This is a genomic window from Virgibacillus sp. DJP39, from assembly GCF_049310925.1.
Taxonomy (GTDB): Bacteria; Bacillota; Bacilli; order Bacillales; family Amphibacillaceae; genus Virgibacillus_F.
In genome coordinates, this window is record NZ_JBMERP010000027.1 from 1 (window position 1) to 47,417 (window position 47,417).

48 protein-coding genes and 1 pseudogene are annotated in these 47,417 nt (G+C 38.7%); 11 read left to right on the forward strand and 38 right to left on the reverse strand.

The window, feature by feature from the left end; genetic code table 11:
- The 12 genes and pseudogenes from ACOI1D_RS10590 to hmpA form a co-directional block, all read right to left on the reverse strand.
- A pseudogene (locus ACOI1D_RS10590) lies at window positions 1-383 on the reverse strand (SLC13 family permease); the annotation flags it as partial.
- An 11-nt stretch (window positions 384-394) separates the two neighbouring features.
- A complete protein-coding gene (locus ACOI1D_RS10595) occupies window positions 395-1,906 on the reverse strand; it encodes a tripartite tricarboxylate transporter permease (RefSeq protein WP_422501256.1) in 1,512 nt (503 codons plus the stop codon).
- 41 nt (window positions 1,907-1,947) lie between these two features.
- The gene (locus ACOI1D_RS10600; protein ID WP_422501257.1) at window positions 1,948-2,403 is read right to left on the reverse strand and encodes a tripartite tricarboxylate transporter TctB family protein; all 456 of its coding nucleotides are present in this window, start codon (window positions 2,401-2,403) and stop codon (window positions 1,948-1,950) included.
- Window positions 2,404-2,467: 64 nt separating this feature from the next.
- A complete protein-coding gene (locus ACOI1D_RS10605) occupies window positions 2,468-3,472 on the reverse strand; it encodes a tripartite tricarboxylate transporter substrate binding protein (RefSeq protein ID WP_422501258.1) in 1,005 nt (334 codons plus the stop codon).
- 513 nt (window positions 3,473-3,985) lie between these two features.
- Entirely contained in the window at window positions 3,986-4,672 is a 687-nt protein-coding gene (locus ACOI1D_RS10610) for a response regulator (protein ID WP_422501259.1), read from the reverse strand.
- Window positions 4,673-4,676: 4 nt separating this feature from the next.
- Entirely contained in the window at window positions 4,677-6,272 is a 1,596-nt protein-coding gene (locus ACOI1D_RS10615; protein WP_422501260.1) for an ATP-binding protein, read from the reverse strand.
- A gap of 626 nt (window positions 6,273-6,898) precedes the next feature.
- Window positions 6,899-8,563, reverse strand: a complete 1,665-nt coding sequence (locus ACOI1D_RS10620) for an acyl-CoA dehydrogenase family protein (protein ID WP_422501261.1) — start codon at window positions 8,561-8,563, stop codon at window positions 6,899-6,901.
- A 339-nt stretch (window positions 8,564-8,902) separates the two neighbouring features.
- Complete coding sequence (locus ACOI1D_RS10625) at window positions 8,903-9,022, reverse strand: YjcZ family sporulation protein (RefSeq protein ID WP_422501262.1); 120 nt, start codon at window positions 9,020-9,022, stop codon at window positions 8,903-8,905.
- A gap of 66 nt (window positions 9,023-9,088) precedes the next feature.
- Window positions 9,089-9,184: a YjcZ family sporulation protein gene (locus ACOI1D_RS10630; RefSeq protein WP_422501263.1), complete on the reverse strand. Its 96-nt coding sequence runs from the start codon at window positions 9,182-9,184 to the stop codon at window positions 9,089-9,091.
- A gap of 294 nt (window positions 9,185-9,478) precedes the next feature.
- Entirely contained in the window at window positions 9,479-11,650 is a 2,172-nt protein-coding gene (locus ACOI1D_RS10635; protein ID WP_422501264.1) for a DNA topoisomerase 3, read from the reverse strand.
- 139 nt (window positions 11,651-11,789) lie between these two features.
- Window positions 11,790-12,266: a hemerythrin domain-containing protein gene (locus tag ACOI1D_RS10640; protein WP_422501265.1), complete on the reverse strand. Its 477-nt coding sequence runs from the start codon at window positions 12,264-12,266 to the stop codon at window positions 11,790-11,792.
- A 129-nt stretch (window positions 12,267-12,395) separates the two neighbouring features.
- Window positions 12,396-13,637 carry an NO-inducible flavohemoprotein gene (gene hmpA / locus ACOI1D_RS10645; RefSeq protein WP_422501266.1) on the reverse strand — a complete coding sequence of 414 codons (1,242 nt, stop codon included), beginning with the start codon at window positions 13,635-13,637 and terminating at the stop codon, window positions 12,396-12,398.
- Window positions 13,638-13,776: 139 nt separating this feature from the next.
- Between hmpA and ACOI1D_RS10650 the strand changes: the two genes are divergently transcribed.
- A complete protein-coding gene (locus ACOI1D_RS10650; RefSeq protein WP_422501267.1) occupies window positions 13,777-14,214 on the forward strand; it encodes an Rrf2 family transcriptional regulator in 438 nt (145 codons plus the stop codon).
- Between the two features lie 547 nt (window positions 14,215-14,761).
- Window positions 14,762-15,397 (forward strand): sporulation membrane protein YtaF, encoded by a 636-nt coding sequence (gene ytaF / locus ACOI1D_RS10655; protein WP_422501268.1) that lies wholly within the window; start codon window positions 14,762-14,764, stop codon window positions 15,395-15,397.
- A gap of 227 nt (window positions 15,398-15,624) precedes the next feature.
- On the opposite strand, the gene ACOI1D_RS10660 is transcribed toward ytaF, so the two are convergent.
- Entirely contained in the window at window positions 15,625-16,440 is an 816-nt protein-coding gene (locus tag ACOI1D_RS10660; RefSeq protein ID WP_422501269.1) for a ZIP family metal transporter, read from the reverse strand.
- 148 nt (window positions 16,441-16,588) lie between these two features.
- On the reverse strand, window positions 16,589-17,380 hold the full coding sequence (locus tag ACOI1D_RS10665; RefSeq protein WP_422501270.1) for an SDR family oxidoreductase: 792 nt from the start codon (window positions 17,378-17,380) through the stop codon (window positions 16,589-16,591).
- Window positions 17,381-17,650: 270 nt separating this feature from the next.
- On the opposite strand from ACOI1D_RS10665, the gene ACOI1D_RS10670 reads away from it, so the two are divergent.
- Both ACOI1D_RS10670 and ACOI1D_RS10675 read left to right on the forward strand, forming a co-directional pair.
- Window positions 17,651-17,761 carry a symporter small accessory protein gene (locus ACOI1D_RS10670; protein ID WP_422501271.1) on the forward strand — a complete coding sequence of 37 codons (111 nt, stop codon included), beginning with the start codon at window positions 17,651-17,653 and terminating at the stop codon, window positions 17,759-17,761.
- A gap of 30 nt (window positions 17,762-17,791) precedes the next feature.
- Window positions 17,792-19,369, forward strand: coding sequence for a sodium:solute symporter family protein (locus ACOI1D_RS10675; protein WP_422501272.1), 1,578 nt, complete (start codon window positions 17,792-17,794; stop codon window positions 19,367-19,369).
- Window positions 19,370-19,510: 141 nt separating this feature from the next.
- Here ACOI1D_RS10675 and ACOI1D_RS10680 read toward each other — a convergent pair whose 3' ends face one another.
- From ACOI1D_RS10680 to ACOI1D_RS10695, 4 genes are all read right to left on the reverse strand, one after another.
- On the reverse strand, window positions 19,511-20,218 hold the full coding sequence (locus tag ACOI1D_RS10680; protein ID WP_422501273.1) for a Crp/Fnr family transcriptional regulator: 708 nt from the start codon (window positions 20,216-20,218) through the stop codon (window positions 19,511-19,513).
- A 45-nt stretch (window positions 20,219-20,263) separates the two neighbouring features.
- A complete protein-coding gene (locus tag ACOI1D_RS10685; protein ID WP_422501274.1) occupies window positions 20,264-20,638 on the reverse strand; it encodes a hypothetical protein in 375 nt (124 codons plus the stop codon).
- A complete protein-coding gene (locus ACOI1D_RS10690; RefSeq protein ID WP_422501275.1) occupies window positions 20,638-20,805 on the reverse strand; it encodes a hypothetical protein in 168 nt (55 codons plus the stop codon). The genes ACOI1D_RS10685 and ACOI1D_RS10690 overlap by 1 nt, the downstream gene beginning before the upstream one ends.
- A 147-nt stretch (window positions 20,806-20,952) precedes the next feature.
- The gene (locus tag ACOI1D_RS10695) at window positions 20,953-21,402 is read right to left on the reverse strand and encodes a flavodoxin (protein WP_422501276.1); all 450 of its coding nucleotides are present in this window, start codon (window positions 21,400-21,402) and stop codon (window positions 20,953-20,955) included.
- A 327-nt stretch (window positions 21,403-21,729) separates the two neighbouring features.
- Between ACOI1D_RS10695 and ACOI1D_RS10700 the strand changes: the two genes are divergently transcribed.
- The 3 genes from ACOI1D_RS10700 (at window position 21,730) to ACOI1D_RS10710 (ending at window position 23,546) form a co-directional block, all read left to right on the forward strand.
- Entirely contained in the window at window positions 21,730-21,999 is a 270-nt protein-coding gene (locus tag ACOI1D_RS10700) for a heavy-metal-associated domain-containing protein (protein WP_422501277.1), read from the forward strand.
- A gap of 57 nt (window positions 22,000-22,056) precedes the next feature.
- Entirely contained in the window at window positions 22,057-22,554 is a 498-nt protein-coding gene (locus ACOI1D_RS10705) for a hypothetical protein (RefSeq protein WP_422501278.1), read from the forward strand.
- A gap of 62 nt (window positions 22,555-22,616) precedes the next feature.
- Complete coding sequence (locus tag ACOI1D_RS10710; protein ID WP_422501279.1) at window positions 22,617-23,546, forward strand: prenyltransferase; 930 nt, start codon at window positions 22,617-22,619, stop codon at window positions 23,544-23,546.
- A 319-nt stretch (window positions 23,547-23,865) separates the two neighbouring features.
- Here ACOI1D_RS10710 and ACOI1D_RS10715 read toward each other — a convergent pair whose 3' ends face one another.
- The 20 genes from ACOI1D_RS10715 to ACOI1D_RS10810 form a co-directional block, all read right to left on the reverse strand.
- Window positions 23,866-24,252, reverse strand: coding sequence for a 5-carboxymethyl-2-hydroxymuconate Delta-isomerase (locus ACOI1D_RS10715; RefSeq protein WP_422501280.1), 387 nt, complete (start codon window positions 24,250-24,252; stop codon window positions 23,866-23,868).
- 34 nt (window positions 24,253-24,286) lie between these two features.
- Window positions 24,287-25,042 carry a fumarylacetoacetate hydrolase family protein gene (locus ACOI1D_RS10720; RefSeq protein ID WP_422501281.1) on the reverse strand — a complete coding sequence of 252 codons (756 nt, stop codon included), beginning with the start codon at window positions 25,040-25,042 and terminating at the stop codon, window positions 24,287-24,289.
- Window positions 25,039-25,830, reverse strand: a complete 792-nt coding sequence (locus ACOI1D_RS10725) for a fumarylacetoacetate hydrolase family protein (RefSeq protein ID WP_422501282.1) — start codon at window positions 25,828-25,830, stop codon at window positions 25,039-25,041. Before ACOI1D_RS10725 ends, ACOI1D_RS10720 begins: the two co-directional genes overlap by 4 nt.
- A gap of 23 nt (window positions 25,831-25,853) precedes the next feature.
- Complete coding sequence (nhaC, locus tag ACOI1D_RS10730) at window positions 25,854-27,254, reverse strand: Na+/H+ antiporter NhaC (RefSeq protein WP_422501283.1); 1,401 nt, start codon at window positions 27,252-27,254, stop codon at window positions 25,854-25,856.
- 84 nt (window positions 27,255-27,338) lie between these two features.
- A complete protein-coding gene (locus ACOI1D_RS10735; protein ID WP_422501284.1) occupies window positions 27,339-28,763 on the reverse strand; it encodes a dihydrolipoyl dehydrogenase family protein in 1,425 nt (474 codons plus the stop codon).
- Window positions 28,764-29,981 carry a dihydrolipoamide acetyltransferase family protein gene (locus ACOI1D_RS10740; RefSeq protein WP_422501285.1) on the reverse strand — a complete coding sequence of 406 codons (1,218 nt, stop codon included), beginning with the start codon at window positions 29,979-29,981 and terminating at the stop codon, window positions 28,764-28,766. It abuts the gene before it with no gap.
- An 11-nt stretch (window positions 29,982-29,992) separates the two neighbouring features.
- Window positions 29,993-30,988 carry an alpha-ketoacid dehydrogenase subunit beta gene (locus tag ACOI1D_RS10745; protein WP_422501286.1) on the reverse strand — a complete coding sequence of 332 codons (996 nt, stop codon included), beginning with the start codon at window positions 30,986-30,988 and terminating at the stop codon, window positions 29,993-29,995.
- Window positions 30,988-32,055, reverse strand: a complete 1,068-nt coding sequence (gene pdhA / locus ACOI1D_RS10750) for a pyruvate dehydrogenase (acetyl-transferring) E1 component subunit alpha (RefSeq protein WP_422501287.1) — start codon at window positions 32,053-32,055, stop codon at window positions 30,988-30,990. Before pdhA ends, ACOI1D_RS10745 begins: the two co-directional genes overlap by 1 nt.
- Window positions 32,056-32,147: 92 nt before the next feature.
- The gene (locus ACOI1D_RS10755) at window positions 32,148-33,287 is read right to left on the reverse strand and encodes a Leu/Phe/Val dehydrogenase (protein ID WP_422501288.1); all 1,140 of its coding nucleotides are present in this window, start codon (window positions 33,285-33,287) and stop codon (window positions 32,148-32,150) included.
- A 53-nt stretch (window positions 33,288-33,340) separates the two neighbouring features.
- Window positions 33,341-33,817 carry a flavin reductase family protein gene (locus ACOI1D_RS10760; RefSeq protein ID WP_422501289.1) on the reverse strand — a complete coding sequence of 159 codons (477 nt, stop codon included), beginning with the start codon at window positions 33,815-33,817 and terminating at the stop codon, window positions 33,341-33,343.
- Between the two features lie 51 nt (window positions 33,818-33,868).
- Window positions 33,869-34,852 (reverse strand): 3,4-dihydroxyphenylacetate 2,3-dioxygenase, encoded by a 984-nt coding sequence (gene hpaD / locus ACOI1D_RS10765; protein WP_422501290.1) that lies wholly within the window; start codon window positions 34,850-34,852, stop codon window positions 33,869-33,871.
- Window positions 34,853-34,901: 49 nt separating this feature from the next.
- Entirely contained in the window at window positions 34,902-36,368 is a 1,467-nt protein-coding gene (hpaB, locus tag ACOI1D_RS10770; RefSeq protein WP_422501291.1) for a 4-hydroxyphenylacetate 3-monooxygenase, oxygenase component, read from the reverse strand.
- A 29-nt stretch (window positions 36,369-36,397) separates the two neighbouring features.
- Window positions 36,398-37,888: a 5-carboxymethyl-2-hydroxymuconate semialdehyde dehydrogenase gene (gene hpaE, locus ACOI1D_RS10775; protein ID WP_422501292.1), complete on the reverse strand. Its 1,491-nt coding sequence runs from the start codon at window positions 37,886-37,888 to the stop codon at window positions 36,398-36,400.
- Between the two features lie 6 nt (window positions 37,889-37,894).
- Complete coding sequence (gene hpaI / locus ACOI1D_RS10780; protein ID WP_422501293.1) at window positions 37,895-38,797, reverse strand: 2,4-dihydroxyhept-2-ene-1,7-dioic acid aldolase; 903 nt, start codon at window positions 38,795-38,797, stop codon at window positions 37,895-37,897.
- A 171-nt stretch (window positions 38,798-38,968) separates the two neighbouring features.
- The gene (locus ACOI1D_RS10785) at window positions 38,969-39,196 is read right to left on the reverse strand and encodes a hypothetical protein (RefSeq protein WP_422501294.1); all 228 of its coding nucleotides are present in this window, start codon (window positions 39,194-39,196) and stop codon (window positions 38,969-38,971) included.
- A gap of 371 nt (window positions 39,197-39,567) precedes the next feature.
- Complete coding sequence (locus ACOI1D_RS10790) at window positions 39,568-40,236, reverse strand: GntR family transcriptional regulator (RefSeq protein WP_422501295.1); 669 nt, start codon at window positions 40,234-40,236, stop codon at window positions 39,568-39,570.
- Between the two features lie 85 nt (window positions 40,237-40,321).
- Window positions 40,322-41,218 (reverse strand): AEC family transporter, encoded by an 897-nt coding sequence (locus tag ACOI1D_RS10795; protein WP_422501296.1) that lies wholly within the window; start codon window positions 41,216-41,218, stop codon window positions 40,322-40,324.
- A gap of 160 nt (window positions 41,219-41,378) precedes the next feature.
- A complete protein-coding gene (locus tag ACOI1D_RS10800; protein ID WP_422501297.1) occupies window positions 41,379-42,848 on the reverse strand; it encodes a Na+/H+ antiporter NhaC family protein in 1,470 nt (489 codons plus the stop codon).
- Window positions 42,849-43,046: 198 nt separating this feature from the next.
- Window positions 43,047-43,286 carry a DUF362 domain-containing protein gene (locus ACOI1D_RS10805; protein ID WP_422501298.1) on the reverse strand — a complete coding sequence of 80 codons (240 nt, stop codon included), beginning with the start codon at window positions 43,284-43,286 and terminating at the stop codon, window positions 43,047-43,049.
- A gap of 113 nt (window positions 43,287-43,399) precedes the next feature.
- Complete coding sequence (locus tag ACOI1D_RS10810) at window positions 43,400-43,708, reverse strand: CHY zinc finger protein (protein WP_422501299.1); 309 nt, start codon at window positions 43,706-43,708, stop codon at window positions 43,400-43,402.
- A gap of 504 nt (window positions 43,709-44,212) precedes the next feature.
- Between ACOI1D_RS10810 and ACOI1D_RS10815 the strand changes: the two genes are divergently transcribed.
- The 4 genes from ACOI1D_RS10815 to ACOI1D_RS10830 all read left to right on the forward strand — a co-directional run.
- Window positions 44,213-45,067: a S1 RNA-binding domain-containing protein gene (locus ACOI1D_RS10815; RefSeq protein WP_422501300.1), complete on the forward strand. Its 855-nt coding sequence runs from the start codon at window positions 44,213-44,215 to the stop codon at window positions 45,065-45,067.
- Between the two features lie 467 nt (window positions 45,068-45,534).
- Window positions 45,535-46,356, forward strand: coding sequence for an amino acid ABC transporter substrate-binding protein (locus ACOI1D_RS10820; RefSeq protein WP_422501301.1), 822 nt, complete (start codon window positions 45,535-45,537; stop codon window positions 46,354-46,356).
- Window positions 46,343-47,044 (forward strand): amino acid ABC transporter permease, encoded by a 702-nt coding sequence (locus tag ACOI1D_RS10825; RefSeq protein ID WP_422501303.1) that lies wholly within the window; start codon window positions 46,343-46,345, stop codon window positions 47,042-47,044. The genes ACOI1D_RS10820 and ACOI1D_RS10825 overlap by 14 nt, the downstream gene beginning before the upstream one ends.
- 9 nt (window positions 47,045-47,053) lie before the next feature.
- Window positions 47,054-47,417 (forward strand): ATP-binding cassette domain-containing protein (locus ACOI1D_RS10830; protein ID WP_422501302.1); only part of this gene is annotated, 364 nt, incomplete at its 3' end.

Genomic DNA, 47,417 nt, shown 5'->3' on the forward strand with positions numbered 1-47,417 from the left:
ATAAAAATTGGCATTGTAACTACTAATGTGATTGGGCCTCTTTTACTTACCACCACCAAAAATCTGGCAATCACTTTATCTATGCCAACATAGACGAGTGAGTAGCTAAGCAATGACAACATCAGGATAAAGTAAAGCGCTGGAGACAGGAAACCACTAAAAGCCTCCTCGACACTACCTACTAACCCAAACAAAAGCATGCAGGCGAGCAGTAAAATACTGCCCGCACCACTTGGGATAGGTGCCGCCACCCATAGGTAGACAGCAAACAATAATAACCCCAATGTTAACTGTTGGTCTATGGTGAAACTGGTTAAAATAAACTCATGTGTACAGATAACCAACGTACTTAATAGTAAACAGTAAATAATTTTTGATTTCATCTTTTTTACCCTTACAATCCTTGTTCACTTTCTGCTTTAGCCTTCTTTTTAGAATTACGATTTTTAATTAGTGGTACAAGGAAAGATAAGAAAGCAATTAACAGCATTGTGGCTGAAATTGGATTCGTTACAAAGATTGAAAGACTTCCATTGGAAATCGTTAATGATTGTCTAAATGCTTGCTCCATCATGCCTCCTAGTATGAAAGCAAGTAATAATGGTGCAGCAGGAAATTGAATAATTCTCATAAAATAACCAATTATTCCAAATGCTAATAGAAGGTACAAGTCAAATGTATTAAAGCTAATCGCATAGACTCCAATAATACAAAATACAATAACTAATGAAATCAGCAATTGTCTTGGCACAAGTAAAATTCGAGACAGATATGGAATTAGTGGTAAGTTCAGTATGAGTAACAGAACATTACCAATATACATACTTGCAATTACACCCCAGAATACATCTGGATGATCTGCCATTAATAATGGACCTGGCTGAATTCCAAGTACAATTAAAGCACCTAACATTACAGCTGTAGTTCCCGATCCAGGAATACCTAGACTTAATAGTGGTACAAACGCACCAGTTGAAGCAGCATTATTAGCTGTTTCAGGGGCTGCAACGCCACGTATTGCCCCTTTACCAAATTCATCAGAGTTTTTCGACATTTTCTTCTCACTAATATAGCCTAGAAAGGATGAGATTGTACCTCCTGCTCCAGGCAACACTCCTACAAGAAAGCCAATTACAGACTGTCTTCCCATCGTAGGAGCCAATTCCTTATATTCACTTTTGGTAAGCTTAAGACTACCTACATTGTGCATGTCATCCATTTTTTCATTTCTATTTTTAATAAGCGAAGTGACCTCTGCAAGGGCAAATAATCCTAATGCAATAACTAGAAAATCAATACCTTCCAAAAGGTGTGGATTCCCAAACGTAAAGCGAAGTGTTCCAGTTTGGCCATCAATTCCTATAGTGGCAATCATCAAACCTATAACACCTGAAATAAGCGCTTTTACTGTTGAACCCTCCGCTAGACTAGCGATGGCGGTTAATCCCATTAGCATTAATGCAAAATATTCTGGTGGACCAAATGATACAGCCATTTTTGATAGCAACGGTGCCAGGAAGGTAAGGAAAATGATACCAATTGTTCCACCCACAAATGAGCCGATTGCAGCTATAGCAAGGGCTTTACCTGCCTTTCCCTGTTTAGCCATTGGATAGCCATCAAACGTTGTGGCAACTGCTTCAGAAACTCCAGGTGCATTTAATAGAATGGAAGAGGCTGCTCCCCCATATGCTGCACCATAATAAACCCCAGCCATCAATAACAAGGCAATTGCAGGATCCATTCCATATGTAATTGGAATCATTACTGCAATCGCCGTAATAGGTCCAAGGCCCGGGATCATACCGATAACCGTACCTACAACAACACCAATAAATACAAACATTAAACCTTCAAAGCTTAAGGCTACTTGAAACCCCTGTGCAAGTCCGTGAAACACATCCATGCTGTTACCTCCTTCTAATCACACATGGCCAACAAAGCCTTTTAAAAAGGTAAAATTCCTGTCGGCAGGTGCACTTGTAAAAATGAATCGAATAATAAGTAGATTAATATTGGTACACTAAGAGAAACGATTGCGTTAATAATATGTCTTTTATATCCAAGAAAAAGGGAACAAAAAAAGAGAAATAGAACTGTAGTTATAATAAAGCCCAAGATTTCAAGGAAAAATATAAAAAGAATAATGAAGCCGATTACTGCGAGGATTATTTTTAGCTCACTTTTTGATATATGATCGTCATCATTTTCTTTCTTAGCCTGATCCTTGGTGAAATAGAGAATGATAGACAGAACCAACAACAAAACACCAAGGCAAATTGGCACAAGATCAGCATCAATTGGAACGTATGCATATGATGGTAGCTGGAAACTTAACACAAGATAACCAATGGCTAAAATAATCAAAAAAATGGATATTTTCTTATTCAATGTATGAAACATGCTTATACCACCTCTTCTAAAAAGTAAAGCCAATGACCTAGATCATTGGCTAACCTGTCTATCCTTACTTAGCAAGCCCCAACTCTTCTAATAACGATTTAATATCTTTCTTTTCTTCATCTAAAAATGCTTTATATTCCGCGCTATCCATGTACATTTCACTCCAGCCAAACTTCTTGCGAATTTCAGCAAATTCATCAGATTCGCTTAACTCTTTGAATTTCTCTTCATAAAATTTAACTGCAGCTGGATCCATATTTGGTGGACCAAAGAATCCACGCCAGTTAACAAATGTAGCATCTATTCCCTGTTCTTTAACAGTCGGAAAATCTGATAAAACATCTCCCTCTAACCGCTCTTCAGATGTAACACCAAGTACTTTGATTTTGCCTGCTTTTACTTGCTCGACAGTTTCGGCAACACCAGTAGAATATACATCAACGCTTCCGTTTAATAATGCAGTTAGTGCTCCTCCATCTTGGTCTGATACATACTTAATCTTTGTTACATCAACGCCTGCTGCTTTTGCAATCTTAACAAACTGAATATGATCCATACTTCCTGGAGAAGATGCCCCGATTACAGTTACACTTGATGGATCTTTTTTCATGTCATCAAACAACTCATTCAAGTTATCCCATTTTGCATCGGCTGTTACAGCAAATGCTGCGTAATCAGCAATTACATTAGAAAGCGGTGTAAAGTCTTCGTGTCCATATTCCGATTGTCCGTTTAATGGGACTAACAAAATTGGTGGTGATGATACAAACAGGTCTGTATTACTTCCTTCTTTTTCATGAATAGAAGCCCAGCCTACTGCTCCGCCTCCACCTGGCTTGTTTACTACTCCAATATCCTGTTCAATAATACCTGTTTCGTTAAATACTTTCCCAACCATTCTGGCTGTTGTATCCCAACCGCCCCCTGCTCCAGATGGAGACACAATTTCAATTGCTTTATCCGGTGTCCATTCCCCATCTGCACCTTTACTTGCTTCCTCACTATCCGAACATGCTGCTGTGAAAATCATTAAAAATACTAGTGCTAAAAATGGTAATAACTTTTTCACTTTAATTCCCCCTTATTTTCCAATGAGCCCACTCATTGGTACTAGGTATAACTGTAAATGAATTATTCTGAAATGTAACCGTTTTCAAAATAAAACACCAAAAGGTTTTTGTGTTTATTTTGTTCATTTTGTTCACGTGAAGTTAAATTAGGCGAAATCATTCCACGGAGAAACCCAAAAAACGTGCCTTCTAGCAACGGAGCGGACATTATTTGAAAATAAATGAGATCTAGATGCTAGCGGATATCTGCTACGTTATTTGATAATAACCTTAGTTTTACAAGATATAGTCCAAATAAGGTATCAGTGTGTCCGCAAAACAGCTTATTTTACCAGTTTAATAGAAATAACGAACCGTCTCTCCGCCGTCAGTAAGTATTAAAAAAACGTTCAGATTTCATCTGAACGTTCCCGTTTGCCATTTATACTGTTAATTTCTCGTTAAAATCAATGCTAAATATGTTAGTTGCTTTGAAATCAGGATTTTCTCTCCCAAACCCCCATAAGATTAAATCAAGATGTTTTCGTCAGCATAAGATATCTTCGTTCAGGCCTTCCGACAATTCCATATTCCAGTTGCGCCGTACAGGTACCAATTGATATTAAGTATTCTAAATACCGTCTGGCTGTTGTTCGGGACGCACCGATTTCAACTCCCATTTCATCCGCTGTAATCCCAAACTGTTTGGTGTCTATAATACTTTTAATTTTCTCCAGTGTTAAAGGGTCAATTCCTTTGGGGGTAAGCTGGCTTTTAGACTTATCAAGTTGTTGATGTCCAAAATAGTTATCTAAAAAGGCTTGATCTAATTCTTCTTTTTTATTTAATATTTTCCTTGTGTTTTTATACTTTTCAATTGTTTCAATAAACCGATCCATTTTTACAGGCTTAATAATATAATCTAAGATACCATTTCTAAGTGCATCCTCAACCATTGATTTGTCTGTTGCAGCGGAGATCATAATAATGTCTATAGATGCATTCAAATCACGAATCTTACGAATGAGCTTAGTTCCAAGTATATCAGGCATGAAAATATCCAGTAAAATTAAATCAATTGGGAGTTTCTTTACCAGTTGCAGTGTATCTTCTCCATTTAGTGCCTTACCTATAACTTCTACATCACTTATCTTTGACAAAAACGCTTCGTGAATACCAGCTACTCGATAATCATCTTCTGCAATTACTATACGGATCATTTGATTATTCCTCCCCACTGTTCTTTAACTTTTTCGGTATAAAGATAGAAAAAACTGCTCCACAATCGCTTTTATTGTAAACTTCAATTATCCCATGCAATTCATCGACAATATCCTTTACAGAAGCTAACCCATATCCACGGTCGAAAGCCTGTTTAGTAGAAAATCCTGTTTTAAACAACTGAGACATTATTTCTTCTTCTATACCTGTACCATTATCAGTAATATCAAATATGATATCTTCTCCTATGTCTGTAGCGAAAAATGTAACCTGTTTAACTTGATTACCCTCAACCGCTTCCATTGCATTGTCCAATAAATTCCCTAGTATTGTTATTAATTTTGTCATATCAATTTGGTTTGGTACGACATCCAAAGAAGTATTTTCATCTATTATAAAATCCACTTTTTTCTCAGAAGCCTTACTGATTTTTCCTAGCAAAATTGCCTGAACAGTCTTATCTTTGATCTGTTCCAAGACTACTTTATTTTGGTTTAAATGAAAGGCAGATTCTTTCTGGATTAACTCAATTGCTTCATCGTAATGTTCTAATTGAAGCAGCCCTGACAAAACATATAGTTTGTTTGTGAATTCATGTGTCTGTGCTCGTAAATCTTCTGAATACCTCCTAACTTCAGACAAGGCATTTAACATCTCATTCACTTCAGTTTTATCCCGGAAACTTGCTACAACACCAACAACCTCATTATTCTCCATAATTGGTGTCCGATTAACTATTACAGCCCGGTCATGTAAAGACATTTCTTCATCTTTACCGCTTATGCCCGTTTTAAGTACCTCATACATTTTGGTGTTCGGGAAAATGTCTTCAACCTTTTTTATTCGACCATCATCCGTATAACCCAAAATGTTTTTAGCTGAATGGTTCATCATGGTGATATAGCCATTTCGATCAATAGCAATAATTCCTTCCTTTATTGAAAGGAGTATAGCATTTCTATCACGGAACAAAGACGCTATTTCATATGGCTCAAGTCCTAATGTGTCTTTACGAATATTTCGAGCCAGTAGTACACTCCCGAGTATTCCAAAAGCCATAACAATTAAGGAAATACTACTGATCTTTAATAGTTTTTTAAATACAATTATTTTGATATCCTCGACCATAAATCCTACTGAAACAAGTCCTATTATTGTGCCCTGTTCATTAATAATTGGTGCTTTTCCACGTAGTGAAGGACCTAGACTCCCAACTGCCTGTGAAGTATAGTATTTTCCATAGACTAAAGCTCTTGTGTTATCCCCACCAACCATATGCTTTCCTAATTTCCGTTCATCTGGATGCGAATATCGAATCCCTTTTGCATTTCCTACAACTATAAATTCAGCCCCAACCTTTTTCCTGATTCTTTCTGCGATTGGTTGAATGACAACCTCTGGGTCATCAAGTTTAAAGGCATTTTTAATCGATGGCATAAGCGAGACAGTAGTAGCAACATGCAAAGCTCGCTTCCCTATATTTTCAGTTGTTTCTTCTGATTCAAGATAGGCTATTATACCAGTAATTAGAATGGTTACTAATAGAATTAAAGCAATAATTAAACCCAATATTTTGGTTTGTAAGCTAACCAACTTCATTTCTGCAACAACCTTCCTAATCCTGAAGCAATTCTTCTATTAATTTACCACACTATTAACAATAGATGAAATTTTCTCGACCGTTTATATATCATTCTTTTAGAAAACCTTTTTTCGTAAGTTTTATTGCTTTTTGAACTTCACAGTTGATACAAACTGCGACGTAACTACTGCACTGATTTCCGGGTACGGGCAGTCGCTTTCCGGGGTCTTCGGACTCGCGCTGTTCCCGCAGGAGTCGACTGCTCTACGCTTCAATCAATCAGTAGTAAGCTATTTGCTATTTGCTATTTATCATGATGGTCGTTTGTATCCGCTATGCTAGCGAAGGAAATACACGAAGACTCCTGCGGGAGGAAAGGCATCGGTGTGACCCCGCAGTGCGTAGCACGAGGAGGCTCACCAGCCTCCCTAAGGTGCGCGAGTGTATTTCCGTAGCGGTAGGTTACGTCGCAGTTTATACATTTTTTATCTAAAAACGTTAGAAAACAGCCTTCAGAAAAAAACTCCCTACTCAATTAAAGAGAAGGGAGTTTTCAGAAACTTGACCTATCGTGAAACTTTTATGGTGAAAGCTTTAATTGCAAAGAAGGTCTTTATACTTCTTTACTGCTAAACAAAAATCTTTACAATCCGGTAAGCAATTCAAAGTGTTCCAATACCGCTGGTTCATGACTGATTCGCTCCCTCTTCCATACTGATTCTAAGAAAACTTCACTGACTGCCTTTTGTCTCGCGTTACCTAGAACACTTAACTCTATTGCAATAACACTTTCGAAAATATCTGCCATCCGTTTTGCAATATCCTTGCTATAATAGGTTTGCAGATCAGAAGACATTTTCTTTATTTCATCAATTCTTTCTTTTAGATTGTTAACTTCAGTGACAACAGGAAGTACCCCAGTTTCTACCTTGAATTTCTCTTGAACCCTATTCAACCTATTAATCATATTCTCTAAAAACAATTCATCTGCTGAATACTTCCCTATCAATCTTAACACTTCTAGTCCAAGTATATTTGCAGTTCCTTCCCAAACTGTCAGTACTTGTGCATCACGTAGCAATCGTGGTGTAACAAAATCTTCAATATATCCATTTCCACCATGCATTTCAATAGATTCATGAGCAAAGTGAACAGCTTGTTCGGCCGTTTCCTTTTTCATAATAGCAACATATAGCCGGAAAAGTATTTGTTCTTTCTTTGATGCTTCCTTCTTCGATTCAACTCCCATAACATCATCCATCAGATTAATAACTTCAAACACAGCATTAGTTTCTATCTCCTGCTTTGCAGCCATTTCACCCAACGTAGCTTTTATCATTGGATAATTTGTTAATTTATTACCAAAGGCAATTCGACTTTCCGCATAATTTTTGGCCTCCAGATAAGCTCGTCGCATAATCCCCAGTGATGCAATTGCATTCGAGACACGTGAGAGGTTCAGAGCCTCTATCATGTAGAAAAACCCTTTGTTTTCCTCCCCGACAAGATATCCTTTTGCACCTTCGAATTCAATTTCTGCTGATGGAACTGCCCTGACACCTAGTTTGTCCTTTAATCTGCGAATTAGCAGTGAACCTTCTGCTCTATTCTCTTCCCATGGAACCAGAAATAAACTTAGCCCCTTAGTACCGGGTGGTGCACCATCTAAGCGCGCCAGAACCATCGCAACACCGCATGCTCCAGCGTTACTTGCGAAGTATTTTTCACCAGTAATCCGGTAATAATCATTTTCCTTTACAGCTTTGACTTCACTCGCACCTACATCTGACCCTCCTTGCCTTTCTGTCAAAAAGGTAGCACCCTCAAACAGCTCGACATCACCAGTTGATAAAACGTTTGGTAAGTACTTTTCTTTCAAACCATCCGTGGCGTAATGGTCGATTAAATAAGCAGTCGCCATGGTCAGTGTTACCGGGCAATAAAAGCCTGGCTCTGCATGTGAAAGTAAATATCCTTGTGCAAATGAATAGAGATAATTACCTTTGTGTCCAAGCTCTGGAATTTCTTTATGAACATAGCCCACAATACCCGCGTTATATGTTTCTTTAACAGTCTCTTTATATCCTTCATTTAACCAAACGTGTGATAAATCGTTTCCCATCCGATCGTAACGGATTGATTTCGGCTGCCCCTCCCGATCAGTGTGTACAGCACGTTCATCTATCTCATTTGCACACTTTCGTCCATATTCATCTAATTCTTTATCTGCCCATCTGAAAAAATCTTGTGGTAACTTTTTCTTAAGTAATTGTTTAAGATTTGGATCATCTTGATAGAAGTTTTTCACTTTTTGACCTCCTGCCTTTAGTAATACCAAAATATGTTGCCAACTCTGAAATAGAGTATGTTTCTTCTTGTTTCATCAGCAATCACCTTTTTTATAACATTCTAACAACTACAGTTTACCATTAACGTTGACGTCAAGTGCAACCAGTAATTGAAATTCTGCGTTAACCTGCCCTATTATGAGCTCACACCTCTATTTGATTATCCAGGTCTACCCGTGAAGCAGTTTTTTAACTTTTACAAGCCGATCTAATTAAAATTACAACCGTAAGTAGTGGTATACAAGCTAAAGAAAGAAGCCACTCCCTATTTGGAAGTGACTCTTCGTCTAATTATTTTTTTAATAACCACCATCACCTGTTGGATAGTTATTGCCTATGATTACGAGTAACACAAACAACACAACAAGTAAGATAAATCCATTTTGCCCCCCTTGAGGGTAGCCGTATGCAAAGCCCATGATTTAGTCACCTCCTTATAACCAGAAATTCAGATCTCAACTGTTCAGAGTTTAACCCCATCCTTGTTAACCTGTTGGATAATTGTTACCAACAATTACAAGCAGGACGAATAATACAACTAACAGGATGAAGCCATCATTACCCCAAGAACCGTAACTCATATGAAATCCCCCCTTTAATTTACATGTAATAGGAATTACCAAATTTATTGGTGAATTACCAAAGAATAAGATGACCAACAAAGTAAACTAGCGTAAAAACCAATATTATAGTTATTCACCTTTTCATGGTTTACATTTAATGTATGTATGTTTTTTAAAACTGGATAGGTAAGTCACCCGGTTTACAGAAAAAAATTTAGACTTTTATTATTCAAGGCTTATTTGGCATTAAGATTCTCTAAATGTTTCCATTAAAAAAGATCCCCCGTATCACCAGGGGATCAAATTTCCTTGTTATTTTTTTAACTTAGCCAAAGCATCTGCTAAGGCATTATTTTTAAAATCATCATCTTGTTTGTTTAAATACTTATTGACTTCACCTTTTGAAACTTTATGTTTCTTCTCCTGTTGCTTACGTTTATTAAATGCTGAAAGTTTTTCACGATGCCCACATTTGCAGGTAAACGTCTGCCCTTCGCCTTCTCCACGTAATTCTAAACGTTTATGACAATTAGGACACCTTGCATTCGTTCGTTTCGCTATGTTTTTTTTACTCCCACAGGAGCGATCCTGGCACACAAGCATTTTGCCATTTTTGTTATCAATTTCCAGCATCAACTTGCCACATTCAGGACACTTTGTACCCGTCATATTATCATGCTTGAACGTTTCTTCACTACCTTTAATTTCCTGTACAATTTCTTTCGTGTAGCCCTTCATTTCAGAGATAAATGCATCTTTTTTAAGTTTGCCATCCGCAATTAATCCAAGCTTCTGTTCCCATTCAGCGGTAAGCGCTGGTGAACGTAGATCTTCTGGAACAAGTTCTAGTAATTGCTTTCCCTTTGATGTTAAAAACAAATGTTTCCCTTTTTTATCCATGTATTGGCCATTGAAAAGCTTTTCAATGATATCAGCTCGAGTTGCAACAGTACCAAGCCCACCAGTTTTTGTCAGACTGCCTGCCAAATGCTTCTCATCCGAGCTCATAAACCGCGCTGGGTTTTCCATTGCTTGGAGAAGTCCACCCTCGGTAAAACGTTCAGGTGGTTTTGTCTCACCATTTGTTATGGACACCTTTAGTTTATCGAACGTATCACCCTTTGCTAATTTGGGTAGTGTTTGATCTCCCTTATCATCTTCATCATCAATTCTGTTGTCATAAATTTCTTTCCATCCTACTTTAGTTACTCGCTTCCCTTTTGCAGTGAACCGCTCATCATCAATTTTAGCTTCTATAGAAGTTTGCTCATACTCATGTGGATCTGATAAAACTGCAAGAAATCTTTTCACAACTAAATCGTATATTTTTCTTTCTTTATCGTTCAAATCGTCTAAAACAATCGATTCTTCAGTTGGAATGATTGCATGGTGATCTGATACTTTGGAATTGTCAACGACAGACTTTGAAAGCTTCAGCTCCCGTTTTAAAACTTTGCCGGCAAATCGAGCATATTGGTCTACTCCACAAGCTCTTACACGGTCTTTTAAAGTTGGAACAATATCAGTAGAAATGACCCGTGAATCAGTTCTTGGATAAGTTAAAGCTTTATGCTGCTCATATAACTTTTGCATAATCGACAGTGTTTGTTTACCAGAATAATTAAAAATACGGTTAGCATCACGTTGAAGTTCTGTTAAATCATACAGTTGTGCGGCATATGTCTTTTTATGTGCTTTATCAACTGATGTAATGGTCGCGTTCTTATTCTTCATTTTTTGTGAAATCGCTTCTGCTTTATCTTTAGCAAATGTACGGTTATTATTTTTATCGTCCACCCATGTTAATTTCAAACCCTTTTCTGTAACCGCCTGGACACCATAAAATTTCTGAGGTTTGAATGCTTTAATTTCATTCTCCCGTGCTGCTATCATGGCAAGTGTTGGTGTCTGTACACGGCCACCAGAAAGCTGGGCATTGTGTTTAGTCGTCAACGCCCTAGTTGCATTTAAACCAACGTACCAGTCAGCTTCAGAGCGAGCGACAGCCGCATCATACAAATTTAAATAGCGCTCACCAGGTTTCAATTGCTTGAATCCATCTTTGATAGCTTTGTCGGTTACAGATGAAATCCACAACCTTTTAACAGGTTTTTTAACGTGAGCCTTCTCCAAAATCCATCTTGCAACAAGCTCACCCTCACGCCCCGCATCTGTAGCAATGACAATATCACGTACGTCGTTACGATTAAGCTGTGTTTTTATAGCATTAAACTGTTTACCAGTTTTTTTCATTACCACTAATTTCAAGTTTGGCGGCAGCATCGGTAAATCATCAAGCTTCCATGTTTTATACTTATCATCATAAATTTCCGGATCTGCAAGCGTAACTAAATGACCCAGCGCCCATGTAACAATGTATGAAGACCCTTCTATATAACCATTTCCTTTTTTAGTACAATTAAGGACACGTGCAATATCACGCCCGACGGATGGTTTTTCCGCTAGTACAACTGTTTTACTCATATAAAAAAATCCCTTCTATATTAAATAACCTTCTACCAGTTTATCATAATTGTTCAATTTCAACTGTCATCAAAGCTAGACTACTGATCAGATTTAAGTTTACCGAAAGAAAAAAACTAACCATTTTAATTTAAAAAGGTTAGTTGGAATCCAAATAATTAACATGTAGATAAGCTGATAGTTCTTTTAGTTTCTCTTCTGGCAGGGCTTCTTCAATCATAGGAAAAATAACACGTTCCTCTTTCCTAACATGAGTTTCAAGCAGGACACCAAGCTCCTGCAATAATTCTACGGAAGCACTTTCCATGTTCGTAACCGCGTTAATCATCGATCGGATTTTCACATGTTCCAGCAGCATCTGCGAGATTTCCGGTTGTTCTTCTATCTTCGTATACTGGGCGTATGCTGGCAACAAAATTTCTTCTTCTTCTCTGAAATGCTCTTGTCCCCCGTCTTTCCAAAATTGCTTTAAGCTTGTTGTCGTTTCCTCAAGCGAAAGCTTACTTTTCTCTGTACCTACTTGCTTCAACCTAAGTGCTATAACCAATGCATGATAGTGATGATGCGATAAGGGGTAAAGAGATTCATGTCTTTTTATACCCGTTTTTTTCGTCAATGCTCTAACCTCCTCGCTTGAATACCTTAATAAGTCTTTCCTTATTTTAACATATTATTTCTTTACTATAATCCACTACTGCTTAGTAAATTATATACCTAACTAAATGAATCAGAATTGTGCATGATTCTAACCAGTAATGCTTGAGCTAGGTCCAAAAAATTCATAATTAATATCACTATCTACGACTTGATTATCTGATAACAACTGATAAACTGCTCGCATAAACGGCGTGGGCCCACAGAAATAGAATGACGCATCGAATGTTGGTAAAATAGATATTAACCACTCAGCATCTATGTATCCTTCTTTATCATAGTTTTTCATTAGCTTATCTTCATTTGTTGGGCGATCATAAATGAAATAGGATGAAACCTGACTATATCTTTCAGTAATATCATTTACTGTGTCACGCATGGCATGAACAGAACTTGATTGTGCAGCATGGATAAAAAAAACTTCCCGTTCGGGTTGTTGTTTCACAACCGTTTCCAGCATACTAATCATCGGAGTAAGCCCAACCCCACCACTCATCAATACTAGAGGACGTTCGTCAGTTTGATCTAATACAAAATCACCAGAAGGTGCACTAATAGGAAGAATACCGCCAACTTCTAAATTGTTATGCAAGAAATTAGAAACAATACCTGCTGGCAAATGTTCGAAAGCATCTTCGCGTTTTACACTGATTCGGTAATATCCCTCGTCAGGTGCAGCAGATAAACTATATTGACGCAAATGTGCATGTGATTCTCCTTTAATTTCGGCTCTAACAGTAATATATTGACCCGGTTGATAGGAAGGAAATGGGTTGTTATCTGCTGGCTCTAAGTAGAAGGATGTGATAACATCGCTCTCCTTTACTTTTTTTATCAATTTGAAATTACGGAAGTCTGTCCAACCACCTGTAGTATTTACCAATTCTTTGTACATATCTTTTTCTAAGTCAATAAATACAGATGCAATTACGCCATATGCTTTTTTCCAAGCTCCTAACACATCTTCATTTGCTGCATCACCTAATACCTCTTTCATCGCTAGCAATAAGTATTTCCCTACTATTGGGTAGTGCTCGGGCTTTATATTTAAACTCTTGTGTTTTTGAGCAATTTGTTTTATTTGTGGAAGAATCATTTCCAATTGATCAATATGATAAGCCGCTTTATAAACAGTTGCTGCAAGAGCTTTTGATTGATCTCCTTTTCGTTGGTTAGTTTGGTTAAATATATTTTTTAATTCTGGATGATTTTCAAACATGCGTTGATAGAACGTCTTAGTTATTTGTGTTCCATGTTCTTCTAAAACAGGCACAGTTGCTTTAATAGTATCGATTGTTTTCTGGTCTAAACCTGTTTTTGTCTCTGTATTCAAAATTTAACACTCCTAGTTTATAATTAAACATGTATTCTATATACATGTTTTAGCACAATTAAAGCATAACACTTTTTAATAGAATAAACAGCGGGATTGCTGTTACAATTTTGTTAACAATTCTGAGGGAGACTTTTAGATGCAATTAAAAAAATATACAGATTATGCTTTACGAGTTTTAATTTATTCAGGTATGAAAAACGAGGGTCAACTCGCTAAAATAAGCGAGATCTCAGATGCGTTTTTAATATCACAAAATCACTTAAGAAAAGTTGTATTTGAGTTAAATAAAAAGGGATACCTGGAAACTGTTCAAGGACGTAACGGTGGAATCAGATTGGCAAAATTACCAGAGGAAATGAACGTAGGGGAAATCGTGCGTCAGTTCGAGGATGATTTTATGATTCTGGAATGTTTTGATCAATCTAAAAATCAATGTGTCATTTCACCAGCATGTAAATTAAAGAATGCCTTAAGTGAAGCTGTAGAGGCTTTCTTACACGTTCTGGATGACTACACAATAAAGGATTTAATTTCAAATGAGGGACAACTTAAAAAGTTAATGGGAATTGACTAATGACTATATTCTATATTTCAATTAGTTCTTTTTAAAATAGGCTCTTTGCGTAAATTTTGCTGCTCTTTAACTTCGCATTTGATAGAAAATGCGAAGTAACTAAAAATCATGTTCCATGCTCAACAACCGCTGCGGAGAAATCACTACGCGCACCTTAGGGCTTGAGCTGAGCCTCCACGATCGCCAAAACCGCTCACTGTGGGGTCTCAACACTTCGTTTTCCCATATCAGTCTTCGTCTTTTTCCTTCGCTAACGTGATGAATAGCACTTTATAGTTCATTCACTATTACGATAGTTGCTTGGAGCGAAGGACCGTTGACTCCTGCGGGAACAGCACAAGTCTGAAGACCCCGCAGAGTGGTTTTCTCGAGGAGGCTGAGGCCGTGCCCGCGGAAAACAACTCAGCGCATACGTCGCAGTTTATACACATTGTGTCATAAACAATAATCTTTTAGCTTTAAAATTAAAAACCCATTCAGACATTTTCTCACATTTCATGCGATAACCCATACAATGTTTAAAACATATATAAAGGAATGATATAAAATGTTTTTTTACTTTGGATTATTTCTTCTGGTTATAGCAGTTAGTTTGGATGGTTTTGGTGTTGGGATTACGTATGGTTTGAGGAAAATTCGTGTGCCGGCTTTAGCGTTAACAATCATAATGCTTTGTTCTGGAATCATTGTCTTAATTTCGATGACTATCGGAACATATCTTAGTAAGTTTGTTGATCCAGAAATTGCTGAGGGGTTTGGTGGTTCAATTTTAATTGCTATTGGTTTTTACTGTCTAGTAAATGCTGCGCGTTCCAAAATTAGCGATCGGACCTTTAAAAAGAATCAAAATAAATTACTTGAGGCAAGTAATATAGAAAAGTACAAAAGTGTTCTCAGTAAACCACAGCATGCGGATTTAGACCAGTCGGGTTCTATATCTGGAGTTGAAGCTCTATTATTGGGTTCCGCTCTAGCTCTTGATGCGTTTGGAGCAGGAATAGGGGCTGCAATGTTGGGATACTCACCAGTTATTACTGCTTCATTAATAGGCGTAATGAGTGGTTTATTTGTGTATTGTGGTATTAATGCAGGTATTTTGATAGCTAACAATACTTCCATCAATAGAATAACATTATTGCCACCGTTATTTTTAATAGCACTTGGTATATCGAATATTTTATAATTCAGGTCTGAGTTGAGTTTGTGGGAGTTGGGTGGTTTTCGATCGGGTATGAGTGTTTCTCGATTGAATTTTTAAAAAGATATTAGAAAACTTGGCTTATCGCCAGGGCTTAATGGCAAAAGCCTTATTTGTACTGATGCAGTAAGAAAGGATTTATACTTTCTTACCTGCAAATAAAACATCCAGCTGCTATTATCTAAGCAACAGGATGTTTTTTGTTATTCAAGTTACCCAAGGGCTACATCTAAGATCATCATAATAGTAAAGCCCACCATTAATGTTAATGATGCCAAATCCTTGTTACCCTCTTCGTGAGAGCTTGGGATTACTTCCTCAACCACTACAAAGATCATTGCCCCAGCTGCAAAACTTAACGCATAAGGCAGCATTGGTTCCACAAATGTAACGGCAAGCACACCAATCACAGCTGCAATCGGTTCAACTAAACCAGAAAGCTGACCATACATAAAGCTTTTTTTACGTGACATGCCATCTCGTCTCAATGGCATCGCAACTGCAACACCTTCTGGGAAGTTTTGAATTCCAATTCCAATTGCAAGTGCCACAGCGCCAGCAATTGTGGCTGTTTCAAACCCTGCTGCAACAGCACCAAACGCCACCCCCACTGCAAGACCCTCTGGAATATTGTGTAGCGTGATTGCGAGTACTAGCAAGGTACTACGCTTTTTCTTTTTGGGATTTATTCCTTCCGCACTATCCATCTTTTCACCAGGATGTAAATGGGGTAATACCTTATCCACACCCCACAAGAAAAGTCCACCTAGCATAAAACCTACTGCAGCAGGTATCCAATTTGGTACTGGTCCATCCTCTGCCATCTGCAATGCAGGCGAAAGCAATGACCAAAAGCTTGCTGCAATCATAACACCGCCCGCGAAACCGAGCATACTGTCCAGAAACTTCTGGTTCATATTTTTCTGGGTAAAAACAAGTGCCGCCCCAAGTGCCGTCATTCCCCAAGTGAACAACGTTGCCAGTAAGGCTAAAACAAGGGGATCGAGTGTTTCCATGTAATCAAACATTGTTCATCCGCTCCATTTTCCCTGGAAAACATTACACCCATATGAGTGGTTTGGTTCTCCTCTTACCTAGTTAGTAGTTGTTTGCAAAAAGACTACTGTTCACCTGGAATATAAATTTTGCATTCAGTAAACAATAAGATAAATTTTTTTACAATGCTTTAATTAATCCACCATCTACAATTAACGATTGGCCTGTAATGTATGTGTTTGCACCAGAAGCCAGAAATACGATTGCTTTTGCAAATTCAGCAGGCTGACCATAACGATTCATCGGTACCAATTGTTCTGCTTTAGTTTTGACCTCTTCTACAGAAATTCCTTGTTCACTTGCTCTATGCTGGTTCAACTCACTAATCCGATCTGTTTCTATCGTTCCAGGACCAACCGCATTAATTAGTATATTATCCCCGCCTAATTCTTGTGATAAACTTTTTGAAAGTCCCACAATTCCAGGGCGCATTGTATTTGATAAAACTAGATTGTCCAAACTTTGCTTAATTGAAGATGATGCGATATTGACTATATGACCTCTTTGCTGTTTTTTCATGAACGGCACAACTTCGCGTGTCGTCCGGATAAAACTTAATAAATTGAGTTCAAAAGCATGATACCAGTCCTCGTCAGCCATATCTAAAAATTTTCCAGCTGGTGGGCCACCTGCATTGTTTATCAAGATATCAACCGTACCATTCCAGTCAGAAGCTTTTTTAACCATCGCTTTTATTGCGTCTGGGTCTTTTACATCGCAAACTATGTAAGTAACATTTTCATTGGCTGTTTCTTTTTTAATAGAAGCAACAGTTTCCTGCAGATTTTTTTCATCCCGGCTTGCGATCAAAACAGTAGCACCTTCACGTGCGAATTCTGTAGCAATTGCCCTGCCCAGACCTTTACTTCCTGCTGTTACGATTACTGACTTGTTTTTTAAAAATAAATCCATAAGCACGATTCCCTCTTTTCTAGTCCTAATATTAAATGTCTTTAAATGCATTACCCCTTTCAATAATAACGCAATCATTTATTAATAGCACTTAACAAGTGAATTTGACTGGCCAAGTAATACATTCATTGATAAGTACTCTAAATTTTCATATTATATTGAAATTTATTAGTAAATCATATATCATATAATACATGATATACATTTTAAGAAATTCCACACCAAAATGTAAGCGCTTACTAAAACGTGCTTATTAAAAGGAGGAAAATCATGTTTGGACTGAGTGATCCTATGATAATAGCTGCATGGCTCGGAACAATTATTTCCGCAATCGTTTGTGTTGTGTTTGGTATTTTTGCATGGAATAAAGGGGATTCATAGTATTTTCACTTAATAAAGGGGGGTTTTTAAATGAATTATATGGTTCTAGTAATCGTATGTCTTATCTTTATCGCCATCATGTCAGCACTAGCTTACTATGGGTATACCAAAACTAATTCCCGCGCTGACTATTTAGTTGGGGGGCGTACAATTAGTCCTTTTGTAATGGCTTTATCGTACGGGGCAACGTTTATCAGTACCTCAGCACTTGTTGGGTTTGGTGGCGTATCGTCCTTATTTGGATTTAGTTTGTTATGGTTAGCATTTTTAAATATTGGACTTGGAGTTTTAGTTGCATTCGCGGTCTTTGGGACAAGAATCCGCAGACTATCCGTAACGTTAGATGCATACACATTTCCTGATTTGCTGGGTAAAAGATACAAGTCAAAATTTATGACTATTTTTACTGCTTCTATGATTTTCCTGTTCATGCCTGCATATACGAGTATAGTATTAGTTGGTGGTGGAAGGTTCTTGCAAGAATCTCTATCCATCAATTATGATATTGCTTTATTTATTTTAGCAATTATCGTAGGGATTTATGTCATTAGTGGTGGTATTCGAGCAGTAATGTACACAGATGCCTTTGGCGCAGTAATCATGTTTATCGGAATGGCTATTTTGCTTGTAGTAACTTATCAGGTTTTAGGTGGTGTCGAAGCTGCTCACAAGGGGCTGGCCGCTATGAAAAATATGGTCCCCGAAGGATTAGTTGCACAAGGCCACCAAGGGTGGACATCCATGCCTGTTTTTGGATCTCAGCTGTGGTGGACTGTTGTCAGCACGATTATAATGGGGGTTGGAATTGGTGTTCTCGCACAACCTCAGCTTGCTATGCGCGCAATGACAGTTAGCAGTGATAAGTCATTGTACCGTTCTGTACTGATCGGTGGAATCTTCATATTTTTCATGACTGGTGCAGCATTTATGATTGGACCTCTTTCCAATCTGTACTTTTTTCAACAAAGCGGTAGTATTGCAATTGAAGTGGCCACAGGTAACGTTGATTTAGTTATTCCAATGTTCATTAATCAACTAATGCCAGAATGGTTTATATATTTATTCACGCTAACGTTACTTGCAGCGACCATATCAACAATAAGCTCGTTGATTCATCTACAAGGAACTGCTTTTGGTGAAGACATTTTAAAAAATGTCGGTGTGAAAAAAATACTTAAATTAGATACAACTCGAATTGGCGTTTTAATTGGGGTACTTGCAGCAGTAATCTTAGCTTATATATTGCCTCCAGGTATTATCGCACGTGCGACTGCCTTCTGGTTTGGTATTTGTGCGGCAGGATTTTTGCCAGCTTTAATCGGTGCTCTATTTTGGAAAAATGCAACAAAACAAGGTGCAATTGCAAGTACAGTTACAGGATTTTCAGTAAGTATAATTGGGTTCATTTTTTTCCACATATCAGAGTCGTCAGCATTTGGTATTTCACAAGCTATTTTTGGAAAAGAAGCCTTACTTGGATTCCCATGGACGTTCGTTGATCCATTGTTTTATGCTTTACCATTATCTGCATTGGCTTTAATAGTCGTTAGTTTATTAACCAAAGGTAGAATCGAGCTTGAAGAAGAGGAACTTAAAGAAAACGTTTAACCTCAAATTCGAAAAAAATATGAGCGAAACGACCGTCGCCATTCCACTGTATAAGGAATGGCGATTTTTTTATTGAAATGTAACAACCTTTAATTCGTTGCGATCCATTTCTGTATTTCCCTGTTAAAAGGAAAAAATAGTTTATATGGATGCTTCCTTAAGTGTTTCTAACTCTGAAATAATAATTTTACGTTGACCTTCCTGCATTATCCATCCTCGCTCCTGAAAAGAAGCGAGCCTTCTGCTAACAGTTTCCTGGGTCATACCTAGATAGGAGGCAAGATCTTTTTTGCTCATTGGCAATGTGATTTTCAGCGTATTAATGGCTGGATCATGGGCCTTTATGCCAAGTTCCACAAGATAAGAAGCAAGCCTTTTTTCCGCATCCTTGGACCTAAATCTTTCAAGTGATTCCTCTGTATCTTTCAGTCTTGTACTAAGCTCACTAAGAATTTTCAAAGAAACTTCTGGCCTTACCATTAATAGCTTAACCACATCTTTTTTCGGAATCATACATATCTCTGCTGCTTCCATTGTTTCTGCAAAACAGGTTAGTGGCTCTTCTTTAAAAATAGCTAACTCACCCATGAAATCGCCTGGTTCCATAATTCGTACCAGTTGTTCTTTCCCTGACTCCGCTAATGAGTATATCTTCACTCTTCCTTTATGAACGATATACAAATGACTGGAAGGATCATCAGCTCGAAAGATTAATTCTTTTTTCTCAAACTTTTTATGTTGGCTCATTTTAGCAATTTCGACCATCTCTTCATGTTCCAAATTGTTAAATATCGGTACTTTTGAAACGCAAAGTTTGTTTTTCATCACTTCATTCGAAACGTTTTCCATATTAATTCCTCCTGCTTTGTAGCCCTTCCTTGCTACAGTAGTAGGCTAAAGAAAAGAGCTTCGTGAACCATTATAACCATTGCTGGTAATTTTTCGTGGCATCTGGTGTGTTTTCTCAAGCTGCCGTTGATATACCGTATCGATGGCTTTTTTAAATCTATAGAAAGTGAATACAACTAGTAAAATCTGAACCAAAACAAGTAAAATGTATACTGGATTTGTTACAGGTGTTTGAATAAAAAAATACAAGATTAATAGCCCTAATTCAATAGTAAACACCTTTACTGACCGTAAAACAAGAGAAAGTGCAAGTGTCTGGATAGCAATAACCAAAATAATGTTATTTTCTACAAGAAAAGATGTGAATACTGTGTCAAGTTCAACCGGAGAAATAAAATGTAGACTAATCAACTTCATCATCAGCTGTCACACCCTGTCTGGCTTTTATCTACTTCTGCTTTCTGTTCCTCCAGTTCCATTTGCGTTTCGGCGTACTCTGAGTTGATAAATCCACCACCTAATCCTTCGTTAATCATCCGATCAATTTCAAAAAAAGAATCATAGAACATTACGTTTTGCTTTTCCATAAGAATTCCCTCCTATTTCATTTCTAACCTCCAGTATGATTCGCTACTTGTTAATCAAAGTCTATACCCAATCTAATTGTTGCATAGTGAGTTATGTCACGGTTGAGATTAAATATTTATTTGATTACCTTTGTAAAACACCTACAGTTATTTCATCAACTCGAGGATTTCATCAACAAACTGTTCACACCGTAAAATATCTTCCTCTTCAGGTTCTAAATCTACCTTTAATCGTTCAGTAACCAATCTACCACCTGATTTTTCCAACCGGTCCGCTATGAGATCAACTGCACCACCATACGTATCATAAAAAGAGTCAGCAGATCCAAAAACACCGAATACTTTTCCTGTCACATCAACATCCTCTAAATCATCATAAAAATCTTCTACTTCATATGGTAATTCTCCATCGTCCCACGTATAAGTCCCAATCAATACTGCATCGTATTCAAAGATTTCATCAACATCAATGGAATCGAGATCAAATGTCTTCATCCTTACTTGACAATTATTAGCTTTCAAATGAGCGACCATAGCCTCAGCCAACAGTTCCGTGTTTCCAGTTCCACTTGCGTACAAAATTAACAGTTGCCCCATGTTAATCCTCCCTTTTAGAAAACTTGGTTTATCGCTAAGCCTTAGTTGCACTGATGCAGTAAGAAAGGATTTGTACTTTCTTACCTGCGAAAAAATTATTTCCTATACTAATAGGATAATCCCTAACCAATTTAAGTTAATTGACCATAATCAATTTTTGCCTTTTTCGGTAACATTTTTCTTCATGCATCCTTTTTAGAACGGTTGCACTTATACAGAAAGAAAGTTTTTACTGCTAAAAAAGTTCAACAAACCTTGACCTGTGTCAAAGAATTACAGGGAAAGTTATCTTATGATTAAGCCATAGATAACAAGGAGGAATCAGAAATGAAAACAATTAAATTTCAATTAGAACCACTTACTTGCCCATCATGTATTAATAAGATAGAAGGAAAGTTAAAAAAAATGAATGGCGTAGCAGACGCAAAAGTATTGTTTAATTCGAGCAGGGTAAAGGTGCAATTTGATGAATTGCTTATTGATTCAATTAAAATAGAAGAAACGATTATTAAATTGGGTTATCCAGTTTTTTTATCTTCAATAGTTGATAGTAAAAAAAGAGATAATCCTTTATTGGAACAGAGAATGACCAGATAAAATGTTGGTCAAGATTGAATAGAGCGTCGTACTTCTATGCAAAAGGTGTTGATCGATATGGCCTGGGAAATTCGCCAATTACTTTTGGTAATACACATATTTTTGGCTATTGTTTGGGTAGGTGGTGTGTTATTTACTGGATGGGGTGTGTTTCCTGCAGCTCAAATGCTTACCTATAACATCCAACAACAATTCTTTCTTGCTCTAATTAAATGGACACATTGGTTGTTCATTGGTGTGGGAAGCTTCGTAATTCTAACGGGTATTTTACTAGGTACTGTTGCTGGTCCAATCAACACCTGGAACGATGTATGGAATACTTCTTATGGTAATACTTGGTTTACGACTCTGATTACTTCTCTGGCCACGCTCATGTGGGGTACTTTTGTTGCTTACCGATTTGCCATAAAACTATTTACAAATGTAGACCTCTGGAAAGATGCAGCAAGTGGCAATAAAAAACCGTTAACGAATGCTCTCATTCGTTTAATAGCTATAGAATCGATCGAAGTTGCTGGATTTATTGTTCTGATTTTTTTAATGGTTTCCCTGTAAACTTTTTATGATTGTATGGAAATTAATTCAACTGACAAATCCTGATAAAGGAGGTCATTAGATTGCGACCAAAAGATACAAGTATTTATATGGAGTTAGATGACAGGTATTATTATCGAGGTTCCTGGTTCCAGTTGATCCGTCCAATGACTTTAACTGGAACTATTACTCCAATTCTTGTTGGTACCAGTTTAGCTGCAGCTACCACATCAATTCGATATGATATCTTACTCGCTTTAGTAGTCTCAGCACTGCTTGTTCAAGCTGCAACTAATATAATAAATGACTACTATGATTTTAAGAATGGCCAGGACCAGGAAAAATGGGTCCATTCAATCGATAAAGATTCAACCATACATGGTCCTTCTCACAATAGCCTTCCATTTGTTGTAGGGACGATGTTTGTTCTTGCAGCGATAATTGGTTTCTGGATTGCCCTAATAAGCAGTCTTTGGGTAATAGTAGCGGGGTCACTAGGTATTTTGGCGGGCTATGTATATTCAGCAGGCTCTCACTCATTTTCATCCATTGGCCTAGGCGAAGTGGTAGCAGCTATTTTTCTCGGACCACTTATTACAATACTTGCCTATACTGTTCAAGGGAACCCACTTAGTTTTCAAGCTGTCATGGTTTCATTACCATTTACTTTACTTATTGCTTCTATGATCCTGACAAATAATATAAGAGACCTCGAAAAGGATAAGGAATTCCGCAATACACTGGCAAAAACTCTCGGCCGTGCAAAAGCTGTCTACTTACTAACTAGTTTACTGGTACTTTCTTATTTTTCCATTCTTTTATTAATTGCCTTCAGGTTACTTCCGTGGCAATCAAGCATCGTCCTACTTGCCACCCCTCTGGCTGGACGGTTAATCTGGTCATTCCGTAACGGTGCAGCACGTAAAGAAGAAGTTAGTGGTATGAAGTGGGCAGCAAGAAATCACTGGGGATTCGGGCTTCTCTTCTTTATTGGATTATGGCTGTTTGGATAGGGTAATTAAATACGTGGTCGAATGGGATATGTGGAGTTGCATTAGCTGGTTTGTGGTGGATTGCCTGGTATGTAAGACGGGAGAACGGTGTCGACATGAAATCGAGCATCGATTGAAAAAAATCGAGCACCACTCCCTAGAAATCGAGCACCAATTAAAAAATTCGAGCGCCACGCCAAGGAAATCGAGCGCCACGCTGTTGGTGCTCGAAAAATCATTCCGTTGCTCGATTTCCACCTGACAGCGCTCGATTTTAATTAATTAAGCCAAATCAACAGAAAAGCTGGTCTGCGATGTTTAAGCAGGCCAGCCATTAATTTTATTTATATCGATTGTGAATGTTATTTTGCTTATAGGTTCCACCTTCACCAAATTCAAATAGTTCAAGTGATAGTGCTAAATAGCGTTTTTCGTAAAGATCAGCAAAATGAGCTTGCATCATTTCAAATAAATGATCACATGCAGTTTTTTTAACTTCTGGTGTACGTCCTGGGGCTATTTTCATCGTAACATGAACGAAAGCATCATCATCTGCTGTGCCATCTGCAACGACGTATTCAGTTAATTTGATCGCACGCGAACGGATTGCTCCAGGTGTAAAGGTATCCCCTTCTGAAATTAATGACTGATTAATCATTTTTAAAAAAACACCTATATTTGCCTGATTTTCAATATTATCGGTATATTCAACTGTTATATGTGGCATTCTGAATCATTCCTTCCTTTTAAAGCTAGTAGTTTCAACGCGTGTATGCTTCATCACCAACGATTGTACTTTTCAACGACCCAATTCCTTCAATCTCAGTTTCTACCACGTCACCTTCATAGACATGAACAGTGCCCTTTGGAGTTCCTGTTAAAATTATATCATTTTCACTTAACGTCATAAAACTACTAAGGTATTCAATCAGCTGTGAAATACCAAACACCATATCTTTGGTCGACCCGTCCTGCTTAAGCTCCCCGTTTACATATGTACGTAAGTTCAGATTCATTGGATCACTGATATCGTTGCGGTCTACATACCAAGGGCCAAGTGGTGTCAAAGAATCCCTATTTTTTGCACGTAAGTTTGGTCGATAATAGTTTTCGAGATAATCACGAATAACATAGTCATTGGCAATGGTGTAACCTTTTACATAGGAATATGCATCGTCTTTATTAACCTTTCGGGCTGTTTTACCGATGACAACTGCCAGCTCACATTCGTAATGCATATGTGTCGCGTCTTTAGGTCTTCTTGTTTGACCGTCGTGCCCAACAACTGCATTTGGTCCTTTTAAAAATACCAATGGTTCTTCTGGTGCTTTAACACTGATTTCACTGGCATGATCTGCGTAATTTAGACCAAGTACAAAAATAGTTCTTGCTTCAACAGGCGTCATCCAAACGACGTCAGTTTGCGATACAATTCGTCCATCTGCAAGCTTCAGTTTATCATCTATTACCTCTGCATGGTGTATTCCGCCAAAACAAGCGATACGCGCGTGCTTCACTTAAGACCACCCCCTGGAACAAATTCCTGTTCGTCTATAAATGTATTTTCCAAAAACCCTACACCCTCAATTTCAATTCGAACCATGTCACCATGTTTGACAATGGGAGCTTTCTCAGGGACACCAACCATTAGTACATCTCCCTCATATAGAGTCATAAAATCAGTTACCTCTGACACGAGTTCAGAAACAGAACGAACTAGATTATTCGTATTGTTTTCCTGTACAATCTCTCCATTAACATGTACACGGATGCTCAAATTGTTCGGATCATCTACAGCGTTTCTATCAATAACCCATGGCCCGACTGGACAAAAACCATCTCTAACTTTATTTTTTATATCTGGTCGATAAAAGCTGTCATGAGGAATGCTAACATCGTTAACTATTGTGTATCCGGAGATATAGTCCGTTACATTATCCTGCGTGACATTCGTCGCTGTTTTCCCAATAACAATACCTAACGCAGCACCGACTTGGACTTCTTTTTCTCCCTCAGGTATAGCAACAGGACCATTATGGCTGTTGATGGTATTTCCTGGTTTTATGTACATAATTGGTTTCTTAGGTGGGGCATTATACGGTTTTTCATGCAATGCATCTTTCATCAAATCCAGCTGTCCCTGAAAATTAAATAATGTACCATAAATCGTTCCAGATACAGGCGGTTGCCAAACTATATCCTGATGATTATAAGCTGCTCCATTCCATTTAATTTCGTCTGAAAAATCAACAACAATTTCATCGAATTGAGTCGAACCTGAAAATTTCACTTTTGCTTGATGCACAAAATCACTCCCTCGCTATTTTTTCAATTGCGATCCGGTTCCTTTTCTAGAAAGGTTAAGGTTTTCCCTGAAAATCCAAATAGAATAGTCAAAATTGGTGATAACAAACAGAAGAACGCGAATGGCAAGTAAGCCAATGTAGGAACTCCTAATGTAGTTGTAATAAACACACCACAAACACTCCAGGGAACAAGTGGATTAACAACAGTTCCAGCGTCCTCAGTCACACGTGAGAGGTTTTTGTTGGCTAAACCTACCTTCGCAAAACGAGATTGATATGCTTCACCCGTTAATAGAATGGACAGGTACTGTTCCCCAATCAGGACATTGATTCCTATAGCTGTTAGAGCTGCAGCAGCGATAACCGAGCTGACCTTTTTCAGCATGCTTTCAATCGACTCAAGCAACCTCGGGACGATCCCAAGCTTAAACAGCATGCCGCCAATACTGAGTGCAAGTAGCACGATACCAATTGTAAACATCATACTGCTCAAACCGCCACGCGTCAGCAATGCATCTATTTCTTCTACACCTGTTTCAGATACATAGCCACCAAATAGCACACCTAATAAATTTTTCACTGGTATAAATTCAGTCGTATACGCCATGGCAATTGCACTGGCTGAACCAGCAGCCAGTGTTAACAATGCTGGGACTTTTAAAAATGAACAAATCAGCAAAACCAATACAGGGACAAGACCGTTGTACCAGCTAATTAGCCCTGTATCAAGTAATCCTTGCTGAAATTCACCCATTTCACCAAAGCTAGCCGTATTTATTTGTGGTGATATTAGGGCAAAAATTATGAGTGTCACCGTAAATGCTGGTACTGTAGTCCACGACATGTTACGAATATGTTCAAACAGGTCAACCTTTAGAATAGACGATGCCATGTTTGTGGTATCAGATAATGGTGACATCTTATCTCCGAAAAATGCCCCAGACACAATGGCTCCAGCAGTTACTGCAAGTGAAACATCCGCTGCAGTGGCAATTCCAATAAATGCAAGACCAGCTGTTGCGATGGTCGTAAGTGAACTACCTACACACAGTCCAACAACAGATGTGACAACAAATACGATGGCAAGGAAAAAGTGCGGGGTTACCAGCTCAAATCCCCCATAGATTAAAGAGGGAATTGTTCCTCCAATCATCCAGGATGCAATTAAGATACCAATAAAGAAAAAGAGGAATACTGCTGCAATTCCTGCTTTAGCCCCTTCAGTGATCCCTTCTTCCAATGTTCTGTATGGGATTCGTTTAACCAGCCCGTAAATCACCAGCAGTAATAGTGCGAGTATGAGCGGTATATGTGGTGCAGCGTCAAAATAAATAATACCAAAACCTATAACGATTAAAATCGCTATAGTCATGCCTAGTGCTTCTAATAATGATGGTTTTTGAACAGCTTTAATGCGGTACATGAGAAATTCTCCCTTGTTGTATAGTTTGTCGTTATTATGTGTAAGGTAGCTTCAAGATAGAGAGTTTTTAGATACCGATTTGTATTATTTGCTTTTTTTTGGTGGAGTATGGATTGCCATATCTGACAAACCGTCAATTGCTTCTACAAAACCTTCATTCATACTTGGATGTGGATAAGACGGAAAACGCAAATCCTCTTCACGGGCTACCATCTCAAGCGCCGTAACGCCAGTACTGATTAGTTCAACCGCTCCTGCACCAATTATATGAATGCCTAATAATAAATCTGTCTCACTATCTTTAATGACAGATACTATACCAGATTTTTCACCTGAAATCATTGCATAGCTATTTCCACTAAGTGCAGTTTGGCTTACTTTGATTGAATATCCCGCTTCTTTCGCCTCATTTTCCGTTAAGCCGACTGTCGCGATCGGTGGCGTGCTATGGACAACGGTTGGGATAAAGGTGAAGTCAGTCTCACTTTTCATGCCCCCAATTGTTTCTGCAGCAACCTTACCTTGCTTAATTGCTTTCACAGCGCTCGTTGAACCTCCTGTTACATCACCTACAGCAAATATGGTTTTCAAGGATGTTTCCATTGTTTCGTCTGTTTCAATAAATCCGTCATTCGTTACCTTTATCCCGATCCTTTCCGCACCCAAATCACTAATATTTGCTTGGCTTTTCGTTGAAATATAAACATGTGATACTTCTATAGACTTTGATTCTTCATCATTATTCAGGTTAACAGTTAGTTCATATGTTGTCGGCTTGACACTTTCCAACTTATAACCTCGATATACTTTAATTTTTTCCTTTTTTAAAATCCGCTTCAGTTCTCGATTTATTGATCCATCTAAAGGAAAGTCATCGCAATCATCAAGTACAATGGATACATCACTTCCGAGTTTATTAAAGCTAAAAGCTACCTCTAACGAAATATAATCACTGCCATAGACTACTAGTGAAGTAGGAATTTCCGTAAGTTGATAAATTGTCTCAGGGTACAAAATCCGCTCATGGAATGGACTTATACCATCTGGGATAATGGATGAACTCCCTGTAGCAATAATTACATATTCAAATTCATAAACATCAAACTGGTGACCGTTCGCAACGCCAATTTTGTTTACAGCTGTAAAGTTTGCTTCCCCTTTAATAAGTTCAATTTTATTTGCTTTGCACAGTGATTCAACTCCACTGCGAAGCTGACTGATCGTTTTATCTTTATAAGTCATTAATTCCTCAAAATCCACAGTGGGTTCACCACCAGTCATAATTCCCATACTATTCATTGCCGGTAGTGAGGCCAATTGCTTCGCAGCATGTGTAAAAACCTTTGAAGGAATACATCCCTGGTTTAAACAAACTCCACCAAGTAAATCTTTTTCAATCAATGTCACCGACCTGCCCAGCTGTGAGGCACGAATGGCGGCATTGTACCCACCTGGTCCACCACCAATAATGATTACATCACGCTTTTCGGAAAATTCTCCAACGACCATTTACACCATCTCCAATAACAGCTTTTTCGGCTCTTCCATTAGTTCAATAAAGCGATTGGTAAATTCAACAGACTTTACACCATCCGCAACACGATGGTCGAATGATAGAGACATTGTCATGATTTGACGGATAGCTATTTCATCGTTATCCAATACAATAGGCGTCTTTTTCGTTTTGTGAAAAGCAATGATTGCGGTTTGTGAACCATTTATAATTGGTGTTGCACCAGTACCACCAAGCGGACCTACATTACTGATTGTAAATGTAGCATGATTCATATCATTTGCAGTAAGCTTTCCATCCTGGGCTTTTTTGGTTAATGCTTTCATTTCAGTATGGATTTGTCGTATGGTTTTCTTGTCTACATCCCTTAGTACAGGTACAACTAACCCATTTTCGGTATTCGTCGCAAGCCCAATATGATAATTTTTTGCAAGACGAATTTCACCTTTCTCTTCATCAAGCTGTGCATTGAAAACCCTGTGCTCTTTTAATGCAATCGTAATTGCTTTCAGGAAAAATGCCACAACAGAGATGGATTGACCTTCCTGTTTGAGCGTATTTCGAAATTCTAAAACATTCGTCAAATCAGCTTCGTCAAAATGCGTAACATGTGGAATGGTTGTAATTGCTTTTGTTAAATTTTCACCTATTTTTTTCCGAAGTCCGGTATATGGAATTGTATCCGATTCAGGCTCAGTATGATTCGTTTGAATTCCTGCATCTTTATCAATCTGTTCCTGTTCATTACCATTAATAAAACGGTGAACATCTTCTTCTGTAACCCTTCCTGCAGGGCCAGTCCCCGTAATTTGTTCAATATCCACATCATGATCCCGGGCAATTTTTCGTGTGAAAGGTGCTGCCAATATACGGTTATATTTTTTACCAACCGCTTGCTGAACTTGTTCGTTCTCTACTTTAATTGATTCTTTTTCATCTGTTGTCTTTTCTTGCTCCGTATCTGTGATTGACTCGTCATTACCATCATCAATTTCAATTATTACTGCCCCAACAGTCACTACTTCCCCTGTTTTAAAGTGTAGATTACTAATCTTTCCGGTTGCTGGAGAAGGGATTTCTGCTACCATCTTATCAGTTTGTAGTTCAACAAGTGGCTGATCGACCTTAACCTCATCACCAACTTCTACAAAAAAATTAATGATTTCTCCTTCGTTCATTCCTTCACCGATATCATGAAATTTAACTTCTACCATTCTTTCACCCCCTAAAAATCTACTACTTTATTGATTGAATGAATTACTCGATCAGGTGTCGGTAAATAATCATTTTCGATTGCAAATAATGGAATAGGTACATCAAATCCAGTTACCCGTTCAATAGGTGCTCGTAAATATAAGAAAGACGTGTCATTAATCACGGAGGTAATCTCACCAGCAACACCACCAGTCGCATGTGCTTCATGGACAATTACTGCTCGACCCGTTTTTTGTACGGATTCGGCTATTATATCTTTATCAAGTGGATAAAGTGTTCGCAAATCAATAACATCGCAATAGATATTATTCTCCTTCATTTTCTCTGCTGCCTTTAGTGCAACAGGAATCATAGCACCCCAAGCGAAGATAGAAACGTCTTCCCCCTCTTGAATACGAGAGCCTTTCCCAAGCTCAACTGTGTACTTTTCTTCTGGGACGTCATTTCGTTCCCCACGATACAAGCGCATTGGTTCCAGGAATAATACTGGATCAGGATCCTCTATTGCCGCTACCATTAGCCCCTTCGCATCATAAGCATTTGATGGACAGACTACCTTGATACCCGGCAAATGAGTGAAAAGTGCTTCAACACTATCCGAGTGAATTTCCGGTGAACGAACACCAGCACCATATGGGGCACGTATTACCATAGGGAGGCTATAATGTCCCATCGTCCTGCTCCTGGTACGTGTAACATGTGTTGCAATTTGTTCAAAAGCTGGGTAAATGAAACCAAGAAACTGTATCTCAACAATTGGCCGTAATCCGTTCAATGCCATTCCCACAGCCGCACCCATAAAACCAGCTTCACTTAGTGGCGTATCAATCACACGCTTTTCACCAAACTGTTCCTGCAGGTCCACCGTTGCTCGAAAAACACCACCGTTTTTACCGATGTCTTCACCTAAAATTAATGTATTCACGTCCTCTTTCAGCATTACCTTTAACCCATCATTAACTGCCTGGATTAACGTTAGAGAGTTAGTTTTTTGTGTAACTGCCATTAGGATTGACCTCCCTTTAACGCGTTAAGACTTTTCTTTTGTTCGTCAATGGTCCATGTTGGTGTTTCAAATACATAATCAAACATGACATCCGAATTCGCATTTTCATAAGATTCCATATCAATAATTGCCTGGTCCAGCTCTTCCTTAATGTCATTCTTAATTGTCTCTAACCAAGCATCATCCCACATGTCTTCATTTTTCATAAATTTTTCAAGACGCAGCACTGGATCTTTGTCAGTTCGGGTGGCATCACTTGCAGCTTGATCACGATACTTGGATGGGTCATCTGCAGTTGTATGCGCACCAAACCGCCATGTTACTGCCTCAATTAATGTTGGACCATCTCCATTTCGAGCACGATCCAAAGCTTCCTTCACGACAAAATTAACGGCGAACACATCCATCCCGTCAACACGAACCCCGGGGATACCATATGCTTCCGCTTTTTGAGCAATTGTTTCTGAATTCATTTGTTTTTTAATAGGAAGTGAGATTGCAAACCCATTATTTTGATTGAAGAATACGACAGGTGCCTTAAATACACTTGCCATATTTAAACCTTCATGAAAATCACCTTCAGATGTTGCTCCATCGCCAAAATAAGCAATTGCAGCATTTTTCGTACCTTTATAGGTTTCTGCCATCGCAGCACCTGTAGCATGTGGAAGATGTGTTGCTATTGGAATGGAGGCTGGAAAGATATTTTTCGTAAGAGAAGGAACACAGCCCTCAATCCTACCATTCCAGTGAAGCAGAAGTCGGTCCAAATCAGCACCAAATGTCAACGTGGCACCGTGGTCACGATAGGTTGGAAAAAGCCAGTCATCATCTTCTAAGGCAAGAGCACTTCCAACCTGGGAAGCTTCCTGGCCTTCAAACGGGACATATGTACCAATTCTTCCTTGTCTTTGGAGAGCAATTCCTTTATGGTCATATGTCCTGATCCGGAGCATGTGATAGTAATACGACCTTGCCTGTTCAACTGTCAGTAAATCACGATAGTCCTTGTTTGTTACCTCTCCATTTTTATCGATAATCTGAAAGAGCGGATAGTTCGCTTCCATCTAGTTCACACCTTTAGCGTAAAGTTTTTTGATGCGCTTGATTGTACATGATTATAATCAGTTCCGATTCTGGTCCATTGGCTAGTATTCTATTATTCCCGGATATTCCATTTAGGACGGCGATCACGTGCATAGAAATGACTGCGTGTTCGTTGTTCCTGCAAACGTGCTTCACATTTACGATCTGCGGCTTCTTCAGTTGTAATTGAATCAAGCTCAGCCTCTTTATAAATTTCAAGCAGCGAGGTGTAAATAGCTTTTGTTTTTGCCAAAACACGGTCTTTATTAGGTCCATACAGCTCATCTGCCACCTGGATTAACCCACCAGCATTCACAATATAATCTGGTGCATACAGTACCCCTTTTTCATGAAGTCTCCTGCCATGCTTCGCTTCTAACAACTGATTGTTTGCTGAGCCAACTATGGCCTTCACTTGAAGTTGATCTGCTGTTTGGTCATTGATAATACCTCCTAGAGCACACGGTATAAAAATATCAGCTGCAACCCGATAAATGTCAGCACTGTCAACCACTTTTACAGTTCCAGTAGTTTGATTAGCTTTTTGTTCAATTGAACGCAGCAAGTCCTGATTAATATCTGTGACGTAAATAGAAGCACCAGCTTCTAATAAATATTCTGCAACCTTAAAACCAACCTTACCCAGTCCTTGGATTGAATACGTTTTATCAGCTAAATGATCACTCCCATTTAAAAACTGACTAGTCGCTTTCAATCCATAAATGACCCCCTGCGCTGTTGGAATAGAAGAATCACCACTCCCACCAAAAGCTTCCGGGATACCGTTGATGAAGTTCGTTTCCTTCATCGCATGAACAAAGTCATCCATGGTTGTTCCCATATCTGTACCTGTATAAAAACGTCCGTTCAATGAATCCACATATTGACCAAATGCGCGAAATAGTGCTGCTGACTTGTCTGTATTTGGGTCTCCGATAATCACCGCTTTCCCACCACCAAAGTCTAAATCAGCTGCAGCACATTTATATGTCATCCCTTTCGATAACCGCAGAACGTCCTCAAGCGCTTCATCCACAGTTTCATATGGACGCATTCTCGTTCCACCAAGAGCAGGACCAAGCGTCGTATTATGAATCGCTATAATCGCCTGAAGACCTGAAGCAGGATCATTACAAAAAACAACCTGTTCATGCCCAGCAATCTTCTCAAACATATCTGCCCCCACAATTGACCTATCAAGCTGTTGCTTCATTCCTCATACCCCCACTTATTTCGGTGCCTGGCACTTTTTCCAGTTAATCCCATTTATTTTACTTCTTCTGTTGTGTGTAATTTATTATATTTGCCTGAGAAGAAGGCTAATGGTTCTCCGTCTGTTATGCATACGTCCGTTACTTCTCCTACATAAAGTGTATGATCACCCGCAACGACTGCATTGTGAACATCACAAGTTAAATTGACGAGCGAGTCTTTTATAGTTGGCATTCCATTGAACCAGTTAAAGTTAACATCCCTACTTTCCTTTCTCTGACCGGCAAAGTAGGCTGACATATCCTGTTGATCACTATTGAGTATACTGACAGCAAACTTACCAGAATCCCTAACATATTTATTCATATGTGCGTCTTCACCAATAGAAATCAACACCAACGCCGGGTCCAACGATACCGACATAAATGCATTTGCAGTCATTCCCTTAACCTCATCACCAAGTTTCGTTGTAATGACAGTAACTCCAGTCGCAAATCTTCCCATCGCAGTACGAAATGTACGATCATCCATAAGATCAAACTCCCCTTTCTTAAAGTTAATTATCTTGGGTGGTGCCGGGCACTACATTACAAATGTGGGTTTATGCTGTTTTAGCTTCCCTGGTTTATGCTTTATTTTTTCACCTGTTATAACGTCTAGTACGGTTGAGGCTTCGTTAAACCAGCTATCTGGTGCTTCGTGGCCCCAAAAAGTTTGACGCATTGGGTCATTGATATCCCAGCGAATTGGTTTGAAATCTGGATCACTCGTTAAATAGTCTCCATTATATAGCTCAATACGATGTCCATCCGGATCACGCAAATATAAGAAAAATGCATTAGATAGTCCATGACGACCCGGCCCGCGTTCAATGTTTCCACCATAGCCCATGGAAGCGAGTACATCACAAGCATTAATTATTGCTAGTGGGTCAGGTAACCAGAATCCGATGTGATGCAAACGTGGTCCTACCCCATTCATGAATGCCTGATCATGAACTGTTTGCTTACGGTGAAGCCAGGTTGCCCAAACATCACCTTCCTTTGTATCTGTGTACTCTGAACACGCAAAGCCTAGCTCTTCCTGATAGAATTTTTGTGCCTTCTCTACATCTGGTACGCTACAGTTGAAGTGATCAATACGCTGCATTCGTGCACCCCTATACAAATCATAGCGCTGAAGCAATCGTTCAGCCGGCTCCATTTCCGCAAAAAATTCGAGAGGTAAACCAGAGCAATCCTGAACTCTCAACGTCCTGCCGATTGCATGCTGCTCCCCTTTATCCAGCCATTTCGTTTCATACCCTTTTTTCTCAAACATGATTGACAACGCTTTCAAATCATCGTCAGAAGAAACCTTGTATCCTAGTACTTCTACATTCGATTCCATGGATTTTTTTAATACTAGACTATGGTGTGTGTGTTCCTCAAGACCACGCAGGTAGATATGCTCTGCGTCTGATTCTGTTTCAATAAACCCAAGGGCATCCACATAAAACTTTCTTGATACTTCTAAATCCTTCACATGTAGTATCGCACGTGCACATCGGATGATAGAAAAGTCCATCCAAACTCCCCCTCTGTTTTACAAAATCCATTCCAGTCTTACATTAACTTTAAGCGTTGGTTTTAACACCAGCACTATTTTTCAGGAAATCAGTAACGAACTTCTTGCTTGTTTCCTTGTCAAATTCATCAAAATAAGTCATACCCATTTTTATTGGGTCACCAAAGAAATAGTATTCATAATGCGCCTGTCTTGCTCCAAATGCACTCATCGTTACGTCCCATGCTAGTCGGAATAACTGTACGCGGTCTTCACCTTCTAAATTTTTCCCCTGTAAACCACTTTTAATAATCGGGCCAATTTCCTCGTGCATAAAGTCATCATGTGTTGGAATACCCATTAAGCCAGATGCACCTAGGATCCTGATAATTTCAACTAGTCTTGGGTAAATCCTTGGATACCAGTTGCGTGCTGCATTTAATGCATCGAAGTCTGGTGTCATTGTTCCAGATTCGTCTAATTTTGCGTTATGCTCTGCGCGATACAGATGTGACTTCATCGTTTCAAGTGCCAGCATAATTTCTGCACCTTTGTCTTTTACATGCTGAAATTGATCAATACCAATTGCGTCCATCATATTTAATGCAACACCAAGAAGAAACTCAGTCTTAACTATGTTTTTCGCAACTACTTGATGCGCCATATGAACAACAGCATTTGTTTCCCTGAAAGTACGATTACAAACGGATGAATTTCCGCAAACAAATACCCGTTCCCATGGGACAAATACATTTTCAAATGACACAATCGCATCACTTTCCTCAAATCGTGAACCTAATGGATGATCCCATTGACTTTTACCATAATCAAAAGACTCTCTGGAGATATACTTTAAGCCAGGTGTATTGTTTGGAATTGCAAATGCTAACGAATAAGGATCATCTTCTTCTCCTGCCTTTTTAACAGTAGAAGGGAATACAAGAATTTCATCAGTTATTCCTCCCTGCGTAGCTAGCAATCGAATACCATTTACAATAATTCCATCGTCCCTTTTTTCAACAAGCTGTAACGCAACATTTCCGTCCTTCATCTCGGACTGCATCTTTGCTCGGTTCACCTGAGGATGGATTAAAGTATGTGTAAGGCTAATATCATTTTCTCTCGCATACTCGTAATAATTTCTGGCATTCTCGGCAAACTCTGGATCCGCTTCAGCGAAAAGTCCGTTGTTCATACCCATAGCCATAACTTCTGAATTCAAGTAATCAGGTGAGCGGCCCATCATTCCTCCTGAAGTACGCGCCCATTCCTGCATGGCTTCTCGACGCATAATTAAATCATCGATTGTCTTGGGCTGTAAAAAAGTCATTCCCACCTGTTCACCGCTAGTAGGTGACGTGTACAGCATTGTATCCTTTTTTTCATATTGCAGATCATATAAATGTGCCATGGATTTAATAACATTTTTAAATGCAGGGTGTGTTGTTACATCCTCTACACGCTCACCGTGAATGTACACATTATTATTCGCTTTTTTTAATCGATCAATATATTCCTGGCCTGTTTTTGCTGGCATAATTTTGCCTCCTCAGTATATTTTTTATCTTACTTACCAAACTGCGGTATATGATGATCGCCCATTGCTACATGAATTGCCTTAGGTTCTGAATAAAATTCTAAAATGGCAAAATGACCACCTTCACGTCCCATTCCACTTGCCTTCATACCACCAAATGGAATACGTAAATCCCGTACGTTTTGAGCATTAATCCAGAGCATTCCTGAATCAACATTTTGCGCAACACGGTGGGCTCGTTTGATGTCGTTTGTCCAAACGTATCCAGCCAGACCGTAGTCCACGTCGTTTGCCATCTGAACGACTTCTTCCTCTGTCTCAAATTCTATGACTGCTAGAACAGGTCCGAAAATTTCTTCCTGACTCACACGCATCTTGTTTTTCGCATCCAGCAGTAAGGTTGGCGGCACAAAGTTTCCAGATTTAATTTTTTCAGGAACAGTACCTTGAACAACCTCGCAACCTTCTTCCTTAGCTATCTCAATGTAACGCGTTACTTTGTCAAAATGTCCTTTATTAATTAATGGTCCAAGCTGAGTTGATGTATCCATCGGGTCCCCAATCTTTATCTTTTCAACACGATCCTTTAACGCAGCAACAAATTTTTCTTTAATATCTTTATGAAGAAATACGCGCGAGTTAGCTGTGCATCGCTCACCATTAAATGAAAAGATTCCCCATACAGTTGCATCCAAGGCACGTTCGAAATCTGCATCATCAAACACGATAAGTGGTGACTTTCCGCCAAGTTCCATCGATGTTTTCTTCAATGAATCAGCACTATTTTTAATAATTGTTTTTCCAGTAGTCGTTTCACCAGTAAATGAAATCGCTTTCACTTTTTCACTTTTTACAAGCGCATCCCCTGCTGTCTCACCAAACCCGTGAACGACATTAAATACGCCTTTTGGTAATTCTGCTTTATCGATAATCTGTGCGAGTTTATTTGCCGATAATGGTGACAGTTCAGCAGGCTTTAAAATAACGGTATTTCCCGTTGCCAGTGCTGGTGCCACCTTCCATGTTGTCAGCATAAACGGTGCATTCCATGGTGTGATAAGTCCAACTGCCCCAAGCGGTTTATAGACTGTATAGTTGATAAATTCATCATCAACCGCATATGCCTCACCATGCATGCGTGACTGGACCATCCTTGAATAGAAGCGAAAGTTTTCTGCGGCTCGTGCTATCATTTTTCGTGTCTGACTTATCGGTAGCCCGGAATCCAGTGATTCTAGTACCGCTATTTCTTCTACTTCTTCATCTATCAAATCTGCAATTCTATCAATATATGTCATCCGCTCTTTTTGCTTCATGCGCCCCCATGACGTTTGGAAAGCATCGTCTGCAGCTTTTACAGCTTTTTCAATATCTGCCTTATCTCCCTCTGCAACACGGTTTGTAACCTGGTTTGTGAAAGGGTTCAGGTTATCGAAGTAAGCTGCATTATGTGCATCTACAAATTCGCCATTGATGTACAGTTTTACATCATCTACTTTTTTATGTTCCAAAAAACTCACCTGCTCTTATATTAATTTATATGCTTTTAATGTTTCACGTATTTCGTTTTGAATGGCTTCAGACGGTATATCAAGTGGCTTACGTAATACCGGTTTAATTTTGCCCATCATCCCTAGTGCTGCTTTGGCTGGGGCTGGGTTTGTATCACGGAAAAGCACATCATTTAGTGGCATTAACGAATAATGCAGATCCTGAGCTCCTTTTACATCGCCCGCTTCCCATTTGTTATACAGGTCAGCAACTTCCTCAGGTGCAACATTGGCAGTCGCACTTATGTGACCAGCTCCTCCAATTGCAAGCATCGGATAACACAAAACCTCTATACCTGAATATAGATTAAAATCGCGGCCAGCTTTCAGCAAAACTTTGTTTACGTGCTCAAAATCCTTATTTGCTTCTTTAACACCAATAATATTCGAGCAATCTTCAGCTAAACGGGCTATTGTATCAGCCTCGAGATTCACCGCTGTTCGACCAGGAATATTATACAAAATAATTGGGATATCAACAGCGTCTGCTACTGTTTTAAAGTGCTTGTATAATGCATGCTGGTTCGGTTTGTTGTAGTAAGGCACAATCACCATCGCGCCATCCGCACCCATCTCCTGGGCAGCCTTAGTCATGCGCATTGTTTCCAAATGGTTAGTTGATCCAGTACCTGGGATAAACGGCACCCGGCCATTAACCGTTTTACATGCTGTCTCCATTACCTCAATGCGTTCATCAACGGACATTGAGCTCGGTTCCCCTGATGTTCCTGTTACGGAAATTCCATGACTTCCTTTCTCAATATGCCAGTTTATTAGCTCTTTAAATTTAACAAAATCAATACTTTCATCTTCGTTAAACGGTGTAATGACTGGAGAAATCGATCCTCTGAACCGCTTTTTCGCTTCTTCATACGCCATCTTCTTACCTCCCGTTTTAATAAATAAAATAACTACTAATTTTCTGAATAATTAAATCGTATATGATTTCACATATGATGTCAATACTGACAAACAGAGTAAAAATCCTTAAACCGTTGTTCCCCTTGCTATTGATGGATGTAAAAATATTTTTGATATTTGTAAACGCTTTCATACTTTAATGTCAATTCTTTTGTTTAGGCTCTTTTCATAAGTTTTGTCGCTTTTAACCTTCGCAGTTGATGAAAACTGGACGTATTGACTTCTTGTGACGCCGTTCCGGCAGAACACTTCGCTTTCCGCGGGCACGGCCTCAGTCTCCTCAGAAGCAAAGAACGCTTCTTCCGGGGTCTTCGGACTCGCGCTGTTCCCGCAGGAGTCTTCGTATTCTGCCTTCACTAAGATAGAAATCTATGCATGAATTCTGTGGTTTTACAGGATTTGTTCTTTCTTGAACAGAAAGCTATCTAAAGCGGAGGAAAAGCACGAGACTCCAGTGGAAAAGGAACAGTCTGAAGACCCCGCAGTGAGCGGTTTTTGCTCCGAGGAGGCTGAAGCGTTCCCCACGGAAAGCGAGTGTTTTTCAGCAGCGTTGGACCAACACCAATCTAGTAAAGTGTGGTAGGAAATCAATCTAGCGTTACGTCGCATTTTATAGAATTTATTTCAAAAGTAACAATCTGATAGAAAACAACCTTTATTTATAATCTCAAAAATAGTTCTTGTTCAAAAAAACTCTAATCGAGGGTTACTTTACCCCAACAGAGTTTTCATGAATCACTTTTTTCTAATTGTTTCAATCTCCTGCGTTCAAAATCCTCTGCCGTCCTAAGTTTATGCATCCTTGCTAAATTTTCAATAGTAGAAAAATCAGCATCATTCTCTAGCATATGAATCATTTCATCATGCTCTTTGATTGCTTCCTTTACTCGAACAGAATACAAAGTTGAACCAATACCACGTATTGAATCTAACCTGGACCAGATATCCATGACTGATTCTACTAAAAAAGGATTAGTACAACCTTCAACAATGATGCGGTGAAATTCAAAGTTTAATTTCCCGTATGTTAAAATATCAAACTCTTCCAGGGCCTCCCCCATCAATTTATTCTGTACTTTAAGAAGGTTAATTTTTTCTTTTGGAAAATCCATACCACTTAAAGCAGTTGCATAGCCTTCAATTACCGCTAATACTCGCAGTGTGTCTGAATACGCTGTTTCATTCACTTCAGCCACAACTGGTCCAACGTTCTGTTTATAAAAAATTAATCGCTCTGACTCAAGCTGACGAATCGCTTCCCTCACAGGAATAGAGCTTGAATTAAGCTCCTTTGCCAGCTGATCAATCACAATCCGTTGACCAGGCACAAAAACCCGTTCAATAATTCTAGCCTTAATAACCCGATACGCCTTCTGCTGCTTATTTTCTTTTATCATAATACTCCAATAATATATGATTCCCAGTACACCGTCAAGTTCCCTGGGGTAAATTGGTTAATACTGGTAAATGTGCCAGGCACCATTACACAATAAAGTTTAATAATATGGTTAATGAAAAGATACTTATAAGTGTTGTAACTAACGTGATGCTTGATACCATGTCTGGTTCTGTATCGAATTCTATTGCGTACATTGTTGTTGTAGCTGCACTAGGCATTGATGCTACAATTAACAGAACGGAACCAATTAATGTATTGACATCGAAAGCCATTATAAATAAAACTGCCAGAACTGGAGAAATCACCATTCTAACAATCACTGCAGATGTCAGTACCTGCCAGTTAAATTTAAGCGATGTAATAGAGGCAAGCTGCATCCCAAGCATGACCATCATTATCGGTATAGCAGCATCTCCCAGCATTGACAACGATGAATAAACTGCTTCAGGAATCTCCCATGGTATTTTCTGAAATATGAAAGCTAATAGCGCTGCATAGGTTGCGGGCATCTTGAAAATAGTCTTCAATGCTCGTGAAATACCATTTTTGCTTCTTGAGGCGTAATAGACACCAAAAAAGTTCATGATCAGCGACTGCAGTACCATAAAGAAAATTGCATATGGAAGAGCTGAACTCCCTACACTGTACAATATGACAGGTACCCCATAATTTCCCCCGTTCATAAACGCAGTTGTAAGTATAGTTGCGCTTTCAACAGATTGATTCCATTTGAACATTCTAGCTAATACCTTATTAATTAAAATCATCATAAACAATAAAAATAAAGCAAATATAATGATGATGGTAAATCCTTTATCATACTCTGCCTCATACAGCGAAGTAAAAACCAGTGCCGGAAGAAAAATATAGATAGACGTTGTTGCAATCGATTTTACATCTAAAACACGAATTCGCTGGAGAATAAACCCTGCTCCAAATATTGCTATAATCGGTAAAACTACAGTAAAAAATATCCCCATCACGACATCTCCAATAATTAAAATATAACTAAGTTTAACATATATTTCATTTCAGTCGGGGCCAGGCACAATTGGAAGCTACTTCCAATTGTGCCTGGCCCCGACTGAACTATTAAAAAACCATACGGTGGCTATTTCGCCACTGTATGGTCGTATGAATCTAGTCTTTCGGTCTATGTTTTAACTCTTCTCCATTTTTGCCTTCAAAGCGTAGTCCCCAACCGGTTATTGCTGCAATCAGCATAATCACGACCAAAAACCAGCCTTGGAAAACATATGGAAAAACTGCTGTTGGCGAAACTACTGGTAACCATTCATACGTGTCTGTCATAGTTTTAATAGTTGACCACCCAAGCAGTACAGGAGCCCCCCACGGAAAAATATACCCAAGAGCTGACGTAACCGCATCAAGCATATTTGCTCGACGATAACGATGAATTTTATATTTTTCTCCTAATTCTCTTACAAACGGAGCAGCTGCAATTTCTGCTGCAGTGTTAATCGTAATTGCACTATTCAATAGTGCTACAATACTCCATATCGCAATTTCAACACGACGAACAGAGTTCTTCACCCATATAATAATAATTCCTGTAATTGCAGCCATTGTTCCACCAAGCTTCAACAAGTGTGCAGCAGCAACAATAAGCAAAATTAAAATTGCCATGTTCATATAGCCCATAACACCCTCAACAAGTGCTCCTGTTATAACCGTATCAGAGTTTGGATCAAACCCAATGATGTCAGCAAACTCTCCGAGGTTCATAAAAACTATAATAAGAATAGCTGTTAGAATCCCAAAAGTTAACGAGGTAAGGATATGCTGTCCGGATAATGCTAAAATAAGTACTATTGCAAATGGTATCAGCATAATTAAACCTGTTGGGTCATTGGATCCCATTATAGAGGGTGCTGTTTCAGTATCTAGTGTGTTATCACCACCAAATATGGCAAACAAAACTGTAGTTGGTATAGCAGCCATAATCGAATATTTAAAGCGACTTTTTACAACTCCAGGTACATCTGCATCCTGTGTAGTGGCTGATACAATAGTTGTATCAGAAACTGGTGCAAGGTTATCACCAAATACAGCTCCAGCTAATATTGCCGCAAATAGCATAACTGGTTCTGCGCCCACTGCAATTCCAGCCGGATACATCAATGTACAAAAAGCAACCGTTGTCCCATAACCAGTTCCAACTGCGGTAGAGAAAATTGCAGCAAGCAAAAATGTCAATGCAACAAATAACCCACCAGTCACACCAGTGAAACCACCAATCCATACCAGACCCTCAACAAGTCCACCAACCTGCAAAACCTGAGCAAACATCCCAGCATAAAACCAGGCAACGATTGCTATAACACCAACCGGTTGTGCTAGTCCATCAAATAAACCCTGGGCGTAATCCCCCCATTTACTTTTACTAAAAAATAAACCTAAAGTGATACCAAACAATGCACCCATTACAAGACCAATTTCAGATGAAAGTTTCAATACACTTGTCGTTATCGCCCAGATAACAAAAAATAGTAATGGAACCGCAGCTCCGAATGCCCCAAACCTAAATTCCAATTTTTCAACCCTGTTATTTCCCTTTGTACGTGCTAACTCTTCCTCTGCCGTTGCCATTATGCTCCTCCTCGGTGCCAGGTACCACCCGAATTTTGTCATTTTTTACCGAATGTATTAGAAAACTTGGCTTGTCGCCAAGCCTTACTGCAAATTAAAACAGCCATCTCTACGATGACTGCTACTAATTTTTTCTACTGTATTCTATCATATCAAATAGAAACAAGAAAATCGATATGTTATATGATTATCTATTTACTATTTTTTAGCAAAAAATGCCTCAGCCTTATCTAAAAACTTTTCCTGATCAGGTGATAAATCATATTCTTCCTCAATTGCATCAACCGGACACACTGCTTTACAAGCTCCACAATCAATGCAAACGTCTGGATCTATATAAAATTGATCTTTACCTTCTTCAATGCAATCCACTGGGCATACACTGACACATTCAGCCGATTTTTCTGGCCCACACGGATCCAAAATTACAAAAGCCACTATATTCCCCTCCTAAAAAACAACCTCTATCCATTAAATAATAAATTGCAGGTGAAATTCAAGTTACCTGCCTAAAAGCTCTACTTGGGCGTACCGATTTTTCCCAATTAAGTCTATGAGAAATACAATTGATAATGTACGGAACATCCTGGGTTAAATGAAGCACTACAAACTGGGCAAACAAAACCACTGTCTAAATAGTTCTGAATTGTAAGCTCTGATTGACAAGCCCCACACAACACAGCTTTTTCATTAAACATGGATTTCGGCCACACCTTTGGACTGTTACAACCTTGTTCTGCATGACAATGATAACAGGAGTAATACTTCCCACAGCAGTAAAACTTTATTGCAATTCGATCTTTCACAGAGTGATAATGCCTACACCTGGTTTCGTTGTCAATTGCACCTGTAACATTCATTGTAAACCCCTCCATTTTTGTATTATACAATAGAGGAAATCACTTGTCCAAACTTATTAAGTGTTTAATTTGACAAATCCTCGAACAAGTGTATAATAAAATAGTTAGATATTGTAATATTAAAAGTAAAATTATTGGCATTCTACGCAAGTTATTTAGAACACTTATTCACACTGGCGCGACTAAGGGGTCGCAAGGACGTAAAAGCAGGTAGGGTTTACGTTGCTTAAGTTAGTGGAACAATTACCGCGGTACTGAAAGCAATGCACTTTCAATGGAAATTATTCTCCCTTTTAATAGGGATGGAAAATAAAATTAATACTTTAATGTTACGTAATAAATCGGAGGGGTACTCTTACTATGAGGGTGCCCCTTTTCCAATACATAAAGCACTAAAAAGGTATGGTCTACGCTCGTTCTGTGCAATACTTAACTTATCACTGCAATAGCAAAATCAACACACAATACAGTATCAATAAATTACATATAAAGGAAGGTTAAAATATGAGCGACTTAATGATCGGCACAATCCAAACCATGAATGTACTTAGGAAAATTGACACTGGGTACGTATTGGTTAAAGACATGTCAGAAGTGCTTTTACACCACAATGAAACATCTAATGAATTAGAAGAAAATCAAGAAGTTGACGTGTTTTTGTACAAAGATAAAAAAGATCAAATTACTGCAACAACGAAGCTTCCAGCTATACAAAAAGATGTTTATGGCTGGTCAGAGGTTGTTGAGGTTGTTAAAAATCTGGGTGTCTTCGTCGACATTGGAACAACTAAGGAAATGCTTGTGTCAACAGATGATTTACCTATTTTCCAAAGTGTTTGGCCACAAGTGGGGGACAAGTTATTTGTTACATTAGGATATGATCGGAAAGGCCGACTGCTCGCAATTCCAGGGTCAGAAGAAATTTTTGATATGGAATGGGTAGGTGCACCTGTCGAAAGCTTGAACCAAACATACAATGGTCGTGTATATCGTACAGACAAAGAAGGCTCTGTTGTTTTGACAGAGGAAAAATATCGGGGATTTATCCACCATTCAGAACGGAAAAAAGAACCACGTCTAGGCGAATTAATTAACGTTCGTGTAATTGAAGTTAGAGCAGATGGAAGCCTTAATATGTCATTGCGTCCACTAAAACAACACGGTATGCTTGAAGATTCAGATGCAATACTACAGCATCTTGAAAATAATAATGGTTCTATTCCTTTCAACGATAAAAGTAATCCAGAAGAAATTTTAAGAACATTTAATATTAGTAAATCGGCATTCAAACGTGCATTAGGTAAATTGATGAAGGAAGGTAAAATTGAGCAGCGTAATGGGGAAACTCATCTTAAATAATACGACATAACTTACCGCTACGGAAATACACTTCGCTGGTATACGCTAAACGACCATTCATCTGATTGATTGAAGCGGAGGGCAGTCGACTTCTGCGGGAGCAGCACGTGTCTGAAGACCCCACAGCGGTGGTTTTTCGCGAGAATTCTAAAGCCATGCCCGCGGAAAGCGACTGCCACAATCCAGCAGTTACGTCGCAGTTTATATATATTGTGCTAAAAACAACACTCTTTCAGAAAATAGCCTACCGCTAAGACAAAACACCTACATAGCGTTAGGTGTTTTTCTTTTTAATTGTCCAACGCTGTTGTTTCCAAAACTTTCGCAAGTGAATAAAAATTCTTCAATGTTACATAGTATAAAATACTTAAGTTTCATCTCTTGACTATTCACACCTCATAAATTAATATGTTAAAGAATTAATTCATATATAATTACTTGGGATTAAAATAGAGGAGGAATAAATCATGAAAAAAAGAATACTAATTTCAATAATTTCATTTGGTTTTGTCCTATTACTTACTGCATGTGGATCAGGTGAAGAAAATGCGGGTAATGAGGAAAACAATGCAGGTTCGGTCGACAAAAACCTGTACGAAAGCATACAGGACAAGGGTGAAATATTAATTGGAACAGAGGGAACGTACCCACCGTTTACGTTCCATAACGAAGAAGGCGAACTAACAGGATTTGACGTGGAAGTAGCCCGTGAAGTTGCCGAGCGGATTGGTGTAAAGGCTGTTTTCAAAGAAACAAAATGGGATTCAATGTTTGCTGGTCTGAACTCAGAACGCTTTGACATGGTTGCAAATCAGGTGGGTATTACACCGGAACGCCAGGAAAAATATGCATTCTCAGACCCGTATATTCAGTCTTCTGCCGTACTCGTTACACACGAAGATAATACAGAGATCAAAAGCTTTGAAGACCTAGAAGGTGTATCTGTAGCCCAATCATTAACAAGCAACTACGCAGATATAGCTAAAGAATATGGTGCAGATATAACATCGGTTGATGGATTCAAGGAAGCGATGCAGCTTATTTCTTCAAAACGTGTAAAAGCAACTATTAATGATCGATTGTCAGTTTTAGATTTTTTAAATCAGCAGAAAGATGCTCCAGTAAAAATTGTCGATCGAGCGGATGATGCATCAGCAAATGCATTTGCTTTTCGCCAAGGTAGCGACGAATTGATTAAGGCTGTCAATAAAGCACTGGCAGAAATGATGGAAGATGGCACGTACCTTGAAATTTCTAAAAAATGGTTTGGTGAAGATGTATCTAAATAACATATTTACAAACCAGGAAATGCAGGAAAAATACCTTGATATATTTGTAAGCTCCCTTTGGCCGTTAATCCAGGGAGCTTTAGTCTATACTATTCCACTAGCCTTAATCACATTTGTACTTGGACTTATACTAGCTGTATTAACTGCACTTGCCCGTTTATCAGGGATTAAGCCATTGGAATGGATTGCCCGATTCTATGTTTCAGTATTGCGTGGAACCCCTTTACTTGTTCAGTTATTTATTATATTTTTTGGTCTTCCTAGTGTAGGAATTACGATAGATTCTTTTACTGCAGCAATTATCGGCTTTTCTTTAAGTGTTGGAGCATATGGGTCTGAAATTATTCGAGCTGCGTTATTATCAATTCCTAAGGGTCAATGGGAAGCTGGCTACTCTATCAGCATGACGTACACACAAGCACTTCGTCGAATTATTTTACCGCAGGCAGCAAGGGTATCCATTCCCCCGCTCTCGAACTCATTTATTAGCCTGGTAAAGGATACTTCACTCGCGTCGACGATTATTGTAGCTGAAATGTTTCGAAAAGCGCAGGAGATTGCTGCTCAAAACTATGAATTTTTACTAGTCTACTCTGAAGCAGCTTTAATCTATTGGGTAATATGCATGGCACTTTCTTTTGCCCAAGGACGAATCGAGCGAAAATTAGATCGTTATATAGCAAAATAGGAGGTTATCATGTTATCTGTTACAGATTTACACATTAAGTTTGGTAATTTAGAAGTATTAAAAGGCTTAGATTTAAATATAGAAAAAGGAAAAGTAATCGTGATGATTGGGCCATCAGGATCAGGTAAAACAACTTTTCTTCGCTGCCTGAATGCATTGGAAACACCTAATAAAGGAATTATTTCTATAAACAAACAAGAAATAGACTTTGAACAGCATCCAAAGAAGAAAGATATCCGTGAGTTACGTAAACAAACAGGAATGGTTTTCCAAACCCACAACCTGTTCCCACATTTCACTGCAGCAGAAAATGTAATGGAGGGGCTCGTTACCGTCAAAAAGGTTAAGAAAAGTCAAGCACGTCAAATAGCGG

Bases quoted from the DNA above. Each gene is read 5' to 3' on its own strand.
- ACOI1D_RS10595 (WP_422501256.1), bottom strand. From the start codon at position 1,906: ATGGATGTGTTTCACGGACTTGCACAGGGGTTTCAAGTAGCCTTAAGC.
- ACOI1D_RS10600 (WP_422501257.1), bottom strand. From the start codon at position 2,403: ATGTTTCATACATTGAATAAGAAAATATCCATTTTTTTGATTATTTTA.
- ACOI1D_RS10610 (WP_422501259.1), bottom strand. From the start codon at position 4,672: ATGATCCGTATAGTAATTGCAGAAGATGATTATCGAGTAGCTGGTATT.
- ACOI1D_RS10615 (WP_422501260.1), bottom strand. From the start codon at position 6,272: ATGAAGTTGGTTAGCTTACAAACCAAAATATTGGGTTTAATTATTGCT.
- ACOI1D_RS10625 (WP_422501262.1), bottom strand. From the start codon at position 9,022: ATGGGCTTTGCATACGGCTACCCTCAAGGGGGGCAAAATGGATTTATC.
- ACOI1D_RS10630 (WP_422501263.1), bottom strand. From the start codon at position 9,184: ATGAGTTACGGTTCTTGGGGTAATGATGGCTTCATCCTGTTAGTTGTA.
- ACOI1D_RS10635 (WP_422501264.1), bottom strand. From the start codon at position 11,650: ATGAGTAAAACAGTTGTACTAGCGGAAAAACCATCCGTCGGGCGTGAT.
- ACOI1D_RS10650 (WP_422501267.1), top strand. From the start codon at position 13,777: ATGCAATTAAAAAAATATACAGATTATGCTTTACGAGTTTTAATTTAT.
- ytaF (WP_422501268.1), top strand. From the start codon at position 14,762: ATGTTTTTTTACTTTGGATTATTTCTTCTGGTTATAGCAGTTAGTTTG.
- ACOI1D_RS10660 (WP_422501269.1), bottom strand. From the start codon at position 16,440: ATGTTTGATTACATGGAAACACTCGATCCCCTTGTTTTAGCCTTACTG.
- ACOI1D_RS10665 (WP_422501270.1), bottom strand. From the start codon at position 17,380: ATGGATTTATTTTTAAAAAACAAGTCAGTAATCGTAACAGCAGGAAGT.
- ACOI1D_RS10670 (WP_422501271.1), top strand. From the start codon at position 17,651: ATGTTTGGACTGAGTGATCCTATGATAATAGCTGCATGGCTCGGAACA.
- ACOI1D_RS10675 (WP_422501272.1), top strand. From the start codon at position 17,792: ATGAATTATATGGTTCTAGTAATCGTATGTCTTATCTTTATCGCCATC.
- ACOI1D_RS10680 (WP_422501273.1), bottom strand. From the start codon at position 20,218: ATGGAAAACGTTTCGAATGAAGTGATGAAAAACAAACTTTGCGTTTCA.
- ACOI1D_RS10685 (WP_422501274.1), bottom strand. From the start codon at position 20,638: ATGATGAAGTTGATTAGTCTACATTTTATTTCTCCGGTTGAACTTGAC.
- ACOI1D_RS10690 (WP_422501275.1), bottom strand. From the start codon at position 20,805: ATGGAAAAGCAAAACGTAATGTTCTATGATTCTTTTTTTGAAATTGAT.
- ACOI1D_RS10695 (WP_422501276.1), bottom strand. From the start codon at position 21,402: ATGGGGCAACTGTTAATTTTGTACGCAAGTGGAACTGGAAACACGGAA.
- ACOI1D_RS10700 (WP_422501277.1), top strand. From the start codon at position 21,730: ATGAAAACAATTAAATTTCAATTAGAACCACTTACTTGCCCATCATGT.
- ACOI1D_RS10705 (WP_422501278.1), top strand. From the start codon at position 22,057: ATGGCCTGGGAAATTCGCCAATTACTTTTGGTAATACACATATTTTTG.
- ACOI1D_RS10715 (WP_422501280.1), bottom strand. From the start codon at position 24,252: ATGCCACATATAACAGTTGAATATACCGATAATATTGAAAATCAGGCA.
- nhaC (WP_422501283.1), bottom strand. From the start codon at position 27,254: ATGTACCGCATTAAAGCTGTTCAAAAACCATCATTATTAGAAGCACTA.
- ACOI1D_RS10735 (WP_422501284.1), bottom strand. From the start codon at position 28,763: ATGGTCGTTGGAGAATTTTCCGAAAAGCGTGATGTAATCATTATTGGT.
- ACOI1D_RS10740 (WP_422501285.1), bottom strand. From the start codon at position 29,981: ATGGTAGAAGTTAAATTTCATGATATCGGTGAAGGAATGAACGAAGGA.
- ACOI1D_RS10745 (WP_422501286.1), bottom strand. From the start codon at position 30,988: ATGGCAGTTACACAAAAAACTAACTCTCTAACGTTAATCCAGGCAGTT.
- pdhA (WP_422501287.1), bottom strand. From the start codon at position 32,055: ATGGAAGCGAACTATCCGCTCTTTCAGATTATCGATAAAAATGGAGAG.
- ACOI1D_RS10755 (WP_422501288.1), bottom strand. From the start codon at position 33,287: ATGAAGCAACAGCTTGATAGGTCAATTGTGGGGGCAGATATGTTTGAG.
- ACOI1D_RS10760 (WP_422501289.1), bottom strand. From the start codon at position 33,817: ATGGATGATCGTACATTTCGTACTGCGATGGGAAGATTTGCGACTGGA.
- hpaD (WP_422501290.1), bottom strand. From the start codon at position 34,852: ATGGACTTTTCTATCATCCGATGTGCACGTGCGATACTACATGTGAAG.
- hpaB (WP_422501291.1), bottom strand. From the start codon at position 36,368: ATGCCAGCAAAAACAGGCCAGGAATATATTGATCGATTAAAAAAAGCG.
- hpaI (WP_422501293.1), bottom strand. From the start codon at position 38,797: ATGGCGTATGAAGAAGCGAAAAAGCGGTTCAGAGGATCGATTTCTCCA.
- ACOI1D_RS10790 (WP_422501295.1), bottom strand. From the start codon at position 40,236: ATGATAAAAGAAAATAAGCAGCAGAAGGCGTATCGGGTTATTAAGGCT.
- ACOI1D_RS10795 (WP_422501296.1), bottom strand. From the start codon at position 41,218: ATGGGGATATTTTTTACTGTAGTTTTACCGATTATAGCAATATTTGGA.
- ACOI1D_RS10800 (WP_422501297.1), bottom strand. From the start codon at position 42,848: ATGGCAACGGCAGAGGAAGAGTTAGCACGTACAAAGGGAAATAACAGG.
- ACOI1D_RS10810 (WP_422501299.1), bottom strand. From the start codon at position 43,708: ATGAATGTTACAGGTGCAATTGACAACGAAACCAGGTGTAGGCATTAT.
- ACOI1D_RS10815 (WP_422501300.1), top strand. From the start codon at position 44,213: ATGAGCGACTTAATGATCGGCACAATCCAAACCATGAATGTACTTAGG.
- ACOI1D_RS10820 (WP_422501301.1), top strand. From the start codon at position 45,535: ATGAAAAAAAGAATACTAATTTCAATAATTTCATTTGGTTTTGTCCTA.
- ACOI1D_RS10825 (WP_422501303.1), top strand. From the start codon at position 46,343: ATGTATCTAAATAACATATTTACAAACCAGGAAATGCAGGAAAAATAC.